Source organism: Luteimicrobium subarcticum (assembly GCF_002798015.1).
Taxonomy (GTDB): Bacteria; Actinomycetota; Actinomycetes; order Actinomycetales; family Cellulomonadaceae; genus Luteimicrobium; species Luteimicrobium subarcticum.
On the sequence record NZ_PGTZ01000007.1, the window covers coordinates 558,461 to 615,675 of the forward strand.

Here is a 57,215-nt window from a genome sequence, read left to right on the forward strand (position 1 = left end):
GATCGTCGCCGTCACGCCCGTGCACGCCGCCCGGATCCGGGTGGCGCTGCTCGCCGAGGTGCGCCGCAACCCCGGTCTCGCGGGGTTCTTCGCGGGCAACCGGCCTGAGCCGGTCGTCGTCGCCGACCTCGCGAGCGTCGCCGGGCTGTCGCGCGACGCGGTCGTCCTCACGCTCGGCTTCGGGAAGACGCCGCACGGGCGCGTGCTGCACCGGTTCGGGCAGGTCGGCGACGCGGGAGGCGAGGCGCTGCTCCTCGACGCCGTCGGGACGACGCGCGAGCGCCTCGACGTCATCTCCTGCTTCCGGGCCGAGGAGCTCGACCCCGAGCGGCTCCGTGGCGCCGGCTCCCGGCTGCTGCGCGACCTCCTCGCGTTCGTCGAGGAGCGCGACGGCGCCGCCGACCCCTTGGTGCTGTGGAACGGCGTCGACGTCGGGTCGTCCGCCGACCGGCTCGTGCTCGACCTCGCGGAGCGCCTGTGGCGGCTCGGCCTCGTCGTCGAGACGGACTACGGCCCCGACCCCGCCGACCGCATCCCCCTGGTCGCCGGGCACCCCGACCTGCCCGGTGAGCTCCTCGTCGCCGTCCTCACCGACGACGACGCCTACGTCGCCGAACCGAGCACGCGCGTGCGCGAGCGGCAGCGGCGGGCGCGGCTCGAACGGCTCGGGTGGACCGTCGTCCAGGTGTGGGCCGCGGCCGCGTTCCTCGATCCCGAGAAGGAGGCCGAGCGCATCCGTAGGGCCGTGCACACCGCGCGCGACGCGCGGCTCGGGCCGCGCCCCGGCGCGAGCGTCACCGGGTCGATCCCGCGGCTCGTCGTCGACCACGCCGGGCACGCCGTGGGTCCGGCAGCCGTGGGACCGGCGGCAGCCGGTCCGGCGACCCCGCAGGCGGCACGTGCGGCGGTGCCCGCGCTCGCCGAGCGGCGTGACGACGACGTCGTCGCGCACGTGGGGGGTGCGGACGAGCCCGCTGCCGACGTCCCTGACGTGGCCGCCCCGGACGCCGAGACGTCCGAGGCTGAGGGGTCCGACTCCGACGGGTCCGGGAGCGGCGGTCGGCCGCGTCGCCGGGTCGTGCGCCAGGGCACCGAGCAGGGCACCGTCACGGGCGTCACCCAGGACGAGCTCGACCTCGCGCTGCCGGACGACGGCGGCAACGACGCGCGGCTGCGTCAGGACGTGCCGCCGCACTGGCAGTGACGCACCGCCGGCCGTCCCCACCCGCGACGCACGATCGCCCACGCACGAGCGCCCGGCCCCTCGAGAGGACCGGGCGCTCGCGCCGTCTCGGCACGGGTGGGTGAGCGTTCAGTAGAGCTTCTGGTGCGTGTTCGCCCAGGTGGAGCGGTCGCTCGTCGTCGCGACGAGCTCCATGCGGGGGTCGCTGAGCGACGGCAGCGGGATGACGCCGGGCGGCGGCGTCTCGGGCTTGAACGTGAACTTGAAGCCCAGCAGGTAGCCCTCCAGCCGCGTCGCGTAGAGCACGACGTGACCCGTGTTCGTGACCTTGCTGGACGTGGTGAGCAGGCCGTGCCCGTCGCCGTTCGGCACGTCGAGCGAGAAGTCGTCGATGACGCTCTTGTCGGCGGTGAACTTCATGACCTCGACGGTCGTGCCGTCGGCGCGCCGCAGCGTGACGTTGCCCTGGTAGACGGAGTTCGTGAGCTGGAGGGTCGAGCCTTCGAGGTGCGAGATCGCGACCGGGGCGACCGGGTCGGCGGACGTGCTCGTGAGGCGTGGCGCCGCCGTCGTCGGGTCGGGGAGCGGGGACGTCGCCGTGGGGGACGCCGTCCCGGTGGGCTCGGTGGTCGGGCTCGTCGTCCCGCCGGACCCGGTGCTCGGTGCGGTGCCCGGGGCCGTGGTGACGTCGGTGCCCGGGGTCGTGCTCGGGGTCGTGCTCGACGACTCGGTCGGCGTCGGGGTGGCCGTCGCGGGGGTGTCGGTCCGGTCGCCGGTAGCGGTCTGGGCGGCGGTCGGCCCGCCGGTGGGCGCCGGCTCCTCCGCCGAGCCGCCCGCCGAGCCGGGCACGAGCCACTGCAGGAACGTCGGGACGGGGATCGATGCCTCCGCCGACGCGTCCGCGGGCGGCGCCTGCGCGGCGTTCACCGCGCCCACGCCCGCGGCGGCGCACACGGCGACGACGGCGGCGCCGGTCGCGCGCGTCAGGCGCCGTCCGCGGCGGCTCGTCGCCCCCGGTGCGCTGCTCGGTGCACTGCTCGGTGCGTCGGCCGGAGCCGGTGTCGCTGCCGGTGAGGTCGAGGGGGTGGCGTCGGGGTCAGCCGACGCCGGGAGAAAAGGGCGCGGCCCCGAGGCGGTGTCGTCGCCGGCGGTCTCGACGGTGTGCAGCGTGAGCGTCGCGGGCGAGGCGGCCGGCACGGGTGCGGGGGAGTCCTCGGGCTCGAAGCCCGGGACGAGCGAGTAGTCGTCGTCGGGAGCGGTGCGACCGGACGGCGCGCGCCGCGTCGTGGGCCGGCGGTCCGGGTCGCTGGCGTCGGACGCGTCGTCTGCAGGGGCGTCGGGAGTCGTGGCTGCCGTGCGGGGCAGCCACGAGACCGCGACGATGCCGCCGGCCATGCCGAGCAGCATCCCGATGAAGAACCCGCCCAGGTTGACCCCGATGAGCGAGTAGACGGACAGCACGAGCGCGATCACGCCGTAGAAGACGCGGTGCACGGGCATCGTCCACAGGAGCACGCCGAGCAGCACGAGGACGACGGGGATGACCATGGCCTGGAAGCCCTGGATCCCGAACTGCAGGTGGATGTGGCCGAGGTCGAGCTGGCCGGAGAAGAACATCTCGACGCCGGCGAGCACGACGAGAAGGCCGCCGACGAACGGTCGGCCGCGGGTCCACGCCCGGAACGCCGTCCAGGTGCGCGCCACCGTCCCGGGTCGTGCCTCGGGCTGGGGCTGGGCCTCGTCGGCGGGGGTGGTCGTCTCGGGGGTGCTGCTCACGTCGTGACTCCTTCGTCGTGTCGTGCCGACGATGCGTCGGGGGGACTTGCGGACGGGGTGGCGGGGCGCGCCGTGGTGCGCGCCCCGCCGGCCGGTCACTTCGGGTCGGGGCAGGTCTGCCCGCTCGTGAGGCGGAGGTGGAGGCCGTTGAGCTGGAACGTGCCGGCCTGGGTGCTCCACGCCTTCTGCGACAGCTTGTTGATGCTGACGTGCTTGGCGTCCTGCGCGAAGTCGCCCGCGGTCCCGGCCTTGCCGTAGCGGACCGTCGACGCGTCGACACCGATGTGGATGTCCGTGAACGTGGCGTCGCCGTCGAGCTGCGTCATCCCGATCTGGAGGTTCTCGGCGACGGCGGCCTTCCCGTCGCCGCCGGCGGTGATCATGAGCCCGAGCTTGCCGAGCGGGGTGTCGCTCGACACCGACTGGCACATGTCGGTGAGCGTCGCGTGGTCGATGTTCGAGATCGCGACGGGGTGGACGGCGCCGCTCTTCTCCTGCGCGATGCCGGAGTACTGCGAGAAGCCGTCGCCCTCGAGCTGGGTGGCCTTGATCTCGAACGGCGTGCCGGACACAGCGAACGAGACGGGGACGGCGCCGTTGGCGACACCGGCCATGAGCGCGCCGGCGACGACGAGCGTCGGGACGGCGGTGAGTGCGACGCGGCCCTTGCGGGTGCGGGTGAGGCTGCTGAGCTTCACGGATCCTCCTCGATGCAGGGACGGGGCAACGCCGTCCTGCCCGTCGCGGCGTTGCGGCGGGCGGTGGCGGCCTCCGACCCGAGGGGCGGATGCGTTGCCGACCGGGACGACGACACCGTCGCCCGGCAGGATGCTACGAGGCTTATTGAACGTGCGTCAATAGCTTGTTGAACGACCGTCAGTAACGATCCGGGCACGGGTGCGCGGCGTATGCTCACGCCATGACGGACGAGCGCCGGACCCGCCTGTCGCCCGACGAGCGCCGCGCCCAGCTCGTGGCGATCGGCGTCGCCGCGCTCGCGGACCGCTCGCTCGACGAGCTCACGATCGACGTCATCTCCCAGCAGGCCGGCGTGTCCCGCGGCCTGCTTTTCTACTACTTCGGCTCGAAGCAGGGCTTCCACCGGGAGGTCGTCCGCGCCGCTCGCGACGGCCTGCTCCGTGCCACCGAGCCCGTGCTCGAGCTCTCGCCGCTCGAGCGTCTCCACGACACGCTCTCGAACCTCGTCGCGTTCGTCCGCGAGCACGAGGACACGTTCTTCTCGCTCGTGCGCGGTGCGGCCAGCGGCGACCGTCAGGTCCGTGAGGTCGTCGAGCAGGCGCGGGCGCTGCAGTGCGAGCGCGTCGAGATCGTCTGCCGCGAGCTCGGCGTCCCCGACACGGCGCTCCTGCGCGTCGGGCTCCGGTCCTGGGTCGCGTTCGCCGAGCAGGCGCTCGTCGACGGCGTCCTGGGCGGCCGGATGTCGCCGGACGAGGCCGTCGACTTCCTGGAGCGCAGCCTCGTGGCGGTCGTCGTCACCGTCGACCCGGAGCAGGGCGCCCGCCTCGGCGACGCACTCCGCTCGGCCGTCGTGGAGTCTCCTGCCCAGACCCCGGACGCCGGCCTGGTGCCCGGGCTGGCGTGACGCCTCGCTGATCCGTCGCCAGGCCCGGGCCGGTCCGTCGTGCGGACCTGGTGTCAGACGCGCGTCGGATGCGGGCCGGCCGGGCCGTGGCCCGCGCTGACGGTCCCGTCCGGGCCGCGGTCCTGCGCGAGCAGGTCGCGGATGTCCGTGAGCAGCCGGATGTCCTCGGCGGGTGCGGGCGGCTCCGCGACCTTCCCGCGGGCGCGACGTTCGGCCAGCTTGTTCATCGGCAGGACGATGAAGAAGTAGAGCGCGATCGCCACGGTGAGGAACTGCACCAGAGCGGTGATGACGCCGCCGAGGTTGAGGACCGCGTCGACGGACTGCGGCGTGCCGTCGGCTCCGGTCGTCGTGCCGACGTCGTGGCGCAACGTGATGTGCCACAGGTCGTTGAAGTCGGGCTTGCCGAAGACGGCCCCGATGATCGGGTTGATGAGGTCGTTGACGATCGCCTGGATCACCGTGTTGAACGCGGCGCCGATGACGACGCCGACGGCGAGCTCGATGGCGTTGCCTCGCATGATGAAGTCGCGGAAGCCGTGGACGATGCTGCGCATGTCACCTCTCGGGTGGTGTGGACGCCAGCGGGCCGCAGGGAGGCCGGGCCGCGGCGTCGGACGGGCGGGCGCGCCCATCGAAGCACGCTCGGGGCACCTCACGGAACCAGGGCCGCGGTGAGACGGCTCCCGTCGGGCAGCCCGGCCAGGGCCTCGGCCTCCTCCGGTCGGAGCGCCACGACGGCGGGGGTGCCGCTGTCGTCGGCGTCGGCGCCGCTCGCGGCGCTGCCGCCTGCGCCTGCGTGACCTGAACCCGCGAGGACGAGGGCGTCACGGGCGACGTAGGCGGCCCCCGTGACCCCGGGCGCGAGCAGGTCGACGCGGACTCCCGGCGAGACGATGCCGCGCGCGGAGGCGTCGAGCGGGACGGCGACGACGACCCTTCCCGCCGGGGCGACCGAGGTGAGCTCGCCGGCTGCGACGACGGACGGCACGACCACCGTCCCGGCGGGCAGCGCGACCCCGGTCACCCGGCCGCGGGCCGACCGTTCGGCGCGCAGCGAGACCGTGGGAGCGAGCGCGGCGGGCACGCGGGCCACGCGCAGGTCGGCCCCCGTGAGGCGGTGCCCCGCCGGGACGTCCCGCGCGGTGACGACGACGGGCACCGTCGGGAGCGGTGCGGGGCGCAGCGCGTGGACGACCACGGTGGCGGCGAGGCCGCAGCACAGCGCGACGACGAGGACGCGGCAGCGCCACAGCGCACGTCGGAACGCGAGCCGCCGGTCGTCACGGCGACGAGCGGTGTCGGGGGAGTCGTGGGGCGGGAGGTCACGGTCGAGGGGCACGACCGCACGCTAGGGCGCCGGGGGTGCGGGCCGCCGGTGCGGCAGTCTCCCGCCGCGGGCCTGTGGACCCGCGGGCCGTCGTGCGCGACCGTGCACGGCGCCGGACCACCGCGCCGGACCACCGCGCCGGGCCACCGCGGCCTGGGGGGCGGAGGAGCGCGGGTGGGACGAGCCTCAGGCCGATGCGGCCTTGCCCGCCGTCGTGCTGCTCGTGCTCGTGCCGGACGACGAGTCCTTGGACGGGCTCGACGAGCTGCTCGGCGAGGTGCTCGACGACGAGGTCGACGGGGACGACGAGGTGGTCGACGAGCTCGACGACTTCTTGCCCCCGCCGCGCGAGTCGGTGCGGTAGAAGCCCGAGCCCTTGAACACCACGCCGACGGCCGAGAAGACCTTGCGCAGGGTCCCGCCGCACTCGGGGCACGTGGTCAGGGCGTCGTCGGTGAACGACTGCTGCGCGTCGAACGCGTGGCCGCAGTCGGCGCAGCGGTAGGCGTAGGTGGGCACGGGGGTTCCTCCGGGAAAGTGCTGGCACTCGACAGCTCCGAGTGCCAATCATACGCCGGGTCGTCTCAGCCCAGCTCGTGGCACCCTGCGGGGGTCGCGACGGCGTGCACCCGCCGGTCGTGCGGCTCGAAGGGCAGCGGCCTCTCGTCGGCGTCGTAGACCTCGTCCGGGAAGACCAGCGCCACGATGCGCGCGTCCTCGCGCACGTGCTCCAGCACGCGGTCGTACCACCCGCCGCCCTGGCCGAGGCGCATGCCGGTGGTGTCGACGGCGAGCGCGGGCACGAGCACGACGTCGGCCTCGCCGATCGCGGTGGCAGGCAGCTCGGGCGTCCCGGGCTCGGGCGGGCGTCCGGGCGCCCGCACCTGGAGGTCGTCCGCCCCGTCGAACACGGCCCAGTTGCGCTGGAGGCCGGTCCCGAGCACCGGCAGCAGGACGCGGACGCCGCGGGCGCCGAGCCGCTCGAGCAGCGGGAGGGTGCCGGGTTCCGTGGGGCGCGCCGCGTAGGTGGCCACGCAGGCCGCGCCACGGATCTCGGGAAGCGACTCGACGACGTCGGCGAGCCGGTCGGCGGCCTCGCGCCGCAGCCGTTCCGACCGCGCCCCCCGGACGCCGCGGATCATGCGGCGGAGCGTCTCCTTGGCGTCGACCGGGTCCATCCCGACCGACGGGAGATAGGGCTGTGCGGTGCCGCTCATGGCGTCATTCTTGCAAACATCCGGTGGTGATCGTGGCAACGCGTCGCCATGCGGGCGTCTGGTCCGGTGGCTGTTTCAGGACGTCGCCCCTGGCCAGTAGGGTTCTGCGCATGACCCTCGACGTCGACCTCGCAACGGTCGCCGGTCCGACACCGAGGTCGTTGCCTTGAGCAGCCGCTCGGAGCGAGCCCGGACGGCGCGCGCGCGCAAGGTCTGGCCCGTGACGCTCCGCGGCCACGGCCCCGGCGGGCTCGTCGTGCTCCGCCCCCTGCGCCGGTCCGACGCCGACGCCTGGATGGCGCTCCGCCTGGAGAACTCCGACTGGCTCGGCCCCTGGGAGGCGACCGCGCCCGACGGCCCCCACGGCACCTCGCCCTCGTTCGGCGCCTACGTCCGACTGCTCGCCGCGCGGGCACGCGAGGGCAGCGTGCTGCCGTTCGCCATCGAGGTCGACGGCGCGCTCGTCGGGCAGCTCACCGTCTCGTCCATCACCTACGGGTCGCTCTGCTCGGCCGCCATCGGATACTGGGTGGCCGAGAGCGCGGCCGGGCGCGGGATCATGCCGACCGCGGTCGCCCTCGCGACGGACCACTGCTTCGAGACGCGCGGGCTGCACCGTGTCGAGGTGAACATCCGCCCCGAGAACCGGCCGAGCCTGCGCGTCGTCGAGAAGCTCGGCCTGCGTGACGAAGGGCTGCGTCGCCGCTATCTGCACATCAACGGCGCGTGGCGCGACCACCGGACCTTCGCGATCACGTCCGACGAGGTGCCCGGCGGGCTGTTCGCGCGCTGGCAGGCGACCTGGAGCGACTGACACCGTCCGCCCCCTGCCAGGAACGCAAGTCTCACGACACGCCGAGGCGCGTCGCGACGTGCAGCGCGTGCTGCACCTAACGTCGTCCCGTGGAGACGTCTTGGGCCGGTCCGGCAGCCGTGGTGCTGTTCGTGGGCTGGCTCGCGTACTTCGTGCCCGCGCGCCTCGCGTCCCGCCAGCAGGTGGTCGACGCGCGCGGTGACGACCGCTTCTCCGGTGCGCTCCGGGTGCTGGCCGTCGCGGCCGACGGGTCGGGTGGCGCCGCGGGCTCGTCCGGGTCCCGCACGCACCAGGTGTCCCGCCACTCCTCGCACACGCCCGCGCACGGTGTCCCGCTGCTGCGGTCGTCCGGTGCGGCGCGACCGGGCGGACCGGCGACGGGTTCGCTCCCGCAGATCGCCGCGTCCGACCCCGCGGACGGCTCCCCGCGGCCGACCGTCGGCGACGCGGCGCGCGGCCGCGCACGACGTGTCGCCGCTCGACGCCGCGCGCTGCTCGCGCTGGTGCTCCTCGTCGCGTGCCTCGTCGTCGTCGTGGGTGCGGCGTTCGGTGCGCTGCCCTGGCCCGTGCTGCTCGTGCCTGGTGTCCTGCTGGGCGGGGTCGTCGCGCTCGGACGTCGGACCGTCGTCGTCCAGCGTCGTGCCGACGCCGCCCGCATGGAGGCTGCGCACCGTCGTGCCGTCGCGACCCGGCGAGCCGCGCTCGGTGGGCCGGTCGCACCGCGCAACGCCGCACGTCCGCGGGTCACCGGCCACGCCGTGGCGTCGTCGTCCACGGCGACGCAGATGATCCCGGTCGTGCCCGCGCCGGGCGAGGCGCGTGCGGACGCGCGTCCGGCGACGGGTGCGGTCCGCGCGGTGCACCGTGAGGCGCGTCCGGCGACGGGTGCCGTTCCGGCCGTGCGCGCCGAGGGTCCGACGCCGGTGGTGCCGGTGCGCGAGGGCGACGAGGGCGCCGCGCCGGGGGTCGTCGTGCCTGCCGCGCCCCTGGTCGCCCGCCGGACGTCGGACGTCGCCGTGCCGGTCGCGGTGCCGCCGGTGCCCGAGCCCGTGCGCGACGTGCCGCCGTCCGGGACGCCGTGGGTGCCGGTGCCCGTGCCGCCCCCGACGTACACGCTCAAGCCGACGGCGGGGCGTCCGGCGCCCGAGCCCGCCGGAGTGCTTCCCGAGCCGTTGCCCGACCCCGTCCCCGCCGAGGAGCTCGCCGGGCTCGAGGCGCCGGGCACCGTCGCAGGGAGCGACGGGACGCTCGTCGTCGGCGGCGCCGCCCGTGCAGCCACGTCGGACGACGCCGTGGCTGCCGGCCCATCGGCCGACGCTCCCGCGGACCCGCCCGCGGACACGTTGGGCCTGTCGCTCGGTGCGATCCTCGCGCGTCGCCGCGCGGTCGGGGAGTAGTCCTCCAGCACGGTCGCCCGGTGCGGTCGCCCGGTACGTGTCAGGCGGCCGTCAGCCGGAACGTCGTGCGGTAGTCCGCGGGCGCGACGCCGACGGCGCGGCGGAAGTGGTGCCGCAGCAGCGCCGCGGTGCTGAACCCGCAGGTCCGGGCGAGCGACTCGAGGTCGACGTCGGTCTGCTCGAGCAGGTGCCGCGCCCGCAGCACGCGCTGGGTCGTCAGCCACTGCACGGGTGTGGTGCCGGTCTCGGCGACGAACCGGCGGGCGAACGTCCGGGGTGAGAGCACGGCGTGCCGGGCGAGCGACGTGACGGTGTGCGGCTCGTCGAGCCGGTCGACGGCCCACTCGAGCGTGGCGCGCAGCGAGTCGTCCGTGCAGGACGGCACGGGCTGCACGACGAACTGGCGCTGGCCGCCGTCGCGCTGCGGCGGGACGACCATGCGACGCGCGATGGTGTTGGTGATCTCGCTGCCGAGCTCGCGTCGCACCACGTGGAGGCACGCGTCGATCCCGGCGGCCGTGCCGGCGCTCGTGACCACGGTGCCGTCGTCCACGAAGAGGACGGTCGGGTCGACGTCGATCGCCGGGTACTCGCGGGCGAGCTGGTCGGCGTGCATCCAGTGCGTGGTCGCACGGCGGCCGTCGAGAATGCCGGCCTCGGCGAGCACGAAGGCGCCCGAGCACACGCTGAGGACGGTCGCGCCGCGGTCCTGCGCCGCACGGATCGTGTCGAGCACGCGGGCGTCGTGGCCGCGCTGGATCACGGTCGCGGGGACGGCCAGCAGGTCGACGTCCGCGAGGGCGTCGAGGTCGTGCGGGGGGCTCAGTGTGAGGCCGTGGCGGCTGCCGACCGGTGCTGCGTCCGGGGACGCGACGCGGAAGTCGAACGGCTCGATGCCCTCGTCGGAGCGGTCGATGCCGAACACCTCGCACACGACGCCGAACTCGAACATGGCGAGGCCGTCGAGGGCCAGGACACCCACGGAACGCAGCATGCCGCCACCGTACGGCGTGTGGCAGGATCTTGTCGAGAGGTGTCATCACTGCCACTCGTCGCGGGTCGTGCACCGGGCCAGTGTGGAGACATGGAACGGATGACGGCAGTGACGGTGATGGTGCTGGTCCTCGCGCCCGTGGCGGTCCTCGCACTCCGGGGGACCCGCTGGGACGTGACCGACGCTGAGCTGCGCGAGGCCGCGCGGCACTCGCACGTGGCCCGGGCCACGAGACGGTCGCGGTGGACGCGTGGCGCATGGGGCGACGGGGCCGAGCTCGACCCCCAGGGAGCCCAGATGCGAGAGCTCGCGGCGATCGACGCGGCGCGGTCCGCGGACGGTGCTGCGGTGGGGCGTGGCGCCCGGAACCCCGTGGTGCGACCTGCCGAGGTGGTGACCCCGCGGCTGCCGGCGGCGGGAGCCCGGCGTGGGGCGCCGGGGGAGCGGGCCGTGTCGTCGGCACCCTTCGCAGGGTGCTAATGTTGGTCTCGCTCTTGGGGCTATGGCGCAGTTGGTAGCGCGTCTCGTTCGCAATGAGAAGGTCCGGGGTTCGAATCCCCGTAGCTCCACCCGAGAGCGAAGGCCGCCGGTCACCGACCGGCGGCCTTCGTCGTTCCCTGGGCTGGCCGTCCAGCGGTCCGCCCGTCCTCCGTCGAGCCGCACCCGGGCGTGCGCACGGCGTTCGTGACGCCGAGCACCACAGCCTCCCGCGGCGGAGTCGCTGGGTGCCGACGCCCCACCGCAAATCCCCGGCTCGCCGCGGGCCGGTCCGCGGGACGGACGCCACGCGGGGGAGCTCTGGTGCTCGGCGTCACGAAGACCGCCCGTCGGCAGACGCCGCGGTGCGAGACTCGGGTGTGGACACCTACGAGTACCCCGTCGAGGTGGTGCACCTGCTGGTGTCGCCCGAGCACGCGTACTTCGGACGCCCGCGCGACGGCGCCGCGGACGTCCCCACGGACGACGTCGACGCGGTCGAGGTCGTCGCCGGCAAGGGCATCGTGGGGGACCGGTTCTTCGGCAAGGCCGCGCACATGGACGCCGCGGTCACCCTGTTCGCGGTCGAGGCCCTCGAGGAGATCGCCGCCGAGCTCGGCACCGGCCCGCTGGACCCGCTCCTGACGCGCCGCAACGTGTTCCTGCGCGGCGCCGAGCTCATGCCGCTCCTGGGCCACGAGCTCACGATCCGTTCCGGCGCCACCGACGGCGTCCGGCTCCGCGCTGGTCGGCACGCGGCGCCGTGCGCGTGGATGGACCGCGTGCTCGCGCCGGGTGTCCACGCCGCGATGCGGGGCCGCGGCGGCCTGCGGTGCATGCCTGTCTCGGACGGCGTGCTGCACCGCGGGCCCGCGATCCTCTCGAGCCCCGTCCCGCTCGACACCGCACGGGCGGGCCGGGCGGTGCGCCGGCCGCCGCTGCCGTGACGCGGGCCGACCTGCCGGCCCGGCTCCGGCCCGGCACCCGGACGCTCGCAACGATTCGACGCCGGACCTCCGGGGCGGATTGACCGTCGCGCGCGACGGGTGACATGCTGCCCGCGAGGCCCGGGAGCGACGCTGTCCCCGGGCCTTCGTCCACATCCGGAACCGTCCTGCGGGCGGGTCGGGTACGCGGACGGAAGCCTTGACGGACGGCCGCCAGACCGCCTGTCGGACCGCCTGTCAGACCGATCCGGTCCCGCTGCCCGGGACCCTCCCGTGGAGGAAGCATGCTGCCGCTCGTCCCCCTGCCGCTCGACGTCGTCGCCGGCGACGGACGCCTCACGCTCGACGCAGCCGTCGTCGTCGGTGACCACGCCGCCACCGTCGCCCGCGTGCTCGGCCTGCCCGTCGGGGCGGCGGCCGAGGGCACTGCGAGCGGGTCGGCGACCGTCGTCCGTACGGCGCTCGACGCGTCGGCCGGTCCGGCCGGCTCCACCTCGGCCGAGCGGCACTCCGTCGAGGTCGCGGCGGACGGGGTCGTGCTGCGCGGTGCGACCGAGGAGGCGCTGTTCCGCGCGGCGACGACGCTCGCTCAGGTCGTCGAGGTGGGCGCGGACGGCATCCCGTCCGTCCCCGTCGTGACGGTGCACGACGCCCCGCGGTACGGCTGGCGCGGCCTGACGGTCGACGTCGCCCGCCACTTCTTCGAGCCGGACGTGCTGGTCCGCGTGGTCGACCTCATGGCGCGCTACAAGCTGTCGGTGCTGCACCTGCACCTCACGGACGACCAGGGCTGGCGTCTCGAGCTCCCGTCGCGCCCCCTGCTCACCGAGCGGTCCGGCAAGGGCGAGGTGGGTGACGGCCCGGGTGGGTTCTACACGGCGGACGAGTTCGGCCGCCTCCAGGAGTACGCGGCCGAGCGGTTCGTGCGGGTCGTCCCCGAGCTCGACATGCCGGGCCACACCAACGCGGCGACGCACGCCTACGGCGAGCTCGTGCCCGGTGGCGAGCCGACCGACCGGTACGCGGGCATCGAGGTCGGCTTCTCGAAGCTCACGCTCGACGTGCCGGGCACGGAGCCCTTCCTGCGCGACATCTTCGGCGACGTCGCACGGCTCACGCTCGGCGAGTACGTCCACATCGGGGGCGACGAGGTCCTCACCATGGGCGCGGACGAGTACCGGCGGATCGTGCACCTCGTGCACGAGATCGTGACGTCGCACGGCAAGAAGGTCGTCGGCTGGCAGGAGATCGCCCAGGCCGAGCCCCCCGCCGGGACGGTCCTGCAGTACTGGGACACGCGCGCGGACCTCGACGACGTCCGCCGGGCGTCGGCCGCGGGGTCGCGCGTGCTCATGTCGCCGGCGACGAACGTCTACCTCGACATGCGGTACGACGCCGACGACACGACCGGCCAGACGTGGGGCGACTCGATGCCTCCGGTCGAGCTGCGCGACTCCTACGAGTGGGACCCGGAGACGTCGCTCGGCGGCCTGCCCGCGGGAACGGTCGAGGGTGTCGAGGCGGCGCTGTGGACCGAGTACGTCGACGGTGCGGACCAGCTGTTCTTCCGTCTGCTGCCCCGCCTGGCGGCGTCCGCGGAGGTCGCGTGGACCGCGCAGGAGCAGCGCGAGTGGGACGGCTTCCGGGTGCGGGTGGCGGGCGAGTCGACGGCCTGGCGCGCGCGCGGGCTGGCGTTCCACGCGAGCCCGCAGGTCGACTGGGCCTGACGCGTCAGATCCAGCTCGGCAGCCACATGTGCGCGTGCCAGTAGTCGTACGAGATCGGCATGGCCGACCAGATCGGGTAGAAGAACGCGGCGACGCCCACGACGGCGGCGACGAACACCGCGATCCCGATCTTGACGCGTCTCGACGCGACCCGGTCGCCCGCGGTCTCCTCGACCAGGAGGGCGATGACGTACGCGACGGCCATCATGACCCAGGGGGTGAACACGATCGAGTAGAACGTGAAGATCGTCCGGTGCATGTACGCGAACCAGGGCAGCCAGCCCGCGACGATGCCCGCGAGCACCGCCGTGGCCCGCCAGTCGCGCGCGATGAACAGCCACACGAGGGCGATCGCGGCGGCGAGCGCACCCGCCCACCACAGCAGCGGGTTGCCGAGCGACGTGATCGCCTCGGAGCACGACGACGCGCTGCAGCCGCCCGTGCCGCCCGGGACCGTCTGGTAGTAGAACGACGTGGGCCGCCACTGCAGCATCCAGCCGACAGGGTTCGCCTGGTAGGGGTGCGGCGCGTCGAGACCGTTGTGGAACTGCCACATCTGCGTGTGGTACTGCCAGAAGGAGCGCAGGCTGTCCGGCAGCCAGGACACGCCCTGGCCGGGGTTCTGCTCGGCCCACTGGCGCATGTACGAGTGGGGGTTGCGGAACCAGCCCCACCACGTGGCCAGGTAGGCGACCAGCGCGGTCGGGAGCATGATCAGCGCCGCGGGGATCCCGTCGACGAGGATCGCGTCCTCCCACCACCGCTTCACGCCGATCGAGCGGCGCGCGGTCGCGTCCCATGCCACCGACAGGAGGCCGAACACCGCGATGAAGTAGATGCCCGACCACTTGGTGCCGCACATCAGGCCGAGCGACACCGCCGCGAAGAAGCGGTACCACCGCCACCCGAGCCGTGGTCCGTACTTCCCGATCTCGCCGCCGGCGTCGATGATCGCCGCAGCTCTGGCCGCGAGCCGTCGGCGTGCCTGCTCGCGGTCGAGCACGATGAAGCAGAACGCGACGAGCCCCCAGAACATCACGAAGTTGTCGAGGAGCGACGTGCGCGAGTGCGCGATGGCCTCGCCGTCGACCGCCATGAAGAGGCCCGCCAGGACGCCGATCGCGGTCGACCCGAACAGGCGCCGCGAGACCCGGATCACCAGGTACACCGCGATGATGCCGACGACCGCGGTGCTGATGCGCCACGCCCAGATGTTCTCCGCGCCGCCCAGCCGCATGCCCAGCGCGATCATCCACTTGCCGAGCGGCGGATGGACGACGTAGTCCGGCTCCTGGAGGTAGGTGTCCATGTTCCCGGAGATGAAGCCGGGGTCGGGGTTGTCGGGCCAGCGCGCCTCGAAGCCGGACCGTAGCAGCGAGTACGCGTACTTGACGTAGTACGTCTCGTCGAAGATCAGGGCACGCGGCTGGCCGAGGTGCCACAGGCGCAGGGCGGCGGCGAGCAGCGTGACCACCGCCGTGCCGATCCAGCCCCACATGCGCGCCCGCGGGGCGGTGTCGAGACCGAGGCGTCGGGCGCCGAACAGCTTGAGGAGCAGGACGTCCTCGGTGGAGCGCTTCTCCGCGTCGTCGGCGGCGGGGTCGCCCCGGTCGTCCGGCTCACCAGGCGTCGCACCGTCTCCCGGCCCGTCGCTGCCGTCCCCGGCCCCGTCGCCCGGCCCGTCGCTGCCGTCGCCGGACGCGTCGCCCGGCCCGTCGCCGCCGTCAGCCGGCGCGTCGTCACCGGCGTCGCGCTCCGGCACCGCGGGGCGCGTGGTCTCGGCGGGCGCGCTCGGCGCGCCCTCGGCAGGGGTGGGCGCGGACGGCTCGGCAGGAGCGACTGCCGGCTCGTCGTCCTCGACGCGGGTAGCGGACACGCCCGACATGGTACGGCGTGCGACAGTGAGCACCATGTCCCGACCGCACTCCGACACGCCGTCCGTCTCGCCCGAAACGTCCGACACGTCGGCGACCGCCCCGAGCGACGGCCCGGCGAGCGACCGCCCGGCCCAGCCGGTCAGCACCCCGGAGCGCGGTTCGCTCGTCCTCGCCGCCACGCCCATCGGCAACACCGAGGACGCGTCCCCGCGGCTGCGACGCCTGCTCGCGGACGCCGACGTCGTCGCCGCCGAGGACACCCGACGGCTCCTCGGGCTCGCGCAGCGCCTCGGTCTGCGCGTCGGCGGACGGATCGTCAGCTATCACGAGCACAACGAGGCCGACCGCGCGGACGACCTGCTCGACGTCGTCGAGGGCGGCGGGACCGTGCTGGTCGTGACCGACGCGGGCATGCCGTCCGTCTCGGACCCCGGGTACCGCGTCGTCGTGCGGGCGGTCGAGCGCGGCCTGCGCGTCACCACTGCGCCCGGCCCGAGCGCGGTCCTCGCCGCCCTCGCGGTGTCCGGCATCCCGACCGACCGCTTCGCGTTCGAGGGCTTCCTGCCGCGCAAGGCGGGGGACCGGGCCCGGGCGCTCGCCGAGGTCACGGCCGACCGGCGCACGCTCGTGTACTTCGAGGCGCCGCACCGCATCGCCGACGTCCTGGCCGCCATGGCCGACGCGTTCGGCGCCGACCGGCAGGCCGCCGTGTGCCGCGAGCTCACCAAGACCTACGAGGAGGTGCTGCGCGGACCGCTCGCCGAGCTCGCCGAGCGCGCCGCGGCCGAGCCGCTGCGCGGCGAGATCTGCGTGGTCGTGGCCGGGGCGCCGCGGGGCGGTGGCGCGACCGTGGACGACCTCGTGCCCGAGGTGCTGGACCGGGTCGCGGGCGGCGAGCGCCTCAAGGACGCCGTCGGCGCAGTCGTCGACGCGGCGCAAGCACGCGGCAGCACCGTCCCCAAGCGCGACCTCTACGCTGCGGCGCTCGCGGCGCGCGGGAAGGCCTGAGCGGGCCGGATCAGTCGTCGGACCGGACCAGGGCGACGCCGTGCGCGGCGAGCTCGGAACGTGCCGCCGCGCCGAGCTCCGCCGAGACGGGGGCAGTGAGATCGGTCAGGACGCGCGTCGCGAGGCCGAGGCGCTGCGCGTCGAGTGCGGTCGCGCGCACGCAGTGCGACTCGGCGAGGCCCACCACGTCGACCGCGTCCACCCCCGCCTCCTGCAGGAGGTCCGCGAGCGGGTGGCCCGCGTCGTCCGTGCCCTCGAAGCCTGAGTACGCGGCCGCGTGCTGCCCCTTCCGGACGCTCACGTCCGGGGCGAGGTCCGCGAGCGCCGGGTGCAGGTCGGCGTTCGGGGTGCCGGCGAGCCCGTGGGGCGGCCAGGAGTCGACGAAGTCCGGGTGGTCGGAGAAGTGGTCGCCGGGGTCGACGTGCCAGTCCTGCGTGGTGGCGACCAGCGCGTACCGGTCGCGGTGGGCGGCGGCGTACGCGGCGACCGCGTCGGCGACCGCGTTCCCGCCGGCCACGGGCAGCTCGCCGCCCTCGCAGAAGGTCGGCTGGACGTCCACGACGATCAGGGCCCGGGTCATGCTGCGAGCCTACGTCGCGCCGTCCGTCCGCAGGGCGCACCGGGCGCCGCGCTCGTAGGCTGGCGGGACCGTGGCGACGTTGCCGCGGCGGGCCACCGGGGAGGTCGTCATGCAGGACGCCGTGGAACGAACCGACGTGAGCAGCGCACCGCCTGTCGCCTCCGCCGTCGCTGCGGCCCGGCTCGCGCGGACGGTGCACCGGGTCGACACGCTGCTCGACGACCGGTTCCGGATGGTGACGCACGGCGGGCTCACCCGGCGGCACTGGCAGCTCCTGACCGTCCTGGTCGACGGGGTGAGCGACGCCGAGACCACCACGGGTGTGCTGCGCGGGTACGAGCCTGAGCTGGCCGACCTGGTGCGGCGCGGCTGGGTCGTGGAGGACGCCGGGCTGCGCGTGACCGTCGAGGGGTCGGCGCGCTACCAGGAGGCGATCGACGAGGTCGTCGCGTCACGGGAGGCGGCGGTCGACGGGATCGGCGCCGACGAGCTCGCGGTCGCCGTGGACGTCCTGCGAAGGATCGCGGCCAACCTCGAGAAGTAGCCCGCGGGCGCCGCTACGCTGCGAGGATGCCTCGCGAGATGGAGTTCCGGCGCATCCCCGGACTGCCCCCGTACGTGTTCACGATCATCGACGCGCTGAAGATCGAGGCAGGCCGCGCAGGGCGCGACGTCGTGGACCTCGGCTTCGGCAACCCGGACCTGCCCAGCCCGGAGATCGCCGTCGAGAAGCTCGCCGAGGCGGCGCACAACTCCCGCAACCACCGGTACTCGGCGTCCCGCGGCATCCCCAAGCTCCGGGAGGCCGTCGCGGGCCTGTACGCCCGGCGGTTCGGCGTGACCCTCGACCCCGAGACCGAGATCATCTCGACGATCGGCGCGAAGGAGGGGTTCAGCCACCTCATGTGGGTGCTGCTCCAGCCGGGCGACGCCGCGATCGTCCCGACGCCCTCGTACCCGATCCACATCTGGGGCCCGTACTTCGCGGGCGCGGACGCACGACAGGTCGACATCGGCGACGGCACCGACGCCGCCGGGTACATCGACCGCGTCATGGAGGCGTGGGAGTACGGCTGGCCCAAGCCGCGCGTCGTCGTCCTGTCGTTCCCGCACAACCCCACGACGACGATCGCGACCAAGGACGACCTGCAGCGGCTCGTCGACTGGGCGCGCGAGCGCGACGTCGTCCTGGTGCACGACCTCGCGTACGCCGACATGACGTTCGACGGGTTCCGTCCGCCGTCGATCATGGAGTGCGAGGGGGCCAAGGAGGTCGCCGTCGAGCTGTACTCGATGACGAAGTCGTACTCGATGGCCGGCTGGCGGGTCGCGTTCCTCGTGGGGCGCCCCGACGTCGTGGGCGCGCTCGCCAAGCTCAAGTCGTACCTCGACTACGGGACGTTCCAGCCGATCCAGATCGCCGCGACCGTCACCCTCAACGAGGCCGTGGACTTCCCGGTCGAGGTGTCGTCCGTCTACGAGTCGCGCCGCGACGCCCTGTACGACGGGCTGCAGCGCATCGGGTGGGACATCCACAAGCCCGCCGGGACCATGTTCGCGTGGGCGCGCATCCCCGAGCCGTACCGCGACATGGGATCGATCGAGTTCGCGACGCACGTCGTCGAGCGCTGCGACGTCGCCGTGTCGCCCGGGGTGGGGTTCGGGCCCGGGGGCGACGGGTTCGTGCGGTTCGCGCTCATCGAGAACGAGCAGCGCATCGCGCAGGCCGTCCGCGGGCTCAAGCGCGGGCTCGAGCGGCTCTAGGACCTGCGGGCGCCCGGGCGCGGTCGGGTCGCGGGTCAGCCACGACCATGCCGGGTCAGCCACGACCTGCGCCGATCAGCGACGACCGGCGGGAGCCCGCTGGTCGTCGGTGCCCGACAGCGAGGGGTGGCGGTATCGGCCCGCAACACTCCCGCGACGCAGCGTGTCGCGCCGCCGGCGAGCCCGGGACACACCGGCCGCTGCCGGCCCGCGGGTCGTGGCTGACCCGGCATGGTCGTGGCTGACCGTGAGCCGGTCGTGGCTGACTACCGCGGGTCGTGGCTGACGGGAAGCCGCGGCGCAGAGCCCGACGTTCCGCCGCGTGGCCGTCCACAGGACCGGCGAGTTGTCGCGGTCGCGGGCCAGCGCGTGGCATCCCTGGACCATGACTCCGCAACCACCCGTCCCGCCCGTCCCACCCGCCCCGCCTGTCCCGAGCGTCCCCCGGTACCGGTCCGTCGGCGGAGACACAGGCAGCGTCCTGACGCGCCTGCAGCAGCACCGTGTGCTGCGGCTCGGCTCCCTCGTGTCGGACGCCTCCGGTCTCGCAGCTCTGCGCGCGCTCGTCCGGACCGGCCAGGTCGACAGGGTCGGCCACGGGACGTACGCCATGCCCGGCACCCCGGACGAGCTCGTGCTCGCCGCCCGCTTCCGCGGGCTGGTGACGTGCGCGAGCGCGGTGCGGCTCCATCGCCTCGCGACCCACGGACCACCCGACCACGAATCACCCGAGAGGGTTCACCTCGCCGTCGCGGGCGGGAGCAGCGGTGGCTCCCACCCTGCGAGGGATCGGGCACGGGTCCGTCTGTACCGCGGTGAACCGGTCGAGGTCTCGTCCGTGCACGTGCCCGGCCCGGTCGTCCCGGTCGCCGTGGCGCTCGTGACGTGCGCGGTCCGGGACTCGGCGGTGGTGTCGGTCGACAGCGCGGTGCAGCGCGGCTTCGTCACGGTCGAGGAGGTGGCAGCCCGCGTCGCCCCGCACGCGGCGGCGCGAGCGGCAGTCGTCCTCGGGCTCGTCGACGGCCGGTCGGAGTCGGTCATCGAGACCCTGGCGCGGCTCGCGCTCGTCGACGCGGGGTTCGCGGTGGTTCCACAGGTCGTCGTCCCCGGTGTGGGCCGGGTGGACCTGCTCGTGGAGGGGACCGTGGTCGTCGAGCTCGACGGCTTCGCGTACCACGGCGATCGCTCGGCGTACCGCGAGGACCGACGACGGGACCGCGAGCTCGTGGCCCGAGGGCTGACGGTCCTCCGGTTCACCTACGAGGACGTCGTGCAGGGGCCGGCCCGAGTGGTCGACGCGGTCCGCGCGGCGCTGGTCGCACGGGCCTGACGGTCAACCACGACCGTGCTCGCGTCAGCCACGACCGCAGCCCGTCAGTCACGACCGACTTCCGTCAGCCACGACCGCCGACGCGGAGCGCGAGCGGCGGCGGATGTCCCGCGTCCGGCGCTCGGCGACCCGTTCGACGGACCCGGAGCGGTCGTGGCTGACGGAAGTCGGTCGTGGTTGATCAGCGCGGGTCGTGGTTGACGGGCAGCGGTCGCGGCTGACAGCCGTCGCTCAGTGCCCGCCGGTGAACGTCTCCGGGTCTGCGGTGCCGGTGCGCCGGCCCGCGTCGAGGCCCGTGATCGCGGCCATCTCGTGCTCGCCGAGCGTGAAGTCGAGCACGTCGGCGTTCTCGGCGAGGCGGTCGCGCGACGACGCCTTCGGGATGACGACGTCGCCCCGCTGCAGGTGCCACCGGACCACCACCTGCGCCGGGGTGCGCCCGTGGCTCGCCGCGACCTGGACGACCACGGGGTCGTCGAGGACCTGCCCGCGCGCGAGCGGCGACCAGGCCTCCGTGACGATGCCGTGCCGGGCGTGGAACGACCGCAGCTCGTCCTGGACGAGGTACGGCTGCACCTCGATCTGGTTGACCGCGGGCGGCACGTCGGCCTCGGCGAGCAGCCGCTCGAGGTGGCGCACGGTGAAGTTGGAGACCCCGATCGCTTTCGCACGCCCGGAGGCGTACGCCTCCTCGAGGACCCGCCACCGGGCCACGTAGTCCGACACGGTCGGCAGCGGCCAGTGGACGAGGAACAGGTCCACGTACCCGAGGTCGAGGTCGGCGAGCGTCCTCTCGAACGCCGCCCGGGCGTCGTCGGGCTCGAGGTACGGGTTGTCGAGCTTGCTCGTCACGAACACGTCGGCCCGGTCGAGGCCGGACGCGCGCACGGCCTCGCCGACCTCGCGCTCGTTGCCGTACATCTCCGCGGTGTCGACGTGCCGGTACCCGACGTCGAGGGCGTCGCGCACGATGTCGCGCGTGCGCTCCGGCGGGATCTTGTACGTCCCTGCACCGATCTGGGGGACGGTCCCGCCCCCGCGGAGCGCGATGCGCGGCACCGGCGCGGTCGACGGCCCGGGGGCCGGGCCCTGCGCGGGGGGCGGGAGCGTCATGGTCGGTCAGCCCGTCAGTTGACGTCTTCCGGGTGGGGTCCGATGCGCCCGCCCTTGTCGAGCGCGCTCACGGCGGCCATGTCCTCGGCGGAGAGCTCGAAGTCGAACAGTGCGAAGTTCTCCTCGATGCGGGCCCGGGTCACCGACTTCGGGAACACGATGTCGCCGCGCTGCAGGTGCCAGCGGAGCACGACCTGGGCCGGCGTGCGGTCGTGCTCGGACGCGACGCGCACCAGGACCGGGTCGCCCAGCACGGTGCCCTGCCCGATCGGGGACCAGGCCTCGGTCGCGATGCCGTGCTCGCTGTCGAAGGCGCGCAGCGCGTCCTGGGCGAGGTACGGGTGCAGCTCGACCTGGTTCACGGCGGGGACCACCGTGGTCTCGGTGTGGAGCCGGCGCAGGTGGTGCTCCGTGAAGTTGGAGACCCCGATCGCGCGGGCCCGCCCCGACCGGTAGATGTCCTCGAACGCGCGCCACACCTCGACGTAGTTCCGCGTCTCGGGCATCGGCCAGTGGACGAGGAACAGGTCGAGGTAGTCGAAGCCGAGGGTGTCGAGGGAGGTCTCGAACGCCTCGAGGGTCTCCTCCGCGGTGTGCACGCCGTTGTTGAGCTTGCTGGTCACGAAGATCTCGCTGCGGTCGATCCCGGAGTCGCGGACCGCCTCGCCGACCTGCTTCTCGTTGCGGTACATCTGCGCGGTGTCGATGTGGCGGTAGCCGACCTCGAGGGCCGACAGCACGGTGTCGCGCGCGTCGTCGGGCTTGATCTGGAAGACCCCGAAGCCGAGCTGCGGGATCTCCACGCCGTTGTTCAGGGTGACGGTGGGGACATCAGTCATGCCCCCAACGTAGGCACGTCCGCGGGCCCGCCGCGTCCCCACGGGCGCGTTTGCGCCGAGAGGGAACAGGATGGGGCATGACGTCCGTCACATCCCGTCGTCGCACGGCCGCGGTGCTCCTGGGGCTCGCGGCGGTCGTGCTCCCAGCGGGGTGCGGCGGGGACGGGGACGGGGACCGCGGCGGCGACAGCACGGAGCACGCCGAGCGGGCCGCCGCGTCACCGCGGGCGACCGTCGACGTCGTCGCCACGCGCCTCGACGCCCCGTGGGGGCTCGTGACGCTACCGGACGGCCGCGTCCTGGTGACGCTGCGCGACCGCGCGGAGATGCTCCTGCTGGACCCGACGACGACGCCGGCGGCCCGGACGACGCTCACCGGTCCGGGCGCCGACGCGCTCGCATCCGGCACCGCGCACGGCGGGGAGGGGGGACTGCTCGGGGTCGCGGTGTCGCCGCGCTTCGCGACGGACCGGCGGGTGTTCCTCTACCGCACGACGGACGCGGGCAACGAGGTGGTGCGCGCCGAGCTCGACGGCACCACGCTGGGCGCGCTGACGACGGTCGTCGACGGGATCCCGGCGGCGTCGATCCACGACGGCGGGCGGCTCGCGTTCGGCCCGGACGACGACCTGTACGTCACGACGGGCGACGCGGTGGGTGGCGACGAGGCGCAGGACCTCGGCTCGCTCGGCGGCAAGATCCTGCGCGTCACCCAGGACGGCGACCCGGCACCCGGCAACCCGTTCGCGGGGTCGCGCGTGTGGTCGTGGGGGCACCGCAACGTGCAGGGGATCGGCTGGGCGGCGGACGGCACGATGTTCGCGTCCGAGTTCGGGCAGAACACGTACGACGAGCTGAACGTCGTGGTGCCGGGGGCGAACTACGGCTGGCCGGTGGTCGAGGGACGCCGCGCGGACGGCGCGGGGGACGACCCGGAGCACCCGCCCGAGGCCTACCGCGACCCGGTGGTGGTGTGGGCGACGTCGGACGCGAGCCCGAGCGGTCTGGCCGTCACGACTCGTGCCGTGTACCTGGCAGGGCTCCGCGGGGAGCGGCTGTGGCGCGTGCCGCTGACGTCGGGCGGCGTGGGCGAGCCGCAGGCCCTGCTCGCGGGGGAGCACGGCCGGCTGCGGGCGGTGCTCGAGGCGCCCGCGGACGACACGGCGCCCGCGGACGACACGGCGGGTGCGGGTGGCCGGGACGTCCTGTACGTCCTGACGAACGACACGGACGGCCGGGGTTCGCCGTCGGCGGACGACGATCGGTTGCTGCGCGTGGCCGTGGCGGACTGACGGTGCCATGCTTGCGAGCGCAGGGACCCCGGTGCGGCGGCAGGACTCGCGCGGCCCGGTGTCCGACTTCCCGCACGGATTGGAGTGGGCATGACTGAGCAGGACCGACCGCGGTTCGGGGGCGTCGACCTCGTCGCGGTGGCGTTCCCGGAGGAGCGCATCCCGGACCGGGTCAAGGAGGAGATCGCTGCGGTCGTCGCGAGCGGCACGGTGACCCTGGTGGACCTGGTCGTGGTGCGCCGTGGTAACGACGGCGCGCTCACCGTCATCGAGCTCGAGGACCTGGGCGACGAGCTGGACATCGACACGATCGAGCTCCCCGGCGGCGGCCTCACGGGCCAGGAGGACATCGACGAGATCGCGGCCGGCCTGCCCGAGGGCACGTCGGCGATCGTGCTCCTGTTCGAGAACACGTGGGCGCGCGGGTTCGTCCAGGCGGCGAACGACGCGGACGGCGTCGTCCTCGCGCACGAGCGCATCCCGGGCGAGGTCGTCAACGCGGTCCTCGACCTCGCGGAGCTGGACGACGACGAGCTCGCCGAGGTCCTCGACGGGGCCGTCGACGACTCCCCGCAGGCCTGACACCCCACTCTCGGAACGAAGGAGAACAGCATGCCTATCGGACGCATGGGACGCGTGGGTCGTCCCGGCCTCATCGGGGTCGCCGCACGGACCGCCGTGATCACGGGGACGGCGTCGGCCACGGCCGGCGCGATGGGCCGCCGTCAGCAGCGCAAGGCGGAGTCGAGCTGGGAGCAGCAGCAGTACGCGGCTCAGCAGCAGCAGGCGCAGGTCGACGCCGCGGCGCGCCAGGCGGCCGCCGAGCAGGCGGCGGCGGCTCCTGCCCCGGCTGCGGCCCCTGCGGCGGCGCCCGCGGCCGGCGGGATCAGCGACGACGCGATGGCGAAGCTCGCCCAGCTCGGCCAGCTGCACGAGCAGGGCATCCTCGACGACGCCGAGTTCGCGTCGGCCAAGGCGAAGCTGCTCGGCTGACCTGAGCCACGACGCCCCGGGTGCCCGACGACCGGTCGGGCGCCCGGGCCGGTCGCCCTAGGATGGGCGCCATGACCCACATCCTCTCGGCCGTGGCGTGGCCGTACGCCAACGGTCCGCGCCACATCGGTCACGTCGCAGGCTTCGGAGTCCCGTCGGACGTCTTCAGCCGGCACATGCGGATGGCGGGTCACGACGTGCTCATGGTGTCGGGCACGGACGAGCACGGCACGCCGATCCTCGTCCAGGCCGAGCAGGAGGGCGTGACCCCGCAGGAGCTCGCGGACCGCTACAACCGGGTCATCACGAAGGACCTGGTCGACCTGGGCCTGTCGTACGACCTGTTCACCCGGACGACGACGCGCAACCACTACGCGGTCGTGCAGGAGATGTTCCGCACCGTCCACAAGAACGGGTACATGGTCGAGAAGTCGACCATGGGCGCGATCTCGCCGTCGACGGGCCGCACCCTGCCGGACCGCTTCATCGAGGGCACGTGCCCGATCTGCGGCTACGACGGTGCGCGCGGCGACCAGTGCGACAACTGCGGCAACCAGCTCGACCCGATCGACCTCATCCATCCGAAGAGCCGCATCAACGGCGAGACGCCGAAGTTCGTCGAGTCGACGCACTTCTTCCTCGACCTGCCGGCGTTCGTGGACGCGCTCGACACGTGGCTGCGGTCGCGCCAGAACTGGCGTCCGAACGTCCTGAACTTCTCGCTGAACCTGCTCGAGGACGTGCGCCCGCGCGCCATGACGCGCGACATCGACTGGGGCATCCCGGTGCCGCTGCCGGGCTGGGAGGAGAACTCCCACAAGCGCCTGTACGTGTGGTTCGACGCCGTGATCGGCTACCTGTCGGCGTCGATCGAGTGGGCACGCCGCACGGGCGACCCGGACGCGTGGCGGGCGTGGTGGAACGACCCCGAGGCCCTGTCGTACTACTTCATGGGCAAGGACAACATCACGTTCCACTCCCAGATCTGGCCGGCCGAGCTCCTCGCCTACGAGGGCAAGGGCAGCCGGGGCGGTGCGCCGGGCGTGTACGGCGACCTGAACCTGCCCACCGAGGTGGTCTCGAGCGAGTTCCTCACGATGGAGGGCAAGCAGTTCTCGTCGTCGCGCGGCGTCGTCATCTACGTGCGCGACATGCTGGCGCGCTACCAGCCCGACGCGCTGCGCTACTTCATCTCGGTCGCGGGCCCGGAGAACCAGGACAGCGACTTCACGTGGGCGGACTTCAAGCGCCGCACCAACGACGAGCTGGTCGCCGGCTGGGGCAACCTGGTGAACCGCACGGCGAACCTCGTGCACAAGAACTTCGGGGTGATCCCGGCGCCCGTGGCCCGTGAGGCCGTGGACGACGCGATCCTCGCGCAGACGTCCGGCGCGTTCGAGACGGTCGGCAAGCTCGTCGAGACGCACCGGCAGCGCGCGGGCATCGCCGAGGCGATGCGGGTCGTGGGCGAGGTCAACAAGTACGTGTCGGAGACCGAGCCGTGGAAGCTCAAGGCCGACCCGGACCGTCTCGCGACCGTCCTGCACACCGTCACGCAGGCCGTGAGCGACTGCAACACGCTGCTCGCGCCGTACCTGCCGCACTCGGCGCAGGCCGTGCACGAGACGTTCGGGGGCGTCGGGCACTTCTCGCCGCTGCCCCGGCTCGAGGAGGTCACCGACCTCGACGACGACTCGCGCCACTACCCGATCATCACGGGCGACTACGTCCACGGCGAGACGGTGCACCCGTGGGAGTCGAGGCCGGTCGTCCCCGGCACCGAGATCGCGAAGCCGAGCCCGGTGTTCACCAAGCTCGACGACTCGATCGTCGAGGAGGAGCTCGAGCGGCTGCGCGAGCGGGCGTGAGCGTCCCCGGCGACCGGCGGTCGGCGAAGGAGCGGCGCCGGGCCGAGCGGCACACCTGGCCACCCGCCCCGGAGCCCCTGCCCTCGCCGGTCGTCGACGACCACACGCACCTGGACTCGATCCACCACGTCCTCGGGGGCGTCGCGCCCGGCGGCACCTGGGAGCCGGGCGACGGCCTCGACGCCGTGCCCGTGCCCACGGTGGGCGAGCACCTGGCCCGCGCGGCCGCCGTGGGCGTGACCCGCATGGTCACGGTCGGCTGCGACCTCGACGCGGTCGCGTTCACCGACGCGGTCGTGCGGGAGCACGACGCCCTGGTCGGCGCCGTGGCGATCCACCCGAACGAGGCGGTCCTGCACGCGGGCGTCCACGAGGTCGGTCCCGACGGGCTCGAGCCCGACCCGCAGGAGCGTCACGCCGTCTCCCTCGACGACGCGATCGCCCGCGTCGCGGACGTCGCGCGGTCGAACCCGCGCGTGCGGGCGATCGGCGAGACCGGCATGGACCTGTTCCGGACGGGGGAGCGGGGGGCCGCCGCGCAGCGCGCGTCGTTCCGGGCCCACCTCGCGCTCGCCCGCGAGCTCGACCTGCCCGTCCAGATCCACGACCGCGACGCGCACGCCGAGGTCGTCGACGTGCTGCTGCGCGACGGCGCGCCCGAGCGGACCGTGTTCCACTGCTTCTCGGGGGACGCCGGTCTCGCGCGCCTCGCCGCGCAGCACGGGTGGTACCTGTCGTTCGCGGGACCGCTCACGTTCGGGGCGAACGACGCTCTGCGGGCCGCGCTCGCGGTGACGCCGCTCGACCACGTGCTCGTCGAGACGGACGCGCCGTACCTCACCCCGCACCCGTACCGTGGCCGCCCCAACGCGCCGTACCTCCTGCCGCACACGGTGCGCGCCGTGGCGGACGTCCTGGGCCCGGTGCTTGGCCTGTCGCTCGTCGACGTGTGCGAGGCGCTGTCCCGCACCGCGGACACGGTCTACGGGTCGTGGTGAGGCGCAGACCGGCGGTTCGGGGCCTCCGCGACGAGATGTTCGCCGCCCGGGATTGACGCGGTGCGTGACCTGTCCGTTATCTTCGGACGGACGTCCCCACGTCCCGCACCGCGACGACGCACCCGGACCCCGGCAGACCGCCGACGGCCCCCGACCAGGAACGGACCACGACGTGCCCGACGAGACTCCCGCCCGCCCGGCGACGCCGACGCGGCGAGAGCGTCGGGAGGCGCAGCTCCGCTCCGCCGCGGCGAGCGACGACGCCGACCTCGCCCGGGCGCTCGCGTTCGCCGCGTCCCTGCGTGAGGAGCCCGCCGCGTCCCCCCGGGAGGCCGGTCCGGCCGCCACCGGTCCGACGCCGCCCGCGCCGCCCGCCCCCGCGCCGTCGGCCCCGCCCGCGCCGAGGCCGCCCGTGCCCGCGCCTGCCTCTCGCCCGGCCGCCGCTCCTGCTCTCGCGCCCGCGCCCGCCGCCCCGCCGGTCCCTGCGGCACCCGCCGCGCCGCCGGTCACGGCACGGATCTCGCTGCCGACCTCGCTCGTCGCGTCGTCGTCCGCCGCGGGGCACACGCCCGACGTCGACCGGTCGCGCCCGGCCGACGCGCCCGCCCTCGGGTCCGGTACGGGGACGACCCGTCCGGCGGCCCGCACGGACGCCGTCGCGCCGCGCGGCCGCGGCATCCCGGACCACAAGCGCCGCAACCTCACCCGGCCGGTCCGCTGGACCGTGCAGGGCATGGTGCTCGTGGGCGTGGTCGCGACGACCGGCGCGTTCACGGTCTACCACCGGGACATCACGCTCGACGTCGACGGCAAGGTCTCGACGGTCGACGCGTACGGCTGGACGGTCGGCGACGTCCTCTCGCAGCAGCAGGTCCCGGTCGCGTCGGGCGACCTGGTCGTGCCGGCGGTGGGCACGTCCGCACGCGACGTGCACGAGGTCGTCGTCCGCACGAGCAGGCAGGTCTCGGTCGAGATCAACGGCGAGACCCGGACGATCCGCACCACGGCGTCGACCGTCGGCGAGCTGCTGGACGCGCTCGGCGAGCGGGACGCCGTGGGCGTGTCCGCGGCCTCGCGCGACGAGCCCCTGGGTCGCGCCCCGGTGCGTCTCGTGACGTCCAAGGACGTCCACGTCATCGTCGACGGGCAGGACATCCCGATCACCACGACCGCCGCGACGGTGCAGGACGTCCTGACGGACGCCGGCGTCCGGCTCGGCGCGAAGGACACCACGTCGGCGCCGCTCGAGGCGGCGGCCGTCGACGGGCTCGTCCTGCTGGTCAACCGCGGTGCGTCGGCGTCGCGCAGCACGACCGAGGTCGTCGCGTTCAAGAGCGTCGAGACGAAGGACGCCACGCTGCCGAAGGGCCAGCGGATCGTGAAGACGGCCGGCAGGGTCGGCGAGATCCGTCGCACGTACACGGTGACGACCAAGGGCGGCGTGGAGGTGTCGCGCAAGCTCCTCAAGGAGGAGCTGGTGACCAAGCCGGTCGACGAGGTCGTGCTGGTCGGCACGATGGACCTGCCGGACCCGTCGACGACGGTCGTCGCGCCCGGGTCGGCGCGCGCGATCGGCAAGGCGCTCGCCGCGAAGCGCGGCTGGGGCGACGACCAGTTCCAGTGCCTCGACCTGCTGTGGACGCGCGAGAGCGGCTGGCGGGTCACGGCGGCGAACGCGAGCAGCGGCGCGTACGGCATCCCGCAGTCGCTGCCGGGGTCGAAGATGGCATCGGTCGGGCCGGACTGGCGGACGAACGCCGCGACGCAGATCACCTGGGGTCTCGGCTACATCGCGAACCGCTACGGCACGCCGTGCGCCGCGTGGGGCCACTCGCAGGCGACCGGCTGGTACTGATCCCTCGTCGCGCGCCGGGTGCCGGGCGGTCCGGAGCCCACCTGGACACTCGTCCCACATGGGTGCCCGCAGCGCACGCCGTGTGACGCGCTGGTGAAGATCCGGGCCCGCGACGGCCGTCAACCCGGACAGAGCGGCCGATCCCTCGCACGAGCGGTTTGGACAGTCGTCCAACGGCACCTAGCGTCGACCAAACGAACGCCGGATCGGCGGACGGAGCCATCAGGCGGCGCCACCCTTGCGCCGCCTGACGCGAGCCGGGCGAGGTGTCCCCCACATCGGGACGCCTCGCCCGCTGCTCGGCTGGGAGTGCGCACGACCGCCTTCGCCGCCCGCCGTGCCCGGGAGGCACCACGAAGGGCCAGCATGACCTCCCCCCAGACCCGTGCCGAGCGCCACCGCGCCCAGCACGCCCGCCGCGTCCGCCGCAGACTCCAGCTCGCCGGCGCGTCCACCGCCGCTCTCGCGGTCGTCGCCACCGTCGCCGTCGCGCAGGCGTCGTCGCTCCCGTCGGCCGAGGCCGAGAGCACGACCGCGCAGGCCTCGCCCGCGCTCGACCGCACGGAGCACGCCACGCGTGACCTCCAGCGCACCGCGCTGGGGACGCCCGTGAGCAAGAAGGTCAGCGCGTACCGCTCGACCGAGCTCCCCGCCGGCGCCGTGAAGGTCGTCGCACCCTCCTGGCACGTCAGCACCTCGGCCACCGCCGACAAGGGTGCGACCGTCGCCGACGTCCTCGACTCGGTCGACGTGACCCTCGACGCGAACGACCGCGTGGTGCTCACGCCGCCGACGTCCGCGCGCAAGAAGGTCGGGTTCACCGCGACCGTCACCGTGCAGCGGGTCACCGTCAAGGACGTCACCACGTGGCAGAAGGACGCGGCCGACACCGTCGTGCGCACCGACGCGAACCGGTCGGCGAACGCGTCCGTGAAGCTGTTGCGCAGCGGCAAGGACGGTGTGCGGACGGTCGTGCAGCGCGTCACGACGGTCGACGGCGACGTGACCGCCCGCAAGACCCTCGACGACTCGTCGACCGCGGTCGACGAGATCGTCGTCAAGGGCACGAAGAAGCCGGCGGTCTCGTCGCGGTCCTCCTCGTCCTCCTCGTCCTCCTCCTCGTCGTCCTCGGCCGTCACCGTGACCGCCGGCGGGGCGAAGGGCATCGCGCAGCGCATGGTCGCCGCGCGCGGCTGGGGCTCCGAGCAGTACACGTGCCTCGTGAACCTGTGGAACCGCGAGTCGGGGTGGAACGTCTCGGCGGCCAACCCGTCGTCGGGCGCCTACGGCATCCCGCAGTCCCTCCCGGGCAGCAAGATGGCGTCGGCCGGGGCCGACTGGCGGACGAACGCCGCCACGCAGATCACGTGGGGCCTGGGCTACATCGCGTCGTCGTACGGCACGCCGTGCGGCGCCTGGGCGCACTCCGAGGCGACCGGCTGGTACTGACGGCCGACCCCTCGACGCACGTCGGAGCGCCCCCGTGGACCTCGGTCCGCGGGGGCGCTCCGTGCGTCTCCGCGGCTGTCGTGAGCGTCCGCGGACGTCCTCGGGCGTGTTGGTGACCTCGTGTGTGGAGGCGGTGAAAGGGTGCCCGTGGATATCGTCGGAAATGCACGCGGAATCGGACGTTCCGGGGCCCCCGTCATTTGGGTCGAGGCATTTCGTCGTGGCACGGTGGAGGCACCGAGAACGACCGCCGGATCGGCGGGACGGGACCAGCAGGTCCGCCGCCGGGAGCGGTCCCACGCCAGGGGCCACGGGCGGCGCTGCGCCGACGAGACCGGGTGACCCGCGCCAGCGGGAGCCACGCGTCATCGGTGATCGAGCACCCAGGAGTGCCGCCGTCCGCCGTGCCCGGGTGCCACTACCTCAGGACCCTCATGACTTTCCTCCCTCGCGCCCTCGCGCGCCCCGGACGCCGCATCGCGGGTGTCGCGACCGCCGTCTCGCTCGCCGCGGCGGGCGGTGTCGCCGTCAGCGCCCCCTCCTTCGCCGGCACGACGACCGCAGCGAGCGCCACCACGTCGCCGCACCAGGTCGTGTCCCACACCGTGCGCACCTCGACGTCGCGCAGCCTGCCCTCCGGGGCGAAGGTCCGCCTCGTCGCCGCCGGGTGGAAGAAGAGCTACGTGACGTCGACCAGCTGGTCCGTCGGCGCCGTGCTCTCCGCGCACGGCGTGCACCGGGACTCGAACGATCTCGTGTACATCGGGCCGGCCACCTGGGCCGACCGTCGTGAGGGCGCGGTCGCGCAGATCACGGTCAAGCGGGTCACCGCGACCAAGAAGACGACGCGCAAGCTCGTCCACTACAAGACCGTCACGCGGCACGACGCGCACCGCTACGCCAGCCTGGGCAAGGTCCTCCAGCGCAGCGGCCGCAACGGCGTGCGCACGACCGTCCAGAGCGTGACGCTCGTGGACGGCAAGGTCTCGAAGCGCCGGACCGTCTCGGTGCGCAGCACCGCCCGGGACCGTGTGGTCGTGGTCGGGACGCGCAAGACGCCGCGCAAGGCGACCGTCGCGTACTCGCGCGCCGTGGGCCGTGAGATGGTCCGCCGCAAGGGATGGAGCACGCACCAGTACACGTGCCTCGTCTCGCTGTGGAACCGCGAGTCGGGCTGGCGCGTGTCGGCGCACAACGCCTCGAGCGGCGCGTGGGGCATCCCGCAGGCGCTGCCCGGCAACAAGATGTCGACCAAGGGCACGGACTGGAAGACGAACCCGAAGACGCAGATCTCGTGGGGCCTCGGCTACATCAAGGGCCGCTACGGCAGCCCCTGCGGGGCGCTCGCGCACTCGCACCGGTCGGGCTGGTACTGACCGGCGAGAGGCCGCTGACGAGAAGGGGAACGCGCCGCCCGGCGCGTTCCCTTTTTCGTGCGAGAACGCCGGAAAACACGGGAGAACGTCTTTTCGGGCATCGCCGACAGATTCTGCCGGGGGAGTTTGCGGACGATCACGAATCGGTTACGGTCGTCGAGCGACAGCCGGATCGGCTGGGCGGTACGACGTCCGCAGCACCGCCCCCCGGGGCGGCCGCGGGGCCTCGTGACCTCGTCGGTGCGCACCGCACCGCGGCCCCTCTCTGGGGCCTGACGAGACCGTCCCCCGTGCCCGGACACCACCAGGACAGGACCCGCGTGACCACTCCGACCCTGCCGACGCCGGCCCAGCCCGACGCTCCGCGACCCACCGAGGCCACCCCTCCCGCCGCCACCGCGCCCGCCGGCCCGACGGGGGCGCGCCACCGCCGGTGGCCCTGGATCGCCGCCGGGACCGCGGCCGCCGTGCTCGTCAGCGGGGGCGCGGTCTACGCCGCCCAGCACAAGACCGTCCAGCTCGACCTCGCCGGCTCGACGGACGACGTCTCCACGTTCGCGGGCACCGTCCAGGACCTCCTCGACCAGCAGCACGTGACGCTCGGGGACCACGACGTGGTGTCGCCCGCCCCCGCCACGAAGCTGCGCGAGGGCACCGACGTGGTGGTCCGCTACGGGCACCAGGTGACGATCGACGTCGACGGCGACAAGAGCGTCGTGTGGACGACCGCGCTCGACGCGGACGAGGCGCTCGGGGCGCTCGCGCACCGCGGCGACGACGTGTCCCTCGTGGCGAACCGCTCGCAGTCCGGCGGTCGCACCGCGCTCGGCATCCCGCTGGCCGCGGACGGCCCCGTCACGGTCGTCGCGGACGGCGTCACCCGTCACGTCGCCGACGCCTCCGCGGGCGCGCAGGCCGTGCTGCAGGACCTCGGCATCCAGGTCGGCACGCTCGACCGGGTGACCGTCGAACCCGCGACGGGCGGCGACGGCAGCGTCCACCTGGTCGTCCAGCGCGTCGAGCGCACGACCCGGAAGGTCACGCGGCCGATCGCGTACGGCACCGTCCACCGCACCGACGCGGGCCGGTACGAGGACCTGCCCGCGGTCGTCACGCGCGCCGGCACGAAGGGCGTCTACACGACGACCTACCGCCTGGTCACCGTCGACGGGAAGGTCGAGTCCACGACCGTCGCGTCGAAGGGCGTGACGCGCAAGCCCGTCGCGAAGATCGTCACCACCGGGACCAAGGAGCGCCCGGTCGTCGTGGAGCAGCCCGCGGCGACGTCGTCGTCGTCCTCGTCCTCGTCGTCGTCCACGCGGTCCGGGTCGTCGAGCTCGTCGTCGTCCGGGTCGTCGTCGTCCTCGTCGTCGTCCGGCGGCGGCGCGTCCACCTCGGGCGTCTGGGCTGCGCTCGCGCGGTGCGAGTCCGGGGGCAACCCGAAGGCCGTGAACCCGGCCGGGTACTACGGCCTCTACCAGTTCACGCCGCAGACGTGGCACTCGCTCGGCGGCTCCGGGCTGCCGACCGACGCGTCGGCCGCGGAGCAGACCGCGCTCGCCCAGAAGCTGCAGGCGCGCTCCGGCTGGGGCCAGTGGCCCGCCTGCGCCGCCAAGCTGGGCCTCCTCTGACGCCGGTAGGCTCCGGTGTCATGACGACACCACCGAGCGCCCTGCTGGGACCCGCCGAGATCCGGGACCTGGCGGGGCGTCTCGGCGTCCGCCCCACGAAGACGCTCGGGCAGAACTTCGTGCACGACGGCGGGACGGTCCGCAAGATCGTGCGCACCGCGGGCGTGCGCGAGGGGGAGCGCGTCGTCGAGGTCGGGCCAGGGCTCGGGTCGCTGACGCTCGGCCTGCTCGAGGCGGGCGCGGACGTCGTCGCCGTCGAGATCGACCCGGTGCTCGCGCGCCAGCTCCCCGACACCGTCGCAGGGCGCGGCGACGGCCTGTCCGAGCGCCTCACCGTGGTCCTGCAGGACGCCCTCCGGGTCGAGGAGCTGCCCGGCGAGCCGCCGACCGCGCTCGTCGCCAACCTGCCCTACAACGTGGCCGTGCCCGTGCTCCTGACGTTCCTCGAGCGGTTCGCGTCGCTCGAGCGCGTGCTCGTCATGGTGCAGGCCGAGGTCGCCGACCGCATCGCCGCCCCGCCCGGCAGCCGCACGTACGGCATCCCGTCCGTCAAGGCCGCCTGGTACGCCGAGGCGCACCGCGCCGGGACGGTCGGCCGCAGCGTCTTCTGGCCCGTGCCCAACGTGGACTCCGCGCTCGTGGCCCTCGAACGGCGCGAGCCGCCGACCACGCGCGCCACGCGCGAGCAGGTGTTCGCGGTCGTCGACGCGGCCTTCGCGCAGCGCCGCAAGACGCTGCGCGCCGCCCTGTCACGGCACGCCGGCTCGAGCGCCGCCGCCGAGCGGGCGCTCGTGCGCGCCGGCATCGATCCGCAGGCGCGCGGGGAGACCGTGGACGTCCACGGTTTCGCCCGCATCGCCGAGGCGCTGCTCGACGCCGACGTCCCGACCGACGCCCCGGTCGACGCCCCGGCCGGCACCCCTGCAGGCACGCCCGCCGACGGACAGGACGGGGTCGCGTGAACGCGCACCTGTCCGCGGCGCCCGACCTCGCTGTCACGGTCCGCGCGCCCGGCAAGGTCAACCTGTCGCTCCGCGTCGGCCCGGTGCAGCCCGACGGCTACCACCCGCTCGTCAACATCTTCCAGGCGCTGTCCGTCCACGAGGACGTCACCGCGAGCGCCGCGCCCGTCGGCGCGGGCATCAGCATCCAGGTGCGGGGCCAGCACGCCGAGCGGGTGCCCGTCGACGACACGAACCTCGCCTGGCGGGCTGCCGAGCTCGTGGCGGAGCGGGCAGGGGTCGACCCGGACGTCCGGCTCCGCCTCGACAAGGGCGTGCCCGTCGCGGGCGGCATGGCGGGCGGCTCCGCGGACGCCGCCGCCGCGCTCCTCGCGTGCAGCACCCTGTGGGACGCCGGTCTCGACCGGGACGACCTGCTCGACCTCGGTGGACGGCTCGGGGCGGACGTGCCGTTCGCGCTGCTCGGTCACACGGCCGTCGGTACCGGTCGTGGTGACCTGCTCACCCCGGCCCTCGTGCGGGGCGAGTACTGCTGGGCGCTCGCCGTGAACGACGACGGGCTGTCGACCGCCCGCGTGTTCCGTGCGTTCGACGACCGGGTGGCCGAGCGCGGCGAGGTCCCGCCGGAGCCCGAGCTCGACGACGAGGCGCCCCTCATGCAGGCCCTGCGCGCGGGCGACCCCGCGCGCCTGGGAGAGCTGCTGCACAACGACCTCCAGGAGCCGGCGCTCGCGCTCGCCCCGCACCTGCGGCTCACGATGGAGGTCGCCCGGGACGCGGGCGCGCTCGGCGTCGTCGTCTCCGGGTCGGGCCCGACCGTCGCCGCGCTCGCGCGCAGCCGGCAGCACGCGCTCGCGATCGCCGCGTCGTGGACCGCGTCCGGGACGGCCGACGCCGTGCTCACCGCGACGGGCAACGCCCCGGGGGCACGGGTCGTCTGACCGGGCCCCCGAGGCGTCCTGAGGCTACCGGCGGCCGGACGGCTGGACCAGCACCGCGAACGACCGCGCGGGGACGGTCACGGTGCCCGTGCGGTCGTCCCACGTCGTCTGCCGGACGACCGGGTCCGCGCCCCGCGCCTGGACCGGCGAGAGCGTGAGGCGCGTCCCTGCGAGACCCGCGACGCGCTCGGTCGCCGTCGTCGTGCCGGCGTTGAAGACGACGAGCACGCCGTCGAGCGCACGGTCCGCGTCCTTGCCGCGCGTGTCGTCGATGCGCATCGTGACGACGCCCGGGGTGGACGTCACGGGGAACGTCACCTTCTTCTCGATCTGCGCCGCGCTGCCCAGGCTGAACAGGTCTGTCGACCGCTTGAGGCGGAGGACGTCCTGCGCGACGGCGGTGGACCGCGCGATGTCGGCGGGAGCCGGGTCGAGCGCGGGGTCGGCGAGCAGGGTCTTCATGAGCGGCCACTGGGCACCGTTGTCGGCCTCGGGGGGCAGGCCCTTCGCGAATCCGTTCGTCCGGCCCGACCAGTCGATCGCGTTGAACCAGTCGCCCGAGTCGTAGCTGTTGCCGTCGAGCGACTTGCTGCGCAGCAGGTCCGACCCGGCGAGCCACAGCGACGGGGACTGCGAGAGCGTGGCCGTGGCGAGCGAGAGGTCCTGCATCCGGACCCGGTCCGCCATCGTCGTGCTCTGCGGCAGCTTCGTCGTCAGCGTGTCGAACAGCGACTGGTTGTCGTGCGCGTCGACGTAGCTCACCACCTCGTCGGGCTCGTCCGCGTACCCGGCCGGCTGACCGTCGTAGTCGATCGCAGAGCCCTTCTTGACCGTGCCGTCCGACGTCGTGAACGAGAAGTCCGCGAGGTTGCCCGCGAGCCCCAGCTTCACGAGGTCCTCGTCGTGGCCCAGCCGGGCGGCCTGCGCCGCCGCGTCACCGTTCGACGCGTCGCCGTTCGGTGCGCCCGCGAGGCCCGAGCCGTAGCCCTGCTGCCGGACCGTCGAGGAGTCCACCGGGCTGCCGCCGCGCACCGCGTCACGCAGCCGGTCCGAGAACGTGCCGATGCCCGTGCCGCCGAGCTGGCCCTGCGACGCCTGCGTGAACAGGGCGTCGTCGGCCACCTCGCCGAAGTTCCAGCCCTCCCCGTACAGGTACACGGCCTTGCCGTCGACGCCGTCACGGCGCAGTGTGAGCCGGTCCAGCGCCTTCCGGACGTCCGTCATCGTCTGCACCGAGTGGAAGGCCATGAGGTCGAAGCGGAACCCGTCGACCCTGTACTCCTTCGCCCACAGGACCACCGAGTCGACCATGAGCTTGTTCATCATGGCGTGCTCGGTCGCGGTGTCCGAGCAGCACGTCGCCGTGTAGACGTTCCCGTTCGCGTCGAGGCGCTGGTAGTAGCCCGGCACGACCCGGTCCAGCACGGACCTCGCGTCCTGGCCTGCGGCCGACGTGTGGTTGAAGACCTGGTCGAGCACGACCTGCAGTCCGTCGGCGTGCAGCGCGCCCACCATGGTGCGGAACTCCGTCGTGCGGCTCGCGCCGTCCGGGTGCACCGCGTAGGAGCCTTCCGGCGCCGCGTAGTGCAGCGGGTCGTAGCCCCAGTTGAAGGCGTCGTCCGCGGCCACCGCCGTGACGCACGTCTGCTGCTGGTCGGAGTCCGCCGGGTACGACGCGAGGTCGCAGTCCGGCGACCTCTGCGCCGCGCGGTCCTCCGGGACCGACGAGAAGTCGAACGTCGGCTGCAGGTGGACGGTGTTGAGACCCGCCGCGGCGAGGTCCCGCAGGTGCTTCGTGCCCGCGCTGCTCGTCGCGAACGCGTCGTACGTGCCGCGCAGGGCCGCGGGGACCGTGGTGTCGGTCGCCGAGAAGTCCCGCACGCTCAGCTCGTAGATCGTGCGCTGGGCCGGGTCGTCGATCGTCGGCGACGCCGTCGTGCGCCACTGCTTCGGCGCGAGCGCCGGGTCGTCCAGGTCCACGAGGACCGTGCGCGTCGAGCCCGTCGTCAGCGCGACCGAGTACGGGTCCGTCACCTGGTTGTCCTCGACCGTGCCGGTGCCCGGCACGTAGACGCGCACGTCCCAGAGGTACTCCTTGCCCTGCCACGACGGTGCGCCGTGGACCGTCCACGCACCGTCGGACCGGCGCACCGCCGGCACGCGCCGCGGCTCGCCCGTGGCGCCCGCGTCCCAGAGCAGCAGGTCGACGTCGCGGGCGGTCGGCGCCCAGACGGCGAGGTCGGGCGTCGTGGTGCGGGTGCCGCGCGGGCCGCGCGTCTGGTCGGTCCAGGTCGCGCCGAGCGTGCGCTGCGTGGCGCGCGCCGCATACAGGTCGTCGAGCACGCCCGGCACCTGCACGCCCGTGAACGCCGACAGGGTGCCGTCCGCGGACGCCTGCGAGACCGCGAGCTGGCCCCGGAGCACGCGCTCGACGGTGCTGCGGGACAGCGCGTGGCCGCGTGAATCGACCGGGTGCAGCGCCGTGTACCCGGCGAGGGCGGGGAAGCGCTTCAGCTGCTTCGCGGTGAGCCCGCGCGCATCCCGGACGAGCCCGTACGAGGCACCGTCGTCCGGGAGGCTCACGGCGCCGTCCTGCACGCTGACGCCGCCGGTCGGGGCGGTGTGCAGCGCCCAGGTCTGCTGCGACGGGTCCGTCGCCTCCCCGCCGCCCAGCAGGGCCGCCGGCCAGGCGAGCGTCGTCGCGTCGACCCACTGCGCGCGCTGCTGGCCCGTGCCCGGCAGCGGCGGGTCCGCGACCGTGACGGTCAGGACGTGCGTCGCCGCGTCGTACGCGAACGTCGTCGCCTTGCCCGCCGTGGCGCTGAACGCGATGTTCGCGCCGCCCGGCGCGCCACCCTCGCCGTAGTTCACGTCCCAGCCGAGGCCCTCGGTCGCCTTGACCTCGTAGCTGCCGGTCGGGAGGGCCGTCGTCGTGAAGGTGTAGACGCCGTCGCCGTCCGGGTCCTGGAGCCAGGAGCGCAGGCAGTCCGGCGCCCAGTCGCCCGAGCAGCCCAGCTCGGACTGGAACGACCCGGCCGCCGTGACGATCGGGCCCGACGCCGTCGACTGCGCGTAGTGCGTCGCCGGGTCGTAGAAGAACCCGACCGTGCCGCCCGACGTCGTGTACGAGATGTTGGCGCCACCGGCCGCGCCGCCCGCGCCGTAGTTCTCGTCCCACGTGCCGCCGACCGCGACCTTGTAGTCGTACGAGCCCGCCGGGATCGTGAAGTCGGCCGAGTAGTCGCCGTCCGGGCGCTGCGCGAGCGCGGACGCCGTGCACGACGGGTCCCAGTCGGACGCGCAGCCCATCTCGGTCTGGTGCGACCCCGGGACGGTCACGAGGAGCGCGTCCGCGGACGCCGCCGCCGCGCCCGCCACCGCGGGGAGGACCGGGGAGACGGCGAGGGCCGCACCCGCGAGGACTGCGGTGAGCCGGCGCGTCCGGAGGCCCGCAGCCGTTCGGTCGTCCGACAGTGGCGTGCGGGCTCGGGCTGGCCCGTCGGGGTGCGGGGACGTCCCCGGTGGGGTCAAGGACGGTCGGGCGGGCGACATCGGCTCTCCTTCGAGTCGGCTGCAAGTTGCACGTCATTGCGCAAGACTTCTGCAACCCTAGGAGCGTCACCCGGCCACGGCAACCCCCGGATCAGCCCCCGACCTGCTCCGAGAGGTCCAGCCACCGCTCCTCGAGCGAGGCCACCTCCTCCTCGAGATCACGCAGCGCGCCCGTCTGCTCGCCCAGCCACACGAAGTCCGACTGGTCGTGCTCCGCCATCGACACGTGCAGCCCGTCGATGTCCTTCTGCAGCCGCGTCAGGCGCCGGTCGATCGACTCGATCTCCTTGCGCGCCGCATGGAGCGCGGCCCCCGACAGCGCGGGCGTGGACGGGCGGGCCGGGGTCCCCGCGTGCGGGTCTACCATCCGCTCGCTCGTACCTCGGTCGCTCCCGCCAGACCCGCCACGACCCGCACGCGAGGACCCCGGACCGCCCTCGACGTCCCCGCCACCGACACCCTCCGCCCCCGTGCGCACCGGGTCGGCGGCGCGCAGGCGGAGGTACTCGTCCACGCCGCCCGGCAGGTGGCGGAACCGTCCGCCGAAGATGGCGTACTGCTGGTCGGTGACGCGCTCGAGCAGGTAGCGGTCGTGCGACACCACGATGAGGGTGCCCGGCCACGAGTCGAGGAGGTCCTCGATCGCGGTGAGCATGTCGGTGTCCATGTCGTTCGTCGGCTCGTCGAGGACGAGGACGTTCGGCTCGTCGAGCAGGATCAGCAGCAGCTGCAGGCGGCGGCGCTGGCCGCCCGAGAGGTCCTGGACGGGCGTCTGGAGCTGCGCGCTCGTGAACCCGAGACGCTCGAGGAGCTGCCCCGGTGTGAGGTCGCGGGCGCTCGACCCCGTACCGACCTGGTACGTCGTCCGCTTGCGGCCCACGACGTCGGACACGCGCTCGCGGCCCACGTCCTTCAGCTCGGCGAGCTCCTGCGTGAGCGTCGCGACGTTGACGGTCTTGCCGCGCTTGACCCGCCCGGACGTCGGGTCGAGCGCACCCGTGACCAGGCCCAGCAGCGTCGACTTGCCCGCGCCGTTCACGCCGAGGATGCCCGTCCGCTCGCCCGGCGCGATGCGCCACGTCACGTCGCGCAGGACCTCGCGGTCCGGCGTGGGGGAACCGTCCGCGGCCGGCGGCCCGGGGTACGAGACCGACACGTCGACGATGTCGACGACGTCCTTGCCGAGGCGGCTCGTCGCCAGGCGCGTCAGCTCGACCGCGTCGCGGATCGGGGGGACGTCCTCGATGAGCTGGTTCGCCGCGTCGATCCGGAACCGCGGCTTCGACGTGCGCGCCGGTGCGCCGCGGCGCAGCCACGCGAGCTCCTTGCGCATGAGGTTCTGACGCTTCTGCTCGACCACCGCGGCCTGCCGGTCGCGCTCGACGCGCTGCAGCACGTACGCCGCGTACCCGCCCTCGAACGGCTCCACGATCTGGTCGTGCACCTCCCACGTCGCGGTGCACACCTCGTCGAGGAACCAGCGGTCGTGCGTCACCACGAGCAGGCCACCCTGGTTCGACGACCAGCGACGCTTGAGGTGCTCCGCCAGCCACGTCACGCCCTCGACGTCCAGGTGGTTGGTCGGCTCGTCGAGGATCAGGACGTCCCAGTCGCCCACGAGCAGGTTCGCCAGGCCCACGCGACGACGCTGCCCACCGGACAGGTCACCGACCCGCCCCTCCCAGGGGAGGTCCGCGACGAGCCCCGTCACGACGTCGCGCATGCGGGCGTCCGACGCCCACTCGTGCTCCTCGCGGTCGCCGACGACGGCGTGGCGGACCGTCAGGTCGGGGTCGATCTCGCCCGACTGGTCGAGCATCCCGACGTGCACGTCCCGCCGGACCGTCACCCGGCCCGCGTCCGGCTCGGCGCGTCCGCCCAGCAGGTTGAGGAGGGTCGACTTGCCGTCACCGTTGCGTCCGACGATGCCGATCCGGTCGCCGTCCTCGACGCCCACGGTCACGGCGTCCAGGACGACCTTGGTCGGAAACTCGACGTGGAGGGACTCGCCCCCGAGTAGATGCGCCACCCCAGAAGGGTAGTCGCGACGTCGCGCCCGCCCGGCCGACCGTGCACCGACCGCCCTGCTGCAGCCCCCGCCCGCTGGTGGCGCGCGCCCCGCGTCGCCCCGCTTGCGCCCGTCGCGCTCGCACCCGTCCCGCGCACGCCCGTGCGCGGTGTGTTCGTGACGCACACCGCCGGAGCCGCCACGCGGTCGCGCCGCGTTCGTGACGTGGAGCACCCGAGCTGCGGCGCGGTCGGCGTCCGTGGGAGGTCTTCGGGCGAGATGGCGCGGTCCCCACGCCGGCTGCGGGGGCGCTCGCCGGCTGCTGTGGTGCGTGGCGTCACGAACGCGCCGGGACGGGGAGCGTCGCCATGCGGGCCACCGCTGTGCGGTCGGGTGCGGCGAGAGCGGCCCGCACGGCCCGGGGCACGATCGTCGGGTCGCCCATGACGTCCTCGAACGTGAAGCGCAGGACCACGAACCCCCGTGCGACGAGCTCGCGGTCGCGCCGCCGGTCCTCGCGGTACTCACCGCGACGGGAGTGGTACTCGAAGCCGTCGCACTCGACGATCACGTGCTCGACCTGCAGGTCCACCTCGCCCACGCCGACGTGGACGACGTGCGGCACCGGCGCGAAGCCGGCGTCGACCAGCGCGAGACGCGCGCGCGTCTCGAGGCCCGAGTCCACGCGTCCGTCCGCCAGGGCGAGCGCGGTCCACGCCGCACGGGGTGCGTTGGGCGCCAGGCACCGCGCGACGTCGGCCTTCGTCACGAGGTCGTCCTTCAGGGCGAGGTCGACCGCCTCGACGGCCTGGTCGCGCGGGCGGCACACGAGTGCCCGCGCGAGTGCGTGGGCGAGGGGTTGCACCGGGGCGAGCTGGTCGGGCGCCTGTGCGAGCAGGTGGGTGCGGTGGCGTCGGACGACGGCGAGCTCCGCCCGAGGCCAGCGGCTGCAGCTCTTGTCCAGGGGGACGGCGAGGTGCGTCTCTCGTGGCGCGTCGATGAGCTCGATCCCGTGGATCGCGACCGCGGTCACGCAGTCGACGTGGCCTCCGAACCGTGCCGCGGTGACGACGGCGGCGTGCGTCCCGGGCAGTGTGTACGTCGCGCGGGCCGCCCGGACGACGAGCCCGGCGCGGACGAGGTTGCGCAGCGTGTTCCGCTCGGCGTCGTCGCGGACCAGGTCGCGGTGCGCCGCCGCCCCGCCGAGGTCCCGGAGGCGGGCGAGGACGGTCGAGCTCAGCAGCGTCTGGAGAGTGGGCCGGCGGGGTGGCATCGCACCGTTGTGCCACGGGAGCGTCGTCCGCCGCCGCGCCCCGACGACCCGTTGGGGATGACCCCAGCGCGCGGGGGGTCTGTGCACGGGCGTCGGACGTCGTCTCGCCGGGGGTCTGCGCCAGGAGTCCTGCCCGCGCTCTCGTGGCGATCGTGTCCCGGGACCCTCTCCCGCGACCCCTCGTGGGAGCGCGCGGCGCCGACGTGAATGCTCGGGCCCGCCGCGGTGACCGGCGCGTTCGTGACGCGGAGCACCAGAGCTCTGCCGTGTCGAGGGCCGTTCGTGACGTCACGCAACACGACCCCCTCCGGCAGTCCCCGCAACACGGATCGCGCAGGAAGGCCGATCAGGAGGTGTCCGGACGACTCCGCGCCCACCCCCGGCTGAGGGCTGTGGTGCGTGGCGTCACGAACGCGAAGGGCGGGCGGTGGGTCGCGGGAGGGCTGTGGTGCGTGGCGTCACGAACGCGAAGGGCGGGCGGCGCCTTCGTGAGCGCGCGTCATGCCGGCGCCGGGACCACCGCGGGCTCGGGGGCGCGCTCGAGCCGCACGACGACGGCCTTCGACACGGGAGTATTCGACGTCTCCGCGACGGCGTCGAGCGGGACGAGCACGTTCGCCTCGGGGAAGTACGTGGCGGCGCACCCCCGCGCGCTCGGGTACGCGACGACGCGCAGCCCGGGCAGCACGCGGTCGACGCCGTCGGTGTGCTCGCCGTGCAGGTCGACGCGGTCGCCGTCGGCGAGCCCGAGGTCGGCGAGGTCGTCGGGGTTGACGAACACGACAGCACGCCCGTGCTTGATGCCGCGGTACCGGTCGTTCGGCGCGTAGACGGTGGTGTTGAACTGGTCGTGGGCGCGCACGGTCTGCAGGAGCAGGCGTCCGGCCGGCAGGTCGATGGCTTCGAGCGCGTTCACGGTGAGGTGCGCCTTGCCGTCGGACGTCGGGAAGGTGCGCGAGTCGCGCGGGCCGTGGGGCAGGACGAACCCGCTCTCGCGGCGGATCTTCGCGTTGTAGTCCTCGCACCCGGGCACGACGGCCGCGATGTGGTCGCGGATCGTGTCGTAGTCGCGCTCGAACGCGGCCCAGTCGACCGGACCGTCGCCCTGCGGCCGGCGTCCGAGCACCTCGCGGGCGAGCCGCGACACGATCGCCACCTCGGAGAGCAGGTTCGGTCCGACGGGCTCGACGGCGCCGCGCGAGGCGTGCACGGCGCACACGGAGTCCTCGACGGACACGAACTGCTCGCCGGACCCCTGCCGGTCGATCTCGGTGCGGCCGAGGCACGGCAGGATCAGGGCGGCGTCGCCGGTGACGGCGTGGGACCGGTTGAGCTTGGTCGAGACCTGGACTGTCAGCGCGGCGCGGGAGACCGCGGCCTCGGCGGCGGTGGTGTCGGAGATCGCGCCGACGAGGTTCCCGCCGAGCGCGAACAGCACCTTGGCCCGCCCGTCGGCGAGCGCGCGGATCGAGTCGACGGCGTCGAGCCCGTGGTGCCGCGGGACGGTGATGCCGAACTCGGCGTCGAGCGCGTCGAGGAAGCTCGCGGGCATCTGCTCCCAGATGCCCATGGTGCGGTCGCCCTGGACGTTGGAGTGCCCGCGGATGGGGGACGCCCCGGCCCCGGGCTTGCCGATGTTCCCGCGCAGCAGGAGGAGGTTGATGACCTCCTTGATGGTGGGGACGGCCTTCTTGTGCTGGGTGAGCCCCATGGCCCAGGTGATGATGACGCGGTCGGCGGCGAGGTACCGGTCCGCCAGCTCGTCGATCTCCTCGGTGCGTAGCCCCGTGGCGCGCAGGACCTCGTCCTCGTCGAGTGCGGCGAGGTGTGCGCGCAGGGCGTCGAGCCCCGTGGTGTGCTCGGCGAGGAACGCGTGGTCGAGGACGGTGCCGGGGGCGGCGTCCTCCGCGTCGAGCACCCGCTTCGAGACGGCTTGGAGGAGCGCCATGTCGCCGCCGAGGCGCACCTGGAGGAACTGGTCGGCGAGCTGGGTACCGCGTCCGAGGATCCCGCGAGGGCGCTGCGGGTTCTTGTACCGCAGGAGCCCGGCCTCGGGGAGCGGGTTGACGGCGACGATCTGCGCACCCTTGCCCTTGGCGTCCTCGAGCGCCGTGAGCATGCGGGGGTGGTTGGTGCCGGGGTTCTGCCCCATGATCACGATGAGGTCGGCCTGCTCGAAGTCGTCGTACAGGACGGTGGACTTGCCGACGCCGATGGTGTCGCCCATCGCGGCGCCGGTGGACTCGTGGCACATGTTGGAGCAGTCGGGCAGGTTGTTGGTCCCGAAGGCGCGGACGAAGAGCTGGTAGGCGAACGCCGCCTCGTTGGACGCCCGGCCGGAGGTGTAGAAGACGGCCTGGTCGGGGGTGTCGAGCGCGGTGAGGTGGTCGGCGACGATCGAGAACGCCTGCTCCCACGTGACGGGCGTGTACAGATCGGACCCCGGTGCTTTGTACACGGGGTCGACGAGCCGTCCCTGCTGGCCGAGCCAGTGCTCGGTGCGCCCGCGCAGCGACGACACGGGGTTGTCGCGCCAGAACGCCGGGTGGATCGTCAGCGGCGTGGCCTCCCAGTTGACAGCCTTCGCGCCGTTCTCGCAGAACTCGGCGGCCTTGCGGCGGTCCGGGTCGGGCCAGGCGCAGCTCATGCAGTCGAACCCGTGCTGGTGGTTCATGCGCAGCAGCAGCTTGGCCGACCGGGCGACGCCCATGCCGTGCAGCGACGGGTCGAGCGCGTGCAGGATGCCGGGCACGCCGGCGGCCCACTGCCGCGGCGGACGCACCTCGGGGTCCGGCCCCTCCTCGGGGGCTCCCGCCGCGCGCGGGACGCCCGGCTCGGACGTGCCCTGCGGCGTGGGGTGCGTGTTCGTGCTCATGCGGCGGCTCCGGTGCGGGGGGTGCGCTCCGGGGGAGCGGCGGACGACGGGTCGGGCGGGTTGTCGTGCACGTGCACGCGCGCGTCGGCGCCGTCGTGCGACGGGTCGCCGGCGTCGTCGAGGACGCGCTGCTCGCCCGCGTACACCACCATCGACCCACCGCGCAGGAAGCCGACGAGCGTGACCCCGACGTCCTCGGCGAGCTCGACCGCGAGCGACGACGGCGCCGACACCGCGGCCAGCACGGGGATCCCGGCGGTGTACGCCTTCTGCGTCAGCTCGAAGCTCGCCCGCCCGGACACCATGAGGACCGTGCCGCGCAGCGGCAGCCGACCTGACGTCAGGGCCCAGCCGACCACCTTGTCGACGGCGTTGTGGCGGCCGACGTCCTCACGCACGACGAGCAGCTCGCCCGTCGCCGCGTCGAACAGGCCGGCGGCGTGCAGCCCGCCCGTCTTCTCGAAGACCGCCTGGGTGGCGCGCAGCCGGTCCGGGAACGTCACGAGCAGGTCGGGTGCCACGCGGACGTCGTCGTCCCGGACCTCGAACGCCGACCGGGTGCGGACCGCGTCGATGCTCGTCCGGCCGCACAGACCGCACGCCGACGTCGTCAGGACGTTGCGCTCGAGGCTCGCGGACGGCCCCGGCACACCGGCGGCCAGCCGGACGTCCACGACGTTGTACATGTTCGGCTCGCCCGGTGTACCGGCGCACACCTGTGCCGTCGCGACGTCGGCAGCGCCGCCCACGACGCCCTCCGCCACGAGGTAACCCGTCGCGAGCTCGATGTCGTGCCCCGGCGTGCGCATCGTGACGGCGAGCCGGCGCCCGCCCACCCGGATCTCGAGCGGCTCCTCCGCCGCGAGGACGTCCTCGCGGCGCGACACGGACACCCCGTCCGGGGGATCGGTCCGCACCCTGACAACACGTCGACGAACGGTCACACGACTCATGACACCCAGGCCTAGCACCCCCGGTCGGCCGAGGCAACGACGAGCCGCCCTCCCGCACTGCGAGGGACGGCCCTCGGTGCCTATGGTCGAAGGACCGGAGCAGGGGACGAGGCAGCGCCTGGGCGAACCCCGGGCGCGTGGTCAAGGAGGATCACATGGCAGAGAAGAACCGCGCGGTCGCGTACAAGTCGGCCGGCACGGTCGAGGTCATCGACATCGACTACCCCACGTTCGAGCTCAAGGACGGCCCCGGCGTCAACCCCGCGAACGTCGGACGCAAGGTCCCCCACGGCGCGATCGTCAAGACCGTCGCGACCAACATCTGCGGCTCCGACCAGCACATGGTCCGCGGACGCACCACGGCACCGCCGGACCTCGTCCTCGGTCACGAGATCACCGGGGAGGTCGTCGAGGTCGGACCCGACGTCGAGTTCGTCAAGGTCGGCGACCTCGTGTCCGTGCCGTTCAACATTGCCTGCGGGCGCTGCAAGAACTGCAAGGAGCGCAAGACCGGCATCTGCCTCAACGTCAACCCCGACCGGCCCGGCAGCGCCTACGGGTACGTCGACATGGGTGGCTGGGTCGGTGGGCAGGCCAACTACGTCCTCGTCCCCTACGCGGACTTCAACGCCCTCGTGTTCCCCGACAAGGACCGCGCGATGGAGAAGATCCTCGACCTCGCCATGCTCTCCGACATCTTCCCGACGGGGTTCCACGGCGCCGTCACCGCAGGCGTCGGCGTCGGGTCCACCGTGTACGTCGCCGGAGCCGGACCCGTCGGGCTCGCCGCCGCGACCGGCGCCCAGCTGCTCGGCGCGGCCGTCGTCATCGTCGGCGACATGAACGCCGACCGGCTCGCACAGGCCCGCTCGTTCGGGTGCGAGACCGTCGACCTCACGAAGGGCGCCCCCGAGGACCAGATCGAACAGATCCTCGGCGTCCCCGAGGTCGACTGCGGCGTCGACGCCGTCGGCTTCGAGGCCAAGGGACACGGATCCGACTCCGACCACGAAGCACCCGCGACGGTCCTCAACTCCCTCATGGACATCACTGCCGCCGGCGGCGCGCTCGGCATCCCCGGCCTCTACGTCACCGGCGACCCCGGCGGCATCGACGAGGCCGCCCAGAAGGGTTCGCTGTCCCTCAGCCTCGGCACCGGGTGGGCCAAGTCGCTGTCGTTCACGACCGGGCAGTGTCCCGTCATGAAGTACAACTACGGGCTCATGCAGGCGATCCTGCACGACCGCGTCCACATCGCGAAGAACGTCAACGCGACCGCCATCGGGATCGAGGACGCACCGCGCGGGTACGCCGAGTTCGACTCCGGGGCAGCGCAGAAGTTCGTGATCGACGCGAACGGGTACCTGGGGTCGTAGGTCGGTGTCGTCCGGTCGTCGCCGGGCGTCGGGGCGTCGGCTTGGGGCGCGGGTGGGGAGGTCGCCCGGTCTCCGTCCGGCCCCTCGTGCCTCGGGGCCTCCCGCCAGACCCGCCACGACCGGGCGACACACCTCCCCACTCCCGTCCGTGAGCGTCCGCGTACGTGCCTCGCGCGTCGCGGGCGGGCGGGCTCGGGGCGTCACGGTTCGTGACGCCAGCCACCACAGCGACCTCTTCTCGGGGTCGGTGACGGCGGCCCGGTGGTCGGGGCCGGCGTGATTCCGCGCGGGGCACTCACCGGGACGGTCGACGCGTCCTCGTCGGCGGCGGACGCGGCGAGAGGCTGTGGTGCTCCGCGTCACGAAGCAAGCCGTCAGGTCAGGCCGCGGTGGGGCGGCGGGTGGCGGTCGCGGTCAATCCGCACGCTGTCATGACGCTCAAGGAGCCGAGGACGACGAGCAGCGGAGTCGTCCAGCTGTCCGAGGCGGTGTGGACCGCGCCCACGACGGACGGTGCGGTCGCGGCGACGACGTACCCGAGGGTCTGGACGGTCGTCGACATGGTCCGGGCCTCGTGGTGGTCGGCGGTGCGGGTCGCGACGAGCGAGAAGATGACGGTGAAGTTCCCGCCCTGCGCGACGCCGGCGAGCGACACCCACACCACCCACGCGGACGGCGCGACGAGCAGCCCGACGGGCAGGGTGAGCCAGAACGCGCAGAGCACCGTGAGCACCGCGGTCGTGGGGACGCGTCGGCGTAGTGCGGCGGGCACGGCGAGCGCACCGACGATGCCGAAGGCCTGGAACAGCGCGGCGGCGACGCCGGAGCCGCCGCCCGAGAGGTGCACGGACTCCTCGAGGATCGAGGGGAGCCACGCCGTCACGCCGTAGTAGCCGAAGGACTGCCCGGCGAACGTGCCGACGAGCAGCCAGGTCAGCGGTCGGCGCAGCACGGACCGTTCGTCGGCGGCAGCGCCCGCGTGGCCGCCCGCCGACTTCCGGACGACGTCGGGGCGCTCGCCCAGCCGTCGGACGGCGGCCCGCCACGGGAACCACGCGACGGGGACGAACACGGCCCAGACGACGAGCGCCCACCGCCACCCGACGAGCCCGGCGATCGGTGCGGTCAGGGCGGTCGTGGCGACGGACCCGAGGTTGAGCGCCGCGGTGTAGAGGCCGGTGACGCGGGCCGCCGACCCGGGGAAGTCACGGGCGATGACGACCGGCACGGAGATGTTCCCGGCGGCGATCGCGACGCCGATGACGATGGTCCCGGCGACGGCGCTGGGGAAGCCGCCGACGGACCGCACGAGGGTGCCGACGAGCACGGTGACGAGCGCGCCGGACATGACGGTCTCGACTCCGAGCCGCCGGACCAGCGTCGACGCGAGGGGCGACGCGACCGCGAAGCACAGGACGGGCAGACCGGTGAGGAGGCCGACCTGGGCGGCGGTCAGCCCGAGGGCCGACTCGACGTCGCGGACGACGGGCGCGAGCGCCGTGATGGGGCTGCGGAGGTTGAGGGCGTACAGGAGGATCGCGACGAGCAGCAGCCCGCCCGCTCCACCCGCCGCTGCTGCGCGGGGTCGGGAGGGGGTGGTCACCGTGCCATCTTCTCCCGAGCGGAGGAGTGCGGCGGACCGGAGCGCGGGACGCGGGACCCCGGGTCGGGTCAGGCGTCGAAGGGGGCGACGAGCGTGCGCAGCAGGTCGGCGAGCGCGGGGCGGTCGGCGGTGGGCAGCACGTCGAGGAGGCGGTGCTCGACGGCGAGCAGGTCGGTGAGCGCGCCGTCGACGGTGCGCAGCCCGTCGCCGGTGAGCTCGACGAGGATGCCGCGGCGGTCGTCGGGCGACCGGTGGCGTTCGACGAGGCCGCGCTGTTCGAGCCGGTCGATGCGGTTGGTCATGGTGCCGCTGGTCACGAGGGTCTGCTGGACGAGCGCGCCGGGGGAGAGACGGTAGGGCTCACCGGCGCGGCGGAGCGCGGACAGGACGTCGAACTCCCAGGTCTCGAGGTCCCAGGACGCGAAGGCGCTGCGGCGGGCGAGGTCGAGGTGGCGGGCGAGGCGGGAGACGCGGGACAGGACGGTGAGCGGCTCGACGTCGAGGTCGGGTCGGACGCGCTGCCAGGCCTCGACGATGCGGTCGACCTCGTCGGGCCGCGTCGGGGTCTCGGGGCTGTCCATGCGCCGACTCTAGTCCTCTTGACGTCAAGACTCTTGATGCCTCGCCGCCCCTCGAGGACAGCTGACGCTCAGGCCGCGCGGAGCGCGTCCCGCACGCGCACCTTCGCGCCGGTGCGCAGGACGGCGTTGGAGTAGATCCGTGCGGCGAGCCACACCAGCGCGGGGACCAGCACGAGCGACAAGCCCAGTGAGACGAGCACCTGCCACGTGTCGACGGTGCCGAGGGCGACCCGGATCGGCATGACGAGCGGTGCGCAGAACGGGATGTAGCTGAGCGCCACGACGATGGGGTTGTCGGGGTCCCACGGGGCGATCGAGATGCCGACGACGTAGGGGATCACCATGAACAGGATCATGGGCCCGACGACGGACCCGACGTCCTCCTGGCGCGAGACGAGGGATGCGAGCGCGGCGACCGCGAACGCGTACATGACGAACCCGACGACGAAGAACACGAGGGACCACAGCGCGCTCGCGCCGAGGTCGATGTCGCTCGTGTCGACCAGCCCGAACGCGCTGGCGCTCGCGACCCCGCCGACGACCACGACGGCGACCTGCACGAGCCCGACGACGCCGATGCCGAGGACCTTGCCGACCATGAGCTGCCAGGGTCGGATGGTGGCGAGGAGCAGCTCGACGACGCGGCTCGACTTCTCCTCGACGACGCCCTGCGCGACCATCTGCGCGCACGTCTGGAGCGTGAGGAACAGCAGGATCCCGGCGACGTACCCGGCGACGACCTGCGCGCCGTCGCGGGCGGGCTCGGGGTTGAGGGCGTGCACGTCGAGGGTCGCGCCGGCGACTTCTTGCGAGACCTGTGCGGGGTCGCCGCCGAGGCGGGTGACGGCGTCGGCGAGCGCGGTCTGCTGCCGCAGCCCGGTGAGCACGGTGGTGGCCTGGGCGTCGAGGTCCTTCTCGACGACGACGGTGAACGCGGGCAGGTCGCCGGTGAGCGCGGCGTCGAGGGAGCCGTCCTCCACGCCCGCGGTCGCGGCGGCGTCGTCGGCGACCTGACGGGTGCTGACGTCCAGCCCGGCGGCCTCCGCGGTGGCCTCGAGGGGTGCAGCGAGCGACGCGGTCTGCGGCGTGAGGCCCACGACCTGCGCGGACGACGAACCCTGCGCGAGGTGCAGGACGAGCCCTCCCGCGACGACCGCGGCGAGCAGGAGCGCGGTGGTGATGAGGTAGGCGCGGGACCGGAGGCGTGTGGTGATCTCGCGCCCGGCGACGAGGGCGACGGGCCCGTTCATGCGGCCGCCCCCGTCCCGCCGGCCGCGTGGTCGGACGCGTCGCCCTCGTCGCCGGGCTCGTCGTCCGCACCCGTGGCCGCGACGACGTCGCGGTACAGGTCGACGAGCGAGGGCCGCACGCGGGTGAACTCCCGCACGGGCCCGGCGTCGAGCGCTGCGCGCAGGACAGCCTGCTCGGCACCGTCGGCCGCGTCGGGCGCGAGCTCGAGCACGGTCCGCGGGCCGTCCGTCGACACGACCGTGACGCCGGGCAGCGCGAGCGCCCAGCCCGGCGCCCGCTCACCGTCGCCGTCCGCACCCCCGGTTCCGCCGCCCTCGTCGACGCCGCCTCCGCCGCCGGACGGTGGCCCGTCGACGAGCCACCGCTGGGTGGGCGTGGTGCGCAGGTCGTCGATGGTCCCGACCGCGACCGTCGTCCCGTCGCGGATGATGCCGACGCGGTCGCAGAGCCGCTCGACGAGCTCGAGCTGGTGGGACGAGAAGATCACCGGCACGCCCGCCTCGGCACGCTCGCGCAGCACGCCGGACATGACGTCCACGGCGACGGGGTCGAGCCCGGAGAACGGCTCGTCGAGCACGAGGATCTCGGGGTGGGTGACGAGGGCGGCGGCGAGCTGGACGCGCTGCTGGTTGCCGAGGGACAGCTTCTGCACCTCGTCGTCGCGGCGCGCGGCCACGCCGAGGAGCTCGGTCCAGTGCTCGGTCGCGGCGCGCGCCTCCGACGTGCTCATGCCGTGCAGGCGCGCGAGGTAGACGAGCTGTTCGCCGACCTTCATCTTGGGGTAGAGCCCGCGCTCCTCGGGCATGTAGCCGATGCGCCGCCGGACGTCGAGGTCGACGGGGCGTCCGTCCCACCGGACCTCGCCGGCGTCGGCGGCGAGCACGCCGAGCGTGATGCGCATGGTGGTGGTCTTGCCGGCGCCGTTGGAGCCGACGAACCCGAAGATCTCCCCGCCGTGCACGTCGAACGTCATGTCGCGCAGCGCGCGCACGGAGCCGTAGGACTTGTCGAGGTGGTCGATCTCGAGAGTGGGCACGTCCGACATCTCAGCACGAACCACCGACGCCGTCGACCCTCCGGGGGTTCCCCGGCGGGTCGACGGCGGGTCGACGGCGGCAGGACGGTGCCGGGAGCGGGTCAGCGGGTCGCGATCCTCCGGCGCACGACGAGCAGGACGGCGCCTGCTGCGACGAGCACCGCGCCGACACCGAGCGGGGCGAGCGACGCGCCGGTCTCGGCGAGCCCGCCGGACGAGCCGCCGTCGGAACCCTCGCCCGTGCCGGGGGTGCCGGTGCCGGCGGACGCCGTCGGCACGACGAGCGGCAGATCGGTGTCCGTGGACGTGGGCGTGACGGGTGCGGTCGTGGTGGACGACCCGGTCGGGGTCGGGGTCACCGTGGGCGTGACGGGCGGCGTGGGCGTCACGGTCGGCGAGTCGGTCGGGGTCGCGGGCGTGGTGGTCGAGTCGGTCGGGGACGGTGCGGGCCGGCAGTCGGCGGCGGAGAGATACGTGTGGATCTCGCCGCCCGCGGTGACGAGCGCCTTCGCGACGACCTGGCCCTCGACGGGGCTGTTCGCGTCCAGGGTGAGGTCGACGTCGGGGGCGAGGACCGACCCGGTGACGAGGTCGCCCGTCACGACGGCGGAGCGTGCGCCCGTGAGGTTCCAGGTGACGTACGGGGCCCACGGGTTCGGGTGGTCCGCGTCGGGCTGGCCGGGCATGGCCTCGCCGCGCAGGGGCGGGATGCGGACGGACAGGTCGTCGGGACCGGTGACGTCGACGACGAAGGGCGTGTCGGCGCTCGGGGTCGTGCCGGCGAACTGCAGGCTGGTGGAGGCGTCGAGGTCGGCGGCGGAGACCCGCAGCACGTTGACGACGCCCGGGGTGAGCGTGACGACACCGCGGTCGCCGTCGGCGGCGAGGGTGGCGGTGCCGGCCGCGGTGTCGGTGCCCGTGCCGTCCTGCAGCGCGCGTCCCTGTGCGAGGAGCGCGGGGAAGAGGTCGGTGACGACGGACGCGGCGCCCGGGTCGGTGACGGCATGGTCGCCGTCGAGGGTCTGGCCGGCCGCTGGGTCGACGTCGATCCACGGCGCGGGGTCCTGGCCGCGGTCGGTGACGTACAGCCGGTCGAGGTCGGACCGCGCGGCGAGGGAGAGGCCGGTCGTGTCGCCCATCTTGACCGCGCCGACGTGGTCGTCGGCGCCGGTGACGTCGTCGCGCGACGTGACTTTCAGGGTGCCCGTCGAGCTCTGGACGAGCGTGCCGCCGACGAGCAGCCGCGTGGGGTCGCCGTCGACGACGGGCAGGTCGTAGCCCGGGGGCGTCAGGCCGGACGTGTGGATGAGGGCGTGCGCACCGGACAGCGTGAGGTCGCCGCCGACGCCGATCGAGCCCTCGGTCTCGGCGTTGCCGAACGTCATGTCGTCCTGCACGAGGACGGTGAAGCCGCCGGTGTCGAGGACGGGGCACACGGTGGTCGCGGCGCCCGCGGACGAGGCCACGGCGCCGATCACGAGCGGGACGACGAGCGCTGCCCCCGCTGTGGGGAGCAGCACGCGGACGACGGACGGGAAGGAACGCACGGAGGCCCCATTCTGGAGTTGTCGGCGACGGGCGGCACGACCGGGTGCCGGGCGCACCATATCCGCCGGGCCTGGCGGTTCGCGGACAACCGTCCGGGTGAGTTGCCGGGAACGTGCGGTCTGTCAGCCTTCGTCACCGTGTGGTGTCGGCGACATCCGTGCGGATCACGTCGGGGTGGTGAGGTGCGGTCGCTTCTCGAGCCCCGACAGCCCGTTCCAGGCGAGGTTCACGAGGTGCGCGGCGACGTCGGCCTTCTTGGGGCGTCGTGCGTCGAGCCAGTACTGCCCGGTGAGCGCCACCATGCCGACGAGCATCTGCGCGTACAGCGACGAGACGCGCGGGTCGAGGCCGCGGGACCGGAACTGGTCGGCGAGCAGGTGGTCGACCTGGGTCGCGACGTCGCCGATGAGGCTCGAGAACGTGCCGGTGGCCTGGGCGACGGGGGAGTCGCGCACGAGGATGCGGAACCCGTCCTCCGAGTTCTCGATGTAGGTCAGCAGCGCGAGCGAGGCCTGCTCGAGCAGCACCTTGGGGTGGCCGCGGGACGTGAGCGCGCCCGTCAGCGCCGCCGTGAGCGCCTGGACCTCGCGGTCGACGACGACGGCGTAGATGCCCTCCTTGCCACCGAAGTGCTCGTACACCACGGGCTTGGACACCTCGGCGCGCTGCGCGATCTCCTCGACGCTCGTCCCGTCGAAGCCCTTCTCGGCGAACAGGCCACGGCTGACGGCCACGAGCTGCTCGCGTCGCTGGCTGGCCGTCATGCGCGAGCGGGGGGCGCGACGGGACTCGGAGGAGGGCACCTGCCCATTCTGCCGTGTCTGCGCACGGACGCGCCGGTGCGGGACCGGCGGCGGCACCTGGCAGACTAGGGGCGACGAGCCCGCCGTGAGCCGTCGACCATCCGCCTTGGTGTAATCGGCAGCACAAGGGTTTTTGGTGCCCTTGGTCCAGGTTCGAGTCCTGGGGGCGGAGCGTTCACACATGATGGGAGCCAGCGTGACCCAGACCAGCGAAACGACCGCGACCGGGACGACCGCCGACGGGACCGACGAGTCGGGGGCGCCCTCGCTCGCCGCGGTCGTCGTGCTCGCCGCAGGGCAGGGCACCCGGATGCGGTCGACGACCCCGAAGATGCTGCACGAGGTGGGCGGTCGCTCGCTGCTCGGGCACGTGCTGACCGCGACGACGAGCCTCGACGCGCGGCGGACGGCGGTCGTCGTGCGTCACCAGGCCGCGGTGGTGGCCGAGCACGCGCGCGGCTTCCTGCCGGACGCCCTCATCGCCGAGCAGGGCGACGTCATGGGGACGGGGTCCGCGGTCCGGGCGGCGCTGTCCGTGCTGGACGCCGCCGCGCACGCGGAGCAGGCGGCCCGCGGCGTCGTGCCGAACGGTCACGAGGGTCAGGTGCTGGACGACGGCGTCGACGGCGCCGTGCTGGTCGTGGCCGGCGACCTGCCGCTGCTCGACGGCGGGACGCTCACGCAGCTCGTCGCGGCGCACACGGCCGACGGCAACGCGGTGACGGTCCTCACGACCGTCCTGGACGACGCGACAGGCTACGGCCGGGTCGTGCGAGAGCCCGGGACGGGCGACGTGCTGCGCATCGTCGAGCACCGTGACGCGTCCGAGGACGAGCGGGCCATCGGCGAGATCAACTCGTCGGTCTACGTGTTCGACGCCGCCGTGCTGCGGCGCGGCCTGGCGGCGATCACGACGGACAACGCGCAGGGCGAGCTCTACCTGACGGACGTGGTGGCGCACGCGCGGTCCGGCGGCGGCACCGTGCGCGCCGTCATCGTCGACGACCCGTCGACGGTCGAGGGCGTCAACGACCGGGCGCAGCTCGCGGTCCTGGGAGCCGAGCTGAACCGTCGGACGCTGGAGCGCTGGATGGCGGACGGCGTGACGGTCGTCGACCCGCGCACGACGTGGGTCGACGTGGACGTCGAGCTCGCCGAGGACGTCACGATCCTGCCGGGCACGCAGCTCCACGGTGCGACGACGGTCGCGCGCGGTGCGACGGTCGGTCCGGACACCACGCTGCGCGACGTCGAGGTCGGCGAGGACGCGTCGGTCGTCCGCACGCACGCTCTGCTGTCCGTGATCGGGGCGCGCGCGAGCGTCGGCCCGTTCGCGTACCTGCGGCCGGGGTCCGTCCTCGGGGAGGGCGGCAAGATCGGCACGTTCGTCGAGACGAAGAACGCGGACATCGGTGCGGGCGCCAAGGTGCCGCACCTGTCGTACGTGGGTGACGCGACGATCGGCGAGGAGACCAACATCGGCGCCGCGTCGGTGTTCGTGAACTACGACGGAGTCCGCAAGCAGCGGTCGACCATCGGGGCGCACGCGCGCACCGGGGCGGACAACCTGTTCGTCGCGCCGGTGCACGTGGGCGACGGCGCGTACACCGCCGCGGGCTCCGTGATCCGCCAGGACGTGCCCGCGGGCGCGCTCGGCGTGAGCGCGGGGGCGCAGCGCAACATCGAGGGCTGGGTCCAGCGGCGTCGTCCGGGCACCGCGGCCGCCGAGGCCGCGGCGCGGGCCGCCGGGGGCGCGGCGCGGGCCGCCGAGACCGAGCCGGCGGACGGTGCGCCGCGCGCGTCCGTGGCGACGGGCACCCTGCCGGCGCTCGGCGCCCAGGCGATGCGCGAGCTGGACCGGCATGCTGTGGCTGCACAGACTCCGCCGCCGACGTCACCGCACTCGGAGGCGTTGCGCGAGGAGATCACCACCCGCACCGAAGGGGGCACCGACCGATGAGCACGCTGCTGACCGGCGAGAAGAACGGGAAGACGCTGGCTTTCGCGTCGGGGCGGGCGCACCCGAGCCTCGCGCAGGACGTCGCGCGCGAGCTGGGTGTCGACGTGCTCCCGACGACCGCGTACGACTTCGCGAACGGCGAGATCTACGTGCGCTTCGGCGAGTCGGTGCGCGGCGCCGACATGTTCCTCCTGCAGAGCCACACGGCGCCGATCAACCAGTGGATCATGGAGCACCTGCTCATGGTCGACGCCGCGAAGCGCGCCTCGGCGCGCACGATCACGGTCATCATCCCGTTCTACGGGTACGCCCGGCAGGACAAGAAGCACCGTGGTCGTGAGCCGATCTCGGCCCGCCTCGTCGCCGACCTGTTCAAGACCGCCGGTGCGGACCGCATCATGGGCGTCGACCTGCACACCGCGCAGATCCAGGGCTTCTTCGACGGCCCGGTCGACCACCTGTGGGCCATGCCGATCCTCACGGACTACGTGCGCACCCGCGTGGACGTCTCGAACGTCACCGTCGTGTCGCCTGACGCCGGCCGCATCCGCGTCGCGGAGCAGTGGGCCGCGAAGCTCGGCGGCGGCCCCCTCGCGTTCGTGCACAAGACGCGCGACATCTCCCGGCCCAACCAGGCCGTCGCGAACCGCGTCGTCGGTGACGTCGAGGGCAAGGACTGCGTGCTCGTCGACGACCTCATCGACACGGGCGGCACGATCGCGGAGGCCGTCAAGGTCGTCACCGCGGCCGGCGCGAAGTCCGTCATCGTGGCCGCGACGCACGGCGTGCTGTCCGACCCGGCGGCGCAGCGCCTGTCCGAGTGCGGCGCGCGCGAGGTCGTCGTGACCGACACCCTGCCGATCAGCGCGGAGAAGAAGTTCTCCAACCTGACCGTCCTGTCGATCGCCCCCGTGATCGCCCGCGCGATCCGTGAGGTGTTCGACGACGGCTCGGTCACGAGCCTGTTCGACGGCAACTCCTGACCGTCGGAGCGATGGGGAGTAGTCCCCATCGGTCACTGTGTGCTCCCCCGGTACGGTTGCGGGTCATGGGCT

47 protein-coding genes and 2 tRNA genes (1 of these 49 cut by a window edge) are annotated in these 57,215 nt (G+C 73.9%); 27 read left to right on the forward strand and 22 right to left on the reverse strand.

Annotation, left to right across the window (positions count from 1 at the left end; all coding sequences use genetic code 11):
- Positions 1–1,204, forward strand: the end of a protein-coding gene (locus tag CLV34_RS07560) for a hypothetical protein (RefSeq protein ID WP_157803744.1). Its footprint begins 3,446 nt before the window's first position; 1,204 of the gene's 4,650 nt are visible here — the last part of the coding sequence; its start codon lies beyond the left edge, outside the window; the stop codon is at positions 1,202–1,204.
- 108 nt (positions 1,205–1,312) lie between these two features.
- On the opposite strand, the gene CLV34_RS16720 is transcribed toward CLV34_RS07560, so the two are convergent.
- A complete protein-coding gene (locus CLV34_RS16720; RefSeq protein ID WP_211289372.1) occupies positions 1,313–2,959 on the reverse strand; it encodes a DUF6114 domain-containing protein in 1,647 nt (548 codons plus the stop codon).
- A gap of 95 nt (positions 2,960–3,054) precedes the next feature.
- Positions 3,055–3,657, reverse strand: a complete 603-nt coding sequence (locus CLV34_RS07570; RefSeq protein WP_100349636.1) for a DUF6230 family protein — start codon at positions 3,655–3,657, stop codon at positions 3,055–3,057.
- A 221-nt stretch (positions 3,658–3,878) separates the two neighbouring features.
- Here CLV34_RS07570 and CLV34_RS07575 point away from each other — a divergent pair, with 221 nt between their 5' ends.
- A complete protein-coding gene (locus tag CLV34_RS07575) occupies positions 3,879–4,562 on the forward strand; it encodes a TetR/AcrR family transcriptional regulator (protein WP_100349637.1) in 684 nt (227 codons plus the stop codon).
- 53 nt (positions 4,563–4,615) lie between these two features.
- On the opposite strand, the gene mscL is transcribed toward CLV34_RS07575, so the two are convergent.
- The 4 genes from mscL to CLV34_RS07595 all read right to left on the reverse strand — a co-directional run bounded on the left by mscL (position 4,616) and on the right by CLV34_RS07595 (position 7,109).
- Positions 4,616–5,119 (reverse strand): large conductance mechanosensitive channel protein MscL, encoded by a 504-nt coding sequence (mscL, locus tag CLV34_RS07580; protein WP_245859086.1) that lies wholly within the window; start codon positions 5,117–5,119, stop codon positions 4,616–4,618.
- A gap of 98 nt (positions 5,120–5,217) precedes the next feature.
- A complete protein-coding gene (locus CLV34_RS07585) occupies positions 5,218–5,904 on the reverse strand; it encodes an SAF domain-containing protein (RefSeq protein WP_100349638.1) in 687 nt (228 codons plus the stop codon).
- 174 nt (positions 5,905–6,078) lie between these two features.
- Positions 6,079–6,411, reverse strand: a complete 333-nt coding sequence (locus tag CLV34_RS07590) for an FmdB family zinc ribbon protein (RefSeq protein WP_100349639.1) — start codon at positions 6,409–6,411, stop codon at positions 6,079–6,081.
- A gap of 65 nt (positions 6,412–6,476) precedes the next feature.
- A complete protein-coding gene (locus CLV34_RS07595; RefSeq protein WP_100349640.1) occupies positions 6,477–7,109 on the reverse strand; it encodes a 5-formyltetrahydrofolate cyclo-ligase in 633 nt (210 codons plus the stop codon).
- A 166-nt stretch (positions 7,110–7,275) separates the two neighbouring features.
- Between CLV34_RS07595 and CLV34_RS07600 the strand changes: the two genes are divergently transcribed.
- Entirely contained in the window at positions 7,276–7,923 is a 648-nt protein-coding gene (locus CLV34_RS07600) for a GNAT family N-acetyltransferase (RefSeq protein ID WP_425436202.1), read from the forward strand.
- Positions 7,924–8,012: 89 nt separating this feature from the next.
- Positions 8,013–9,320 (forward strand): hypothetical protein, encoded by a 1,308-nt coding sequence (locus tag CLV34_RS07605; protein WP_157803745.1) that lies wholly within the window; start codon positions 8,013–8,015, stop codon positions 9,318–9,320.
- A 40-nt stretch (positions 9,321–9,360) separates the two neighbouring features.
- Here CLV34_RS07605 and CLV34_RS07610 read toward each other — a convergent pair whose 3' ends face one another.
- Entirely contained in the window at positions 9,361–10,314 is a 954-nt protein-coding gene (locus CLV34_RS07610) for a GlxA family transcriptional regulator (protein ID WP_100349642.1), read from the reverse strand.
- 90 nt (positions 10,315–10,404) lie between these two features.
- Between CLV34_RS07610 and CLV34_RS07615 the strand changes: the two genes are divergently transcribed.
- The 4 genes from CLV34_RS07615 (at position 10,405) to CLV34_RS07630 (ending at position 13,465) form a co-directional block, all read left to right on the forward strand.
- Entirely contained in the window at positions 10,405–10,794 is a 390-nt protein-coding gene (locus tag CLV34_RS07615; RefSeq protein WP_157803746.1) for a hypothetical protein, read from the forward strand.
- A gap of 16 nt (positions 10,795–10,810) precedes the next feature.
- Positions 10,811–10,883: transfer RNA gene (locus CLV34_RS07620), tRNA-Ala, on the forward strand.
- A 288-nt stretch (positions 10,884–11,171) separates the two neighbouring features.
- A complete protein-coding gene (locus CLV34_RS07625) occupies positions 11,172–11,738 on the forward strand; it encodes a molybdenum cofactor biosysynthesis protein (protein WP_100349644.1) in 567 nt (188 codons plus the stop codon).
- Between the two features lie 284 nt (positions 11,739–12,022).
- The gene (locus tag CLV34_RS07630) at positions 12,023–13,465 is read left to right on the forward strand and encodes a family 20 glycosylhydrolase (protein WP_100349645.1); all 1,443 of its coding nucleotides are present in this window, start codon (positions 12,023–12,025) and stop codon (positions 13,463–13,465) included.
- Between the two features lie 4 nt (positions 13,466–13,469).
- On the opposite strand, the gene CLV34_RS07635 is transcribed toward CLV34_RS07630, so the two are convergent.
- Entirely contained in the window at positions 13,470–15,350 is a 1,881-nt protein-coding gene (locus tag CLV34_RS07635; protein ID WP_100349909.1) for a dolichyl-phosphate-mannose--protein mannosyltransferase, read from the reverse strand.
- A 25-nt stretch (positions 15,351–15,375) separates the two neighbouring features.
- Between CLV34_RS07635 and rsmI the strand changes: the two genes are divergently transcribed.
- Positions 15,376–16,350, forward strand: coding sequence for a 16S rRNA (cytidine(1402)-2'-O)-methyltransferase (rsmI, locus tag CLV34_RS07640; protein WP_100349646.1), 975 nt, complete (start codon positions 15,376–15,378; stop codon positions 16,348–16,350).
- Positions 16,351–16,360: 10 nt separating this feature from the next.
- Here rsmI and CLV34_RS07645 read toward each other — a convergent pair whose 3' ends face one another.
- Complete coding sequence (locus CLV34_RS07645) at positions 16,361–16,930, reverse strand: isochorismatase family protein (RefSeq protein WP_100349647.1); 570 nt, start codon at positions 16,928–16,930, stop codon at positions 16,361–16,363.
- A 136-nt stretch (positions 16,931–17,066) separates the two neighbouring features.
- On the opposite strand from CLV34_RS07645, the gene CLV34_RS07650 reads away from it, so the two are divergent.
- The 3 genes from CLV34_RS07650 (at position 17,067) to CLV34_RS07660 (ending at position 20,024) form a co-directional block, all read left to right on the forward strand.
- Positions 17,067–17,474: a hypothetical protein gene (locus CLV34_RS07650; protein WP_157803747.1), complete on the forward strand. Its 408-nt coding sequence runs from the start codon at positions 17,067–17,069 to the stop codon at positions 17,472–17,474.
- A 26-nt stretch (positions 17,475–17,500) separates the two neighbouring features.
- Entirely contained in the window at positions 17,501–18,694 is a 1,194-nt protein-coding gene (locus tag CLV34_RS07655; protein WP_170044613.1) for an aminotransferase class I/II-fold pyridoxal phosphate-dependent enzyme, read from the forward strand.
- 385 nt (positions 18,695–19,079) lie between these two features.
- Positions 19,080–20,024, forward strand: a complete 945-nt coding sequence (locus CLV34_RS07660; protein WP_100349650.1) for a DUF559 domain-containing protein — start codon at positions 19,080–19,082, stop codon at positions 20,022–20,024.
- 231 nt (positions 20,025–20,255) lie between these two features.
- On the opposite strand, the gene CLV34_RS07665 is transcribed toward CLV34_RS07660, so the two are convergent.
- Both CLV34_RS07665 and CLV34_RS07670 read right to left on the reverse strand, forming a co-directional pair.
- Positions 20,256–21,137: an aldo/keto reductase gene (locus tag CLV34_RS07665; RefSeq protein WP_100349651.1), complete on the reverse strand. Its 882-nt coding sequence runs from the start codon at positions 21,135–21,137 to the stop codon at positions 20,256–20,258.
- Between the two features lie 14 nt (positions 21,138–21,151).
- The gene (locus CLV34_RS07670) at positions 21,152–21,976 is read right to left on the reverse strand and encodes an aldo/keto reductase (RefSeq protein WP_100349652.1); all 825 of its coding nucleotides are present in this window, start codon (positions 21,974–21,976) and stop codon (positions 21,152–21,154) included.
- A gap of 77 nt (positions 21,977–22,053) precedes the next feature.
- Between CLV34_RS07670 and CLV34_RS07675 the strand changes: the two genes are divergently transcribed.
- The 11 genes from CLV34_RS07675 (at position 22,054) to CLV34_RS07730 (ending at position 35,341) form a co-directional block, all read left to right on the forward strand.
- Entirely contained in the window at positions 22,054–23,268 is a 1,215-nt protein-coding gene (locus CLV34_RS07675; protein ID WP_100349653.1) for a PQQ-dependent sugar dehydrogenase, read from the forward strand.
- A gap of 90 nt (positions 23,269–23,358) precedes the next feature.
- Positions 23,359–23,850 carry a DUF6325 family protein gene (locus CLV34_RS07680; protein ID WP_100349654.1) on the forward strand — a complete coding sequence of 164 codons (492 nt, stop codon included), beginning with the start codon at positions 23,359–23,361 and terminating at the stop codon, positions 23,848–23,850.
- A gap of 30 nt (positions 23,851–23,880) precedes the next feature.
- The gene (locus tag CLV34_RS07685) at positions 23,881–24,261 is read left to right on the forward strand and encodes an SHOCT domain-containing protein (protein ID WP_170044614.1); all 381 of its coding nucleotides are present in this window, start codon (positions 23,881–23,883) and stop codon (positions 24,259–24,261) included.
- Positions 24,262–24,332: 71 nt separating this feature from the next.
- Positions 24,333–26,129 carry a methionine--tRNA ligase gene (gene metG / locus CLV34_RS07690; protein WP_100349655.1) on the forward strand — a complete coding sequence of 599 codons (1,797 nt, stop codon included), beginning with the start codon at positions 24,333–24,335 and terminating at the stop codon, positions 26,127–26,129.
- Positions 26,126–27,127: a TatD family hydrolase gene (locus CLV34_RS07695; protein ID WP_100349656.1), complete on the forward strand. Its 1,002-nt coding sequence runs from the start codon at positions 26,126–26,128 to the stop codon at positions 27,125–27,127. The genes metG and CLV34_RS07695 overlap by 4 nt, the downstream gene beginning before the upstream one ends.
- A gap of 172 nt (positions 27,128–27,299) precedes the next feature.
- Complete coding sequence (locus CLV34_RS07705) at positions 27,300–28,982, forward strand: resuscitation-promoting factor (RefSeq protein ID WP_245859089.1); 1,683 nt, start codon at positions 27,300–27,302, stop codon at positions 28,980–28,982.
- Positions 28,983–29,348: 366 nt separating this feature from the next.
- Positions 29,349–30,431, forward strand: coding sequence for an aggregation-promoting factor C-terminal-like domain-containing protein (locus tag CLV34_RS07710; RefSeq protein WP_100349657.1), 1,083 nt, complete (start codon positions 29,349–29,351; stop codon positions 30,429–30,431).
- A gap of 434 nt (positions 30,432–30,865) precedes the next feature.
- Positions 30,866–31,807 (forward strand): aggregation-promoting factor C-terminal-like domain-containing protein, encoded by a 942-nt coding sequence (locus CLV34_RS07715; protein ID WP_100349658.1) that lies wholly within the window; start codon positions 30,866–30,868, stop codon positions 31,805–31,807.
- 320 nt (positions 31,808–32,127) lie between these two features.
- Positions 32,128–33,438, forward strand: a complete 1,311-nt coding sequence (locus tag CLV34_RS17200) for a resuscitation-promoting factor (RefSeq protein ID WP_170044615.1) — start codon at positions 32,128–32,130, stop codon at positions 33,436–33,438.
- Positions 33,439–33,458: 20 nt separating this feature from the next.
- Positions 33,459–34,400 carry a 16S rRNA (adenine(1518)-N(6)/adenine(1519)-N(6))-dimethyltransferase RsmA gene (rsmA, locus tag CLV34_RS07725; protein ID WP_100349659.1) on the forward strand — a complete coding sequence of 314 codons (942 nt, stop codon included), beginning with the start codon at positions 33,459–33,461 and terminating at the stop codon, positions 34,398–34,400.
- A complete protein-coding gene (locus CLV34_RS07730; RefSeq protein ID WP_100349660.1) occupies positions 34,397–35,341 on the forward strand; it encodes a 4-(cytidine 5'-diphospho)-2-C-methyl-D-erythritol kinase in 945 nt (314 codons plus the stop codon). The genes rsmA and CLV34_RS07730 overlap by 4 nt, the downstream gene beginning before the upstream one ends.
- Before the next feature lie 24 nt (positions 35,342–35,365).
- Here CLV34_RS07730 and pulA read toward each other — a convergent pair whose 3' ends face one another.
- The 5 genes from pulA to fdhD all read right to left on the reverse strand — a co-directional run bounded on the left by pulA (position 35,366) and on the right by fdhD (position 46,002).
- On the reverse strand, positions 35,366–38,893 hold the full coding sequence (pulA, locus tag CLV34_RS07735; protein WP_100349661.1) for a pullulanase-type alpha-1,6-glucosidase: 3,528 nt from the start codon (positions 38,891–38,893) through the stop codon (positions 35,366–35,368).
- A gap of 91 nt (positions 38,894–38,984) precedes the next feature.
- Positions 38,985–40,922, reverse strand: coding sequence for an ABC-F family ATP-binding cassette domain-containing protein (locus CLV34_RS07740; RefSeq protein WP_100349662.1), 1,938 nt, complete (start codon positions 40,920–40,922; stop codon positions 38,985–38,987).
- Positions 40,923–41,238: 316 nt separating this feature from the next.
- The gene (locus tag CLV34_RS07745) at positions 41,239–42,174 is read right to left on the reverse strand and encodes a DUF559 domain-containing protein (RefSeq protein ID WP_100349663.1); all 936 of its coding nucleotides are present in this window, start codon (positions 42,172–42,174) and stop codon (positions 41,239–41,241) included.
- Between the two features lie 499 nt (positions 42,175–42,673).
- Positions 42,674–45,049: an FdhF/YdeP family oxidoreductase gene (locus tag CLV34_RS07750; protein ID WP_100349664.1), complete on the reverse strand. Its 2,376-nt coding sequence runs from the start codon at positions 45,047–45,049 to the stop codon at positions 42,674–42,676.
- Entirely contained in the window at positions 45,046–46,002 is a 957-nt protein-coding gene (gene fdhD, locus CLV34_RS07755) for a formate dehydrogenase accessory sulfurtransferase FdhD (protein ID WP_100349665.1), read from the reverse strand. Before fdhD ends, CLV34_RS07750 begins: the two co-directional genes overlap by 4 nt.
- A 155-nt stretch (positions 46,003–46,157) precedes the next feature.
- Here fdhD and fdhA point away from each other — a divergent pair, with 155 nt between their 5' ends.
- Positions 46,158–47,378, forward strand: a complete 1,221-nt coding sequence (gene fdhA, locus CLV34_RS07760) for a formaldehyde dehydrogenase, glutathione-independent (protein ID WP_100349666.1) — start codon at positions 46,158–46,160, stop codon at positions 47,376–47,378.
- Between the two features lie 379 nt (positions 47,379–47,757).
- Here fdhA and CLV34_RS07765 read toward each other — a convergent pair whose 3' ends face one another.
- The 6 genes from CLV34_RS07765 to CLV34_RS07790 form a co-directional block, all read right to left on the reverse strand.
- Complete coding sequence (locus CLV34_RS07765; protein ID WP_100349667.1) at positions 47,758–48,981, reverse strand: MFS transporter; 1,224 nt, start codon at positions 48,979–48,981, stop codon at positions 47,758–47,760.
- Positions 48,982–49,049: 68 nt separating this feature from the next.
- On the reverse strand, positions 49,050–49,562 hold the full coding sequence (locus tag CLV34_RS07770) for a MarR family winged helix-turn-helix transcriptional regulator (protein ID WP_100349668.1): 513 nt from the start codon (positions 49,560–49,562) through the stop codon (positions 49,050–49,052).
- Positions 49,563–49,630: 68 nt separating this feature from the next.
- Positions 49,631–50,812 (reverse strand): ABC transporter permease, encoded by a 1,182-nt coding sequence (locus tag CLV34_RS07775; RefSeq protein ID WP_100349669.1) that lies wholly within the window; start codon positions 50,810–50,812, stop codon positions 49,631–49,633.
- Positions 50,809–51,849 (reverse strand): ABC transporter ATP-binding protein, encoded by a 1,041-nt coding sequence (locus tag CLV34_RS07780; protein WP_211289373.1) that lies wholly within the window; start codon positions 51,847–51,849, stop codon positions 50,809–50,811. Before CLV34_RS07780 ends, CLV34_RS07775 begins: the two co-directional genes overlap by 4 nt.
- A gap of 101 nt (positions 51,850–51,950) precedes the next feature.
- Positions 51,951–53,396: a collagen-binding domain-containing protein gene (locus CLV34_RS07785; RefSeq protein WP_157803748.1), complete on the reverse strand. Its 1,446-nt coding sequence runs from the start codon at positions 53,394–53,396 to the stop codon at positions 51,951–51,953.
- 165 nt (positions 53,397–53,561) lie between these two features.
- A complete protein-coding gene (locus tag CLV34_RS07790) occupies positions 53,562–54,161 on the reverse strand; it encodes a TetR/AcrR family transcriptional regulator (RefSeq protein WP_100349672.1) in 600 nt (199 codons plus the stop codon).
- A gap of 139 nt (positions 54,162–54,300) precedes the next feature.
- Between CLV34_RS07790 and CLV34_RS07795 the strand changes: the two genes are divergently transcribed.
- The 3 genes from CLV34_RS07795 (at position 54,301) to CLV34_RS07805 (ending at position 57,143) form a co-directional block, all read left to right on the forward strand.
- A tRNA-Gln gene (locus CLV34_RS07795) sits at positions 54,301–54,372 on the forward strand.
- Positions 54,373–54,396: 24 nt separating this feature from the next.
- Positions 54,397–56,160, forward strand: a complete 1,764-nt coding sequence (glmU, locus tag CLV34_RS07800) for a bifunctional UDP-N-acetylglucosamine diphosphorylase/glucosamine-1-phosphate N-acetyltransferase GlmU (protein WP_281255180.1) — start codon at positions 54,397–54,399, stop codon at positions 56,158–56,160.
- Entirely contained in the window at positions 56,157–57,143 is a 987-nt protein-coding gene (locus tag CLV34_RS07805) for a ribose-phosphate diphosphokinase (protein WP_100349673.1), read from the forward strand. Before glmU ends, CLV34_RS07805 begins: the two co-directional genes overlap by 4 nt.
- The last annotated feature ends 72 nt before the right edge of the window (positions 57,144–57,215 follow it).

What these genes read in the sequence shown, in the direction of transcription:
- CLV34_RS07575 (WP_100349637.1), top strand. Translation starts at nt 3,879, where the DNA reads ATGACGGACGAGCGCCGGACCCGCCTGTCGCCCGACGAGCGCCGCGCC.
- CLV34_RS07660 (WP_100349650.1), top strand. Translation starts at nt 19,080, where the DNA reads ATGACTCCGCAACCACCCGTCCCGCCCGTCCCACCCGCCCCGCCTGTC.
- pulA (WP_100349661.1), bottom strand. Translation starts at nt 38,893, where the DNA reads ATGTCGCCCGCCCGACCGTCCTTGACCCCACCGGGGACGTCCCCGCAC.
- CLV34_RS07715 (WP_100349658.1), top strand. Translation starts at nt 30,866, where the DNA reads ATGACTTTCCTCCCTCGCGCCCTCGCGCGCCCCGGACGCCGCATCGCG.
- CLV34_RS07750 (WP_100349664.1), bottom strand. Translation starts at nt 45,049, where the DNA reads ATGAGCACGAACACGCACCCCACGCCGCAGGGCACGTCCGAGCCGGGC.
- CLV34_RS07665 (WP_100349651.1), bottom strand. Translation starts at nt 21,137, where the DNA reads ATGACGCTCCCGCCCCCCGCGCAGGGCCCGGCCCCCGGGCCGTCGACC.
- fdhD (WP_100349665.1), bottom strand. Translation starts at nt 46,002, where the DNA reads ATGAGTCGTGTGACCGTTCGTCGACGTGTTGTCAGGGTGCGGACCGAT.
- CLV34_RS07675 (WP_100349653.1), top strand. Translation starts at nt 22,054, where the DNA reads ATGACGTCCGTCACATCCCGTCGTCGCACGGCCGCGGTGCTCCTGGGG.
- CLV34_RS07595 (WP_100349640.1), bottom strand. Translation starts at nt 7,109, where the DNA reads ATGAGCGGCACCGCACAGCCCTATCTCCCGTCGGTCGGGATGGACCCG.
- CLV34_RS07745 (WP_100349663.1), bottom strand. Translation starts at nt 42,174, where the DNA reads ATGCCACCCCGCCGGCCCACTCTCCAGACGCTGCTGAGCTCGACCGTC.
- CLV34_RS07685 (WP_170044614.1), top strand. Translation starts at nt 23,881, where the DNA reads ATGCCTATCGGACGCATGGGACGCGTGGGTCGTCCCGGCCTCATCGGG.
- rsmI (WP_100349646.1), top strand. Translation starts at nt 15,376, where the DNA reads ATGTCCCGACCGCACTCCGACACGCCGTCCGTCTCGCCCGAAACGTCC.
- CLV34_RS07805 (WP_100349673.1), top strand. Translation starts at nt 56,157, where the DNA reads ATGAGCACGCTGCTGACCGGCGAGAAGAACGGGAAGACGCTGGCTTTC.
- CLV34_RS07670 (WP_100349652.1), bottom strand. Translation starts at nt 21,976, where the DNA reads ATGACTGATGTCCCCACCGTCACCCTGAACAACGGCGTGGAGATCCCG.
- CLV34_RS07645 (WP_100349647.1), bottom strand. Translation starts at nt 16,930, where the DNA reads ATGACCCGGGCCCTGATCGTCGTGGACGTCCAGCCGACCTTCTGCGAG.
- CLV34_RS07635 (WP_100349909.1), bottom strand. Translation starts at nt 15,350, where the DNA reads ATGTCGGGCGTGTCCGCTACCCGCGTCGAGGACGACGAGCCGGCAGTC.
- rsmA (WP_100349659.1), top strand. Translation starts at nt 33,459, where the DNA reads ATGACGACACCACCGAGCGCCCTGCTGGGACCCGCCGAGATCCGGGAC.
- CLV34_RS07680 (WP_100349654.1), top strand. Translation starts at nt 23,359, where the DNA reads ATGACTGAGCAGGACCGACCGCGGTTCGGGGGCGTCGACCTCGTCGCG.
- CLV34_RS07610 (WP_100349642.1), bottom strand. Translation starts at nt 10,314, where the DNA reads ATGCTGCGTTCCGTGGGTGTCCTGGCCCTCGACGGCCTCGCCATGTTC.
- CLV34_RS07710 (WP_100349657.1), top strand. Translation starts at nt 29,349, where the DNA reads ATGACCTCCCCCCAGACCCGTGCCGAGCGCCACCGCGCCCAGCACGCC.
- CLV34_RS07790 (WP_100349672.1), bottom strand. Translation starts at nt 54,161, where the DNA reads ATGACGGCCAGCCAGCGACGCGAGCAGCTCGTGGCCGTCAGCCGTGGC.
- CLV34_RS07775 (WP_100349669.1), bottom strand. Translation starts at nt 50,812, where the DNA reads ATGAACGGGCCCGTCGCCCTCGTCGCCGGGCGCGAGATCACCACACGC.
- mscL (WP_245859086.1), bottom strand. Translation starts at nt 5,119, where the DNA reads ATGCGCAGCATCGTCCACGGCTTCCGCGACTTCATCATGCGAGGCAAC.
- fdhA (WP_100349666.1), top strand. Translation starts at nt 46,158, where the DNA reads ATGGCAGAGAAGAACCGCGCGGTCGCGTACAAGTCGGCCGGCACGGTC.
- CLV34_RS07630 (WP_100349645.1), top strand. Translation starts at nt 12,023, where the DNA reads ATGCTGCCGCTCGTCCCCCTGCCGCTCGACGTCGTCGCCGGCGACGGA.
- CLV34_RS07655 (WP_170044613.1), top strand. Translation starts at nt 17,501, where the DNA reads ATGCCTCGCGAGATGGAGTTCCGGCGCATCCCCGGACTGCCCCCGTAC.
- CLV34_RS07615 (WP_157803746.1), top strand. Translation starts at nt 10,405, where the DNA reads ATGGAACGGATGACGGCAGTGACGGTGATGGTGCTGGTCCTCGCGCCC.
- metG (WP_100349655.1), top strand. Translation starts at nt 24,333, where the DNA reads ATGACCCACATCCTCTCGGCCGTGGCGTGGCCGTACGCCAACGGTCCG.
- CLV34_RS07770 (WP_100349668.1), bottom strand. Translation starts at nt 49,562, where the DNA reads ATGGACAGCCCCGAGACCCCGACGCGGCCCGACGAGGTCGACCGCATC.